Origin of the sequence: Lysobacter sp. Hz25, from assembly GCF_046097045.1 — a bacterium.
Lineage (GTDB): Bacteria > Pseudomonadota > Gammaproteobacteria > Xanthomonadales > Xanthomonadaceae > Lysobacter > Lysobacter antibioticus_B.
Window position 1 is genome coordinate 2,401,435 of sequence record NZ_CP175666.1, and the last position, 57,671, is coordinate 2,459,105.

At 68.6% G+C, this 57,671-nt stretch carries 14 protein-coding genes and 1 pseudogene (2 of these 15 only partly in view); 13 read left to right on the forward strand and 2 right to left on the reverse strand.

Annotation, left to right across the window (positions count from 1 at the left end):
* The 11 genes and pseudogenes from ACKN61_RS10195 to ACKN61_RS10245 all read left to right on the forward strand — a co-directional run.
* Positions 1 to 4,384: the 3' portion of an amino acid adenylation domain-containing protein gene (locus ACKN61_RS10195; RefSeq protein ID WP_408953362.1), read on the forward strand. 2,027 nt of this gene lie to the left of the window's left edge; only the last 4,384 of its 6,411 coding nucleotides appear in the window; the start codon falls outside the window, past its left edge; its stop codon occupies positions 4,382 to 4,384.
* 68 nt (positions 4,385 to 4,452) lie between these two features.
* Positions 4,453 to 6,045, forward strand: coding sequence for an MBL fold metallo-hydrolase (locus ACKN61_RS10200; protein WP_408953363.1), 1,593 nt, complete (start codon positions 4,453 to 4,455; stop codon positions 6,043 to 6,045).
* A gap of 97 nt (positions 6,046 to 6,142) precedes the next feature.
* Entirely contained in the window at positions 6,143 to 18,379 is a 12,237-nt protein-coding gene (locus ACKN61_RS10205; protein ID WP_408953364.1) for an amino acid adenylation domain-containing protein, read from the forward strand.
* A 66-nt stretch (positions 18,380 to 18,445) separates the two neighbouring features.
* The gene (locus ACKN61_RS10210) at positions 18,446 to 25,105 is read left to right on the forward strand and encodes an amino acid adenylation domain-containing protein (protein ID WP_408953365.1); all 6,660 of its coding nucleotides are present in this window, start codon (positions 18,446 to 18,448) and stop codon (positions 25,103 to 25,105) included.
* Positions 25,095 to 28,481, forward strand: coding sequence for an amino acid adenylation domain-containing protein (locus ACKN61_RS10215; protein ID WP_408953366.1), 3,387 nt, complete (start codon positions 25,095 to 25,097; stop codon positions 28,479 to 28,481). Before ACKN61_RS10210 ends, ACKN61_RS10215 begins: the two co-directional genes overlap by 11 nt.
* 65 nt (positions 28,482 to 28,546) lie before the next feature.
* Positions 28,547 to 35,110: pseudogene (locus ACKN61_RS10220) on the forward strand (amino acid adenylation domain-containing protein); the annotation flags it as partial.
* A gap of 172 nt (positions 35,111 to 35,282) precedes the next feature.
* Positions 35,283 to 48,974, forward strand: coding sequence for an amino acid adenylation domain-containing protein (locus ACKN61_RS10225; RefSeq protein ID WP_408953367.1), 13,692 nt, complete (start codon positions 35,283 to 35,285; stop codon positions 48,972 to 48,974).
* Positions 48,971 to 49,738 (forward strand): thioesterase II family protein, encoded by a 768-nt coding sequence (locus ACKN61_RS10230; protein ID WP_408953368.1) that lies wholly within the window; start codon positions 48,971 to 48,973, stop codon positions 49,736 to 49,738. The genes ACKN61_RS10225 and ACKN61_RS10230 overlap by 4 nt, the downstream gene beginning before the upstream one ends.
* A gap of 85 nt (positions 49,739 to 49,823) precedes the next feature.
* Positions 49,824 to 50,780, forward strand: coding sequence for a TauD/TfdA family dioxygenase (locus tag ACKN61_RS10235; protein WP_031373173.1), 957 nt, complete (start codon positions 49,824 to 49,826; stop codon positions 50,778 to 50,780).
* Positions 50,781 to 50,830: 50 nt separating this feature from the next.
* Positions 50,831 to 53,083 (forward strand): DUF5916 domain-containing protein, encoded by a 2,253-nt coding sequence (locus ACKN61_RS10240; RefSeq protein WP_408953369.1) that lies wholly within the window; start codon positions 50,831 to 50,833, stop codon positions 53,081 to 53,083.
* Between the two features lie 66 nt (positions 53,084 to 53,149).
* Positions 53,150 to 54,151, forward strand: coding sequence for a TauD/TfdA family dioxygenase (locus ACKN61_RS10245; RefSeq protein ID WP_408953370.1), 1,002 nt, complete (start codon positions 53,150 to 53,152; stop codon positions 54,149 to 54,151).
* A 103-nt stretch (positions 54,152 to 54,254) separates the two neighbouring features.
* On the opposite strand, the gene ACKN61_RS10250 is transcribed toward ACKN61_RS10245, so the two are convergent.
* Positions 54,255 to 54,791, reverse strand: a complete 537-nt coding sequence (locus ACKN61_RS10250; protein ID WP_408953371.1) for a nuclear transport factor 2 family protein — start codon at positions 54,789 to 54,791, stop codon at positions 54,255 to 54,257.
* 158 nt (positions 54,792 to 54,949) lie between these two features.
* Between ACKN61_RS10250 and thpR the strand changes: the two genes are divergently transcribed.
* Positions 54,950 to 55,534, forward strand: a complete 585-nt coding sequence (thpR, locus tag ACKN61_RS10255) for an RNA 2',3'-cyclic phosphodiesterase (protein WP_408953372.1) — start codon at positions 54,950 to 54,952, stop codon at positions 55,532 to 55,534.
* Between the two features lie 45 nt (positions 55,535 to 55,579).
* Positions 55,580 to 56,194 (forward strand): YdeI/OmpD-associated family protein, encoded by a 615-nt coding sequence (locus ACKN61_RS10260; RefSeq protein ID WP_408953373.1) that lies wholly within the window; start codon positions 55,580 to 55,582, stop codon positions 56,192 to 56,194.
* 488 nt (positions 56,195 to 56,682) lie between these two features.
* On the opposite strand, the gene ACKN61_RS10265 is transcribed toward ACKN61_RS10260, so the two are convergent.
* On the reverse strand, positions 56,683 to 57,671 hold the 3' portion of the coding sequence (locus tag ACKN61_RS10265; protein WP_408953374.1) for an esterase-like activity of phytase family protein. Its footprint extends 391 nt past the window's final position; 989 of the gene's 1,380 nt are visible here — the last part of the coding sequence; its start codon lies off the right edge, out of view; the stop codon is at positions 56,683 to 56,685.

Sequence of the window (57,671 nt, forward strand, 5' to 3'; positions counted from 1 at the left end):
GCGCGACACGCTGTTCTCGACCTCGATCAACTTCGATCTGGCGGTATACGAGTTGTTCGCACCGCTGAGCATCGGTGCCACGATCACGGTCGTGCGCGACGTGCTCGCGACCGATCCGGCCAGCCCGCTGAGCCTCATCAACACCGTGCCCTCGGGCATCAACGCCTTGCTGCAGAGCGGCGGGGTGCCGGCGACCGTGCGCACGGTCAACCTGGCCGGCGAGCCGCTCAAGCGCGCCTTGGTCGAGCAGATCTTCGCCCGGACCGAGGTGGCGATGGTCGCCAACCTGTACGGCCCGACCGAGACCACGACGTACTCGACCTGGGTGGCGATGGACCGTGCCGACGGTTTCGCCTCGCACATCGGCAAGCCGGTGGCGAACACCCGCATCTATATCGTCGACGCGCACCTGGAGCCGGTACCGGTCGGGGTGGTCGGCGAGCTGTATATCGGCGGCGAAGGCGTGGCCCGCGGCTATCTGCACCGTCCCGAGCTGACCGCCGAGCGTTTCGTCAACGATCCTTTCGTCGCGGACAAAACCGCGCGGATGTACAAGACCGGCGACCTCGGTCGCTGGCGCGCCGACGGCACCATCGAATACCTGGGCCGCAACGATTTCCAGGTCAAGATTCGCGGCTTCCGCATCGAGCTCGGCGAGATCGAGACCAGGCTGGCCGCCTGCGACGGCGTGCGCGAAGCAGTGGTGGTGGCGCGCGAAGGCGAGGGCGGCGACAAGCGCTTGATCGCTTACGTGGTGCCGCAGGACGGAATCGAACTGTCGACAGCGCGCCTGCGTGAGCAGCTGTCGCGCAGCCTGGCCGAGTTCATGCTGCCGAGCGCCTTCGTGACCTTGGCGGCCTTGCCGCTGACCCCGAACGGCAAGCTCGACCGCAAGGCGCTGCCGGCGCCGGGCGAGGACGCGGTGATCCGCCGAGAGTTCGAAGCGCCGCAGGGCGAGACCGAGACCGCGCTCGCGGCGATCTGGTGCGAGCTGCTCGGCCTGGAACGGGTCGGCCGCCACGACCAGTTCTTCGAACTCGGCGGACATTCCTTGCTGGCCTTGCAGGCGGTGTCGCGGATCCGCCAGACCATCGGCGTCGATATCGCCCTGCGCGATCTGTTCGCGCGTCCGACCCTGTCGGCGTTGGCCGCGCATGCCGAGGCGCTGGAAGCGCCGCGCGTGGCCTCGTTCGAGCCGATCGCTTCGGTCGCGCGCGACGGCGTTCTGCCGCTGTCCTGGCCGCAGCAGCGTTTGTGGTTCCTCAATCAACTCGACGCCGCCGCCGGCGCCGCCTATCACATGTGCGCGGCCCTGCACGTGCGCGGCAAGCTCGACCGCGGCGCCTTGCAGGCGGCGCTGGATCGGGTCGTGGCCCGTCACGAAAGCCTGCGCACGGTATTCGTCGAAGAGCAGGGCGAGCCGCGCCAGTCGATCGGCCCAGCCGATACCGGTTTCCAACTGGCCGATCACGACCTGCGCCATCTCGACCCCGGTTCGCGCGCGCTGGCCGCGGCCGAACATGGCGCCGCCGAAGCGGTGGCGCCGTTCGACCTCGGCAGCGGGCCGCTGATCCGCGGCCGCTTGCTGCTGCTGTCCTCGGACGAGCACATTCTGCTGTTCACCCAGCACCACATCATTTCCGATGGTTGGTCGATCGGCCTGCTGGTCAAGGAAGTCAGCGCGCTGTACGCCGCGCTGCGCCAGGGCCAGGCCGATCCGTTGCCGCCCTTGTCGATCCAGTACGCCGACTACGCCGCCTGGCAGCGCGAGCAACTGCAGGGCGAGCGTCTGCGTGAGCTCGGCGAGTTCTGGCGCGCGCAATTGCGCGGCGCGCCGGTGTTGCTGGAACTGCCGACCGACCGGCCGCGCCCGCCGGTGCAGAGCTATGCCGGCGACAGCGTGCCGCTGGTACTGCCGGCCGCGCTCAGCGCCGCTGTGCGCACCTGGGCGCAGGGGCAGGGCGCGACGGTGTTCATGGCCTTGTTGGCCGCTTGGTCGACGTTGTTGTCGCGCCTGAGCGGACAGGACGAGGTGGTGGTCGGCACGCCGGTGGCGAACCGCCAGCATCCGCAGACCGAGCCGCTGATCGGCTTCTTCGTCAACGCACTGGCCCTGCGCGTGAGCCTGCGCGACGACCCGAGCGCGGCGCAGCTGCTGGCGCGGGTGCGTGCGGTCGCGCTCGACGCCTACGAGCATCAGGACCTGCCGTTCGAGCAGGTCGTCGATGCCTTGCAGCCGGCGCGTACGCTCAGCCACAGCCCGTTGTTCCAGGCCATGTTGTCGCTCGACAACACGCCCGGTGGCGCGACCCTGAACCTGCCGGGGCTGAGCCTGAGCCCGCTGGCGACGGCGCAGACCACCACCCGTTTCGATCTGTCGCTGGCCTTGAGCGAATCCGGCGCCGAGATCGTCGGCGAGCTGGAATACGCCACCGATCTGTTCGAGCGCGAGACCATCGAACGCTACGCCGGCTACTTCGTCCGTCTGCTCGAAGCCATGGTCGCCGACGCGCAGGCCCCGGTCGCTCGCCTGCCGTTGTTGTCGGCGGATGAGCGCGCGCACGTGCTCGAGACCTTCAACGACACCGGCTTCGACTATCCGCGCGAGCGCCTGCTGCATCAGCCGTTCGAAGCGCAGGTGCGGGCGACGCCGGACGCGACCGCGGTGGTCTGCGGCGACCAGCGCCTGAGCTACGCCGAACTGAATCGCCGTGCCAACCGCATCGCTCATCGTCTGCTCGCGCTCGGTGTGCGCGCCGACGACCGTGTCGCGATCTGTCTCGAACGTGGCCCGTCGCTCGTGGCCGGGGTGCTCGGCATCCTCAAGGCCGGTGCGGCCTACGTGCCGCTGGACCCGAATTACCCGCCCGATCGTCTGGCTTATATGCTCGCCGACAGCGCGCCGATGGCGCTGTTGAGTCAGACGTCGCTGAGCGGCTTGCTCGGCGAAGTCGAGGTGTCGGTGTTATCCGCCGACGATGCCGCCTTGGCCGATCAGCCCGAGCACGACCCGGTCGTCGACGGTCTGACTGCGCGTCATCTGGCCTACGTCATCTACACCTCCGGTTCGACCGGCCAGCCCAAGGGCGTGGCGATCGAGCATGCGAACGCGGCCAATTTCGTCGCCTGGGCCAACGCCAACTTCAGCGCCGAACAACTGCGCGACACGCTGTTCTCGACCTCGATCAACTTCGATCTGGCGGTATACGAGTTGTTCGCACCGCTGAGCATCGGTGCCACGATCACGGTCGTGCGCGACGTGCTCGCGACCGATCCGGCCAGCCCGCTGAGCCTCATCAACACCGTGCCCTCGGGCATCAACGCCTTGCTGCAGAGCGGCGGGGTGCCGGCGACCGTGCGCACGGTCAACCTGGCCGGCGAGCCGCTCAAGCGCGCCTTGGTCGAGCAGATCTTCGCCCGGACCGAGGTGGCGATGGTCGCCAACCTGTACGGCCCGACCGAGACCACGACGTACTCGACCTGGGTGGCGATGGACCGTGCCGACGGTTTCGCCTCGCACATCGGCAAGCCGGTGGCGAACACCCGCATCTATATCGTCGACGCGCACCTGGAGCCGGTACCGGTCGGGGTGGTCGGCGAGCTGTATATCGGCGGCGAAGGCGTGGCCCGCGGCTATCTGCACCGTCCCGAGCTGACCGCCGAGCGTTTCGTCAACGATCCTTTCGTCGCGGACAAAACCGCGCGGATGTACAAGACCGGCGACCTCGGTCGCTGGCGCGCCGACGGCACCATCGAATACCTGGGCCGCAACGATTTCCAGGTCAAGATTCGCGGCTTCCGCATCGAGCTCGGCGAGATCGAGACCAGGCTGGCCGCCTGCGACGGCGTGCGCGAAGCAGTGGTGGTGGCGCGCGAAGGCGAGGGCGGCGACAAGCGCTTGATCGCTTACGTGGTGCCGCAGGACGGAATCGAACTGTCGGCAGCGCGCCTGCGCGAGCAACTGTCGCGCAGCCTGGCCGAGTTCATGCTGCCGAGCGCCTTCGTGACTTTGGCGGCCTTGCCGCTGACCCCGAACGGCAAGCTCGACCGCAAGGCCTTGCCGGCGCCGGGCGACGACGCGGTCATCCGTCGCGATTACGAGGCGCCGCAGGGCGAGGTCGAGACCGCGCTTGCGCAGATCTGGTGCGAGCTATTGGGCCTGGAACGGGTCGGTCGCCATGACCAGTTCTTCGAGCTCGGCGGCAGCTCGCTGGTCATCACCCGGCTCGGCTTCGAGATCCGTCAGCGCTACGGCATCAACGCCAACGTCGGCGAACTGTACGGGCGCCAGGCCTTGAAGGACATGGCCGCGTTCGTCGAACAGCAGTCGCCGCGCCTGCGCCGCGAAGCCGACGACGCCACCGTCATCGAGTTCGACTTGTAGACGCAGACGCGAATACCGCAACACGCGAACGATCACCTTCTGGAATGGAAACGGCAAGGAACATGAGCATGCAGCAGCGCTACTACCTCAGGGAAAACGTCTATTTCGAGCCGCTGGTTCTGAAGTGGTACGCCTGGCCCTATCTGCTGCCGCCGGTCAGTGCGGCGATGAACATCACCGGCCGCAGCCTGCGCCTGATGAAGTCCTTCGTCGCCAATCACCAGTTGCATCTGGCCGCGAGCAAGAACCCGGAGTTGTCCGGCGGCGACTTCGTCAATTGCAGCGAAGACCAGCTCGACAACGTGCGCGGCCTGATCCACGACATCGAACACACCCACCAGGACTACCTGGACCTGCGCAAGGCGGTGGCGAAGCTCAACGAAATGCTGGAACAGGCCAAAGGCCTGTCGCTGGAGCCGCTGTACGCGCAAGTGCCGGAAGCGCTGCGCGGTTACGTCGAGCTGATCTACGACATGAACCACAACGCCTCGTTCCGCCTGATCGAAGGCTTGATCTACGAGAGCCCGCTGTACAAGCCGTTGGCGCAGAGCGTCTCGCTGGGGCTGCTCGGCAAGGTCAAAGAGCGTCCGTTCGTGCTCAGCTCGCCGCGCCTGCCCGACGAGAATCATCTGCACGTCGAGGTGCCGTTCGCCCACGACTTCATCGACGGCCTGTTCGCCGCGCGCGGCACCCCGATCGAGCGCGAGCAGATCGACCGTTTGTTCGAAGGCGTGGGCCTGCAGGGCGGGCTGACCGTGGACGAACTGTTCACCACCGAGCCGCCGCGGGTCACCCGCGCGCCGTTGGAAGGGCGCCTGCGGGTCAGCTACCTCGGCCATGCCGGCCTGCTGCTGGAAACGGACCGTACCAGCATCCTGGTCGACCCGATCATCGCCGTGCGCGACGAGGCCAACGGCGACCGCGTGCTGAGCTTCAGCGAGCTGCCCGAGACCATCGACTACGTCTGCCTGACCCATACCCACATGGACCATGTCTGTGTGGAGACCCTGCTGCAGCTGCGCCACAAGATCGGCGAGGTGCTGGTGCCGAAGAACGGCGGCGGCAGCATCGTCGACCCCTCGATCAAGCTGATGCTGCAGACCATCGGCTTCAAAGTGCGCGAGTTCGAGGACATGGAGACGCTGGACTGCGTCGACGGACGCATCCGCGCCATCCCCTTCCTCGGCGAGCATGCCGACCTGCACATCCGCTCCAAGACCGCGTGGTACTTCGAGTTCGCCGGGCAGAAGATCTTCTCCGGCGCCGACTCGTCGAGCCTGGACGAGCGCATGTACGAGCGCATCCAGAAGGTGATCGGCCACATCGACCTGCTGTTCATCGGCATGGAGTGCGTGGGCGCGCCGATGAGCTGGCTGTACGGCTCGCTGTTCACCAAACCGATTCCGCGCGAGATCAACGAGTCGCGCCGCTTTAACGGCTCCGACTGCGCCTCGGCGCAGAAGATGATCGAGATCTTCAAGCCCTCGCAGGTCTATGTCTACGCGCTCGGCATGGAGCCGTGGTTCAAGTACTTCATGGGCATGGACTACACCGAAGACGCGCGCCAGATCCAGGAGTCGAGCCAGTTGCTCGAGTTCTGCGCAGGCCGCCAGGTGCAGTCCGAGCGTTTGTTCGCCAAACACGTCTGGAACTTCAACTGATACGCACGCCGCGGCGGCTGAAGGCGCGGCGGCCAGGGATGCAACCTCGAGCGGTCGCCGGCTGCGGCGGCCCCACAGGATCACAGGGAATTAGCTAATGTTTCTTTTCGAGCTGGTGCAGTACGTCGAACAAAACGGCATCGACATCAAGGTCGTCGACGGCAAGTTGCGGATCACCGGCGACCAGGCCTTGCTGACCGACGAAGTCAAGGCGACGATGAAGCGCTACAAGGCCGAGCTGTCGGCCTATTACGCGCGCCTGTCGCAGGACGCGATCGCCGCGCGCGGCGGCGAGGGTTCGTATCCGCTGTCGTTCGCCCAGCAGCGCCTGTACTTCCTGTACCAGTACGACCCCGAGCTGACCAGTTTCATCCTGCCGATGGAGCTGGAGCTGCGCGGCGAACTCGACGTCGCCGCGTTCGGCGAGGCGGTCGCGGCGGTGGTCCAGCGCCATCCGATCTACCGCACTATCTATCGGGTCGAGGCCGGCGTGCCGCGCCAGCGTTTCGACGCCGGGCGCGGTTTCCAGATCGCCTTCAAGGATCTCACTCAGGCCTCCGAGGCCGAGCGCGAGGCCGGCCTGGCCGAATGCCGCCGCGACGTCTCCGAGCGCCCGTTCGACCTCGGCGAAGAACTGCCGCTGCGCGTGCACCTGCTCAAGCGCGGCGCCGGCGCCTACACCTTGCTGGTCGGTTTCCACCACATCGCCACCGACGAGTGGTCGATCCAGCAATTCGTCCACGAAGTCTCGCGGATCTATCGCGACCGCGGCCATGCGCGGGTCGCGGTGGAGCCGGTGTCCTACCTCGACTACGCCGCCTGGCAGGTCGAGCAGTACGAGGCCGGCGGCTACGAGGTGTCGCGTTCGTACTGGCAGCACCAGCTCGACGGCATCAAGGGCGTGTTGGAACTGCCGCTGGACTTCCCGCGTCCGGCGCTGCAGAGCTACAACGGCGCCCAGATCGCTCGCGAGGTGCCGGACGAACTCGGCCGCAAGGTCGCTGCCTTCGTGCGCGGCCGCGGCCTGCCTGAGTTCGGTTTTTACCTCGGCGTCTGCCATCTGCTGCTGAACAAACTCAGCGGCGAGAACGACATCGTGGTCGGCACCGACGTGTTCGGCCGCGATCATGCCGACCTGCGCGACATGGCCGGCTTCTTCGTCAACCAGCTCGCCCTGCGCAGTCAGATCCACCCGGAAACCCCGGTCGCCGAGTACCTGGGCGAGGCCGGCCTGGCGGCGATGGACGCGCTGCGCTATCAGGACATGCCTTTCGACAAGGTCGTCGACGCCCTCGGCATCGAGCGCGACGCCGCCTATTCGCCGGTGTTCCAGGTCAAGTTCCTGTACGAACGCGCGGCCCGCAAGCTGGAACTGTTCGACGACGTCGAAGCCAGCGAACGCGCCTCGTTCGGCACCCGCTCGCAGTACGACCTGACCCTGAAAGTGCAGGGCGAGCAGGTCATCGCCTACTACAACACCGACCTGTTCCGCGCCGGCACCGTCGAGGCCTGGCTGGATCTGTACCTGGGCTTGCTCGATGAGATCGTCGAGCAGCCGCAGCGCCCGGTCGCCGACCTGTTGCAGGGCGCCCTGGCACAGCGCTATGCCGCTTTCACCCAGGGCGAGCCGCGCCCGGTCGACCATGCCGACCTGTTCGCCCGCATCGACGCCGCGGTGGCGGCGGATCCGCAGGCGATCGCGGTGCGCTCGGTCGACGGCGAAGCCAGCTATGCTCAGTTCGACGCGCGCGTGCGCCAGATCGCCGCGCGCTTGTTGGCGATGGGCATCGCCAAGGGCGACAAGGTCGCCGTGCACCTGGACCGCTCGATCGACCTCGCCGCGGCCACGGTCGCGGTAATGCGCGCCGGCGCGGTGTTCGTGCCGCTGGACCCGAGCTATCCGCGCGAGCATATCGACTACACCCTCGGCGACAGCGGCGCCGGTGTGGTCGTGACCCAGTCGAGCCTGGCCGACCACCTGCCGGAGTTCTACGGCTTCGTCCTCGATCTCGACGGCTTGCCGACCCCGAGCGCCGACATCGCCGCGCCGGCCTATCCGGCGCTGGGCGCGGAAGACATCGCCTATCTGCTCTACACCTCCGGTTCGACAGGACGGCCGAAGGGCGCGCTGATCCCGCACGGCGCCTTCGCCAACCTGTGCGACTGGTACATCCGTTTCTGCGCGCTGGACGCGAGCAGCCGGGTGCTGCTGATGATTCCGATCGGCTTCGACGCTTCGATCAAGAACATCTTCGCTCCGCTCATGGCCGGCGGCACCCTGGTGCTGGCGCGCCCGGACCTGTTCGATCCCGAGTCGCAATTGCGCCAGATCGAACAGACCGGGGTGAGCCTGATCAATTGCGCGCCGAGCGCAATGTACGCGCTGGTCAAGCACGACGCCGGCAACCGCTACGAGTCGCTGCGCAGCCTGCGCCTGCTCGCGCTCGGCGGCGAAGCGCTCGACCTGAGCCTGCTGCGGCCGTGGCTGGGCAGCGAGGCCTGCAATGCCGCCCTCGCCAACATCTACGGCCCGACCGAGTGCACCGACATCTCGGTGGTGTACCAGGCCGGGCGCGAGCAGTGGCTGCAGCGCTCGCAGGTGGTGATCGGCCGGCCGATCCAGAACGCCCAGGCCTATATCGTCGACGCCGGCCTGCGCCTGTGCGCACCGGGCGTGCCGGGCGAGCTGGTAATCGCCGGCCGCGGCGTCGCCGCGGGCTATCACAACCTGGACGAAACCACCGCGCGCAGCTTCGTACGCACCGCGCTCGCCGATTCGCCGGTCTACCGCACCGGCGACGTCTGCCGTTACGACGAAGACGGTCAGATCGTTTACCTGGGCCGTCGCGACGGCCAGATCAAGATCCGCGGCAAGCGCGTGGAGACGGCCGAGATCGTCGCCCAGCTCGCCGCCTTGCTGCCTGCGCGCAAGATCAGCGTGCAGCTGTACTCGGCCAACGGCATGGAACTGCTGCTGGCCTTCGCCGACGGCGGCGCCGCCGCGGTCGGTGCCGACGAACTCAAGCAACGTCTCGCCCAGCGGCTGCCGCGGCACATGGTGCCGGCGCAGATCCTGTTCGTCGAACGCATGCCCCTGACCCCGAACGGCAAGATCTGCACCAAGTCGTTGACCGCGGTGTTCGAGGCGCAGCGCGCCAACGCCGAAGCGGTCGACGAAACCCTCGACGAGACCGAGCGCCTGATCGCCTCGGTCTGGGAGCAATTGCTCGGCGTGCAGGGCATCGAGCGCGGTTCGGACTTCTTCTCGCTCGGCGGCGATTCGATCTTCTCGATCCAGCTCGTCGCCGAACTGCAGGCGCACGGGATCAAGGTGTCGGTCGCCGACATCTTCAAGCATCCGACCCTGGGCCAGCTGGCCAGCCTGGCCGCGCGCAACGCCGCCGCCGAGTCGGCCGTCGAGGCCGGCGCCGAAGTGTCTGCGATCGCCGACGATGCGGTGCTGGCACCGTTCGCGCAGGTGGCCGCGGCCGACCGTGCGCTGCTGCCGGAAGGCCTGGAGGACGCCTATCCGGTGACTTCGCTGCAGCACGGCATGATCTTCCACGGCCTGCTCGACAGCGACCTGCTCGGCAGCAGTGCCTCGACTTATCACGACGTGTTCTCGTTCGAGCTGAGCTTCGACGCCTTCGACGCGCAGGCCTTCGTGCGCGCGATCGGCGACGTGGTCGCCCGCCATCCGGTGCTGCGCACCGGCTTCGACCTCGGCCGCTACTCGGTGCCGCTGCAGCTGGTGCACGCGCAGGTGGCGCCGAACATCGACCAGGCCGACCTGCGCGGGCTCGATGAGGCGGCGCAGGAGCGCGAGGTGGCGCGCGCCATCGCCGCGATCAAGGCCAAGGGCTTCGCCCTCGACGGGCCGAGCCTGATCCGCTTCACCGTGCTGCGCAAGGCCGAACACTGCATCCAACTGGTGATCGACGCGCATCACGCCATTCTCGACGGCTGGAGCATGGCGACCCTGCAGCGGCAAGTGTTCGAGTGCTATCGCGCTTACCAGACCGGCGCCGAGACCGCGCCGAGCTTCGACAGCGGCCGTTCGCGTTTCGCCGATTACGTCGCCCAGTTGGCGCGCGAAGAGGCCGACCCCGCCAACCGCGCGTTCTGGGACGAATGCGGCCGCCGCGCCGGCCAAGGCCGCCTGGCCGCGGTCGCGCCGAGCGCAGCCGCGCGCGAGCACCGCGAGATCCGTCTCGACGCGGCCCTGGCCACACGCCTGGACGAGCTGGCCGTGCGCGAAGGCGTCGCCGTGCGCACGCTGCTGTTCATGGCCCATGCCTGCACCCTGCGGGCGATGATCGGCGCCGACCGCGTCGTCACCGGCCAGACCGACAACGGCCGCCTGGAAACGCGCGGCACCGAGAACGTCCTCGGCCTGTTCCTTAATGTATTGCCGCAGACCGTCGACCTCGGCGGCAAGCGCTGGCGCGAGCTGGCCGCGGCCGTGCACGAGGCCGAAACCGCCAGCCGCGCCCACCGGCGTTATCCGCTGGCCTCGATCCTGCAGCGCCATCCCGCGCTCGCCGTCGATTCTCTGTTCACCTACACCAATTTCCGCGTCTCCAACCCGCTGACCCGCGAGGCCTCGCTGCGGGTGCGCGAAGGCGAGCTGTTCGAAGAGATCAATTTCGGCCTGTCGCTGCACGCCAACGGCAATCGCGAAGACGGCTACACCGTCATCCTCGATGCGCGCCTGAACCTGCAGCCGATCCACATCGAAGCCTTGCTGCGTACCTACGTCGACGCGCTGGAGGCAATGACCGCCGATTTCGACGCCGCCATCGCGCCGTTGCCGGCCCACCGTCTGCCGGTGTTCGCGCACGGCCAGGACGGCGCTGCGCATGCGCTGTTGCGTTTCGACACCGCGCTCGATGCCGCCGCGCTCGATGCGGCCGCGACCGAAGTCGTGCAGCGCGCCTTCGATGGCGCCGTCGCCGGACCGGCCCTGCATCTGCTGAGCCCGGCCTTCGCCGCCGGCCAGGACGAACAGGCCTGCATCGACATCGCCCTGAGCCAAGTCGGCGCTACCGATGCGCCGCTGACCGTCGCCGCCTATCGCCGCGACGGCCTGCAGATCCTGGTATTGCGCGTGTCGCCGGCTTTGGCAGCGGCCGATCCCGATGCGGCGAGCGCCTTGATCGCGCGTTACCGCATGTTGAGCGGCGAGCGCGCCGCATTGTCGGCGCGCGCCGGCAGCGCCGCGCCGTGGCGCGATGCCGGCGTGTTCGATCGCGACCGCACGTATTGGCAGGCTCAGCTCGACGGCGCGCCGGTCGCACTGGCGCTGCCGAGCGACCGCCCGCGCAGCGCGGCGCCGGATCAGGTCTCCGCTTCGGTCGAGGTCGCCGTGCTTGCATCGACCGCTTCGGCATTGCGCGCATTCGCTGTGCAACAGGCCGCGCCGCTGCCGGCCGTGCTGTTGGCGGCATGGACCGCCTTGCTGTCGCGTTGGAGCGGGCAGGGCGAGGTCGTCACCGGCCTGGCCTCGGCCGGCTTGACCAACGAAGTCGCCGCCCTGCGCCTGGACCTGCACGACGACCCGAGCGTTGCCGCCGCGATCGCTCGCGCCGCCGCCGTCCTGGCCGACGCCGCCGCACATGCCGAATTGCCGTTCGCCCAGATCGCCGAGGCCGTGCGCGGCCGCGGCGAGGCCTTGTTCGAGGTATTGCTGGCGCTCGACGGCGGTGCAGCGTCGCTGTCGTCGCAGCTCGGACTGGCCTTGTCGCTGGAACTCGCCGACACCGCCGAAGGCATCCGTGGCCGCCTGCATTACGCGCAGGCGCAGTTCGACCGCGCCAGCGCCGAACGCATGGCCGGCCATCTGGCCACCTTGCTCGCCGCATTCGCGCAGGACGGCGGACGCAAGCTCAGCGGCCTGCCGCTGCTGTCTGCGCCCGAGCGCGAGCAGGTGCTGTTCGGCTTCAACGACACCGCGACGGTGGCGGCACCGGAGCGGTTGATGCACCGCCGTTTCGAGCGCCACGCCGCCTCGCAGCCGGATGCGATCGCCCTGATCGACGGCGAGGCCTCGATCAGCTATGCCGAACTCAACCGCCGCGCCAACCGCATCGCCCATCGCCTGATCGCCCTGGGCGTGAAACCCGACGAGCGCGTGGCGATCTGCGTCGAACGCAGCGCGGCGATGGTCGCCGGCCTGCTCGGCGTGCTCAAGGCCGGCGGCGCCTACGTGCCGCTGGACCCGAACTATCCCTCCGAACGCCTGGCCTACATGCTGGACGACAGCCGCCCGGCGGCGCTGCTGACCCAGGCCGGGTTGCGCGAACGCCTGCCGCTCGGCGAGCCGGCGCGCCTGCCGGTGCTGGCGATCGACGAGCTGATCGCGGCGCCGGGCGAGGGCGAGTCGCACGACCCCGATCCGCAGTCGCTGGGGCTGACCCCGGCGCATCTGGCGCAGGTGATCTACACCTCGGGTTCGACCGGCCAGCCCAAGGGCGTGATGGTCGAGCACCGCAACGTCGCCGAACTGATCCGCACCCACATCGCCCACTGCGCGCTGCAGCCCGGCGACCGCATGCTGCAGTTCGCTTCTTACTCGTTCGACAGCTCGGTCGTGGAACTCTTCCCGACCCTGTCGGCCGGCGCGACGGTGGTGCTGCGTCCGGCGCACTTGGTCGCGCCCGACGCCGAGTTCGTCGACTTCCTGAGCGCGCAAGCGATCAACATCGCCGACCTGCCGACCGCGTTCTGGCACCAGTGGTCGCAGTCGGTCTCGGAAGGCCGGCTGTTGCCGGCGTCGAGCCTGCGCCTGGTGGTAGTGGGCGGCGAGAAGGTCGAGCGCCGTCATCTGGCGCATTGGTTGAATGCGCCTGGCCTGCGTTGCGGCTTGCTCAACACCTATGGCCCGACCGAGGCCACGGTCTACGCCACCGCGGCGCTGTTCGCCGATGCTTCGCAGTTGCCCGAACACGAGGTCTCGATCGGCCGCCCGGTAGCCAACACTCGTGTCTATATCCTCGACGCACACGGCCAGCCGGCGCCGATCGGTGTCGCCGGCGAGCTGTGCATCGCTGGCGCCCAGGTCGCACGCGGCTATCTCGGACGCGAAGCGCTCAGTGCCGAGCGTTTCCTCCGTGACCCCTTCGTCAGCGCCGATTCTGATCCGGTCCAGGCGCGTTTATACAAGACCGGCGATCTCGCCCGCTGGCGCGACGACGGCGGCATCGAATATCTCGGCCGCAACGACTTCCAGGTCAAGATCCGCGGCTTCCGCATCGAGTTGGGCGAAATCGAAGCGGCGCTGTCGGCCTGCGCCGGCGTGCGCGAAGCGGTGGTGATCGCCCGCGAGGACGTGCCCGGAGACAAGCGCCTGGTGGCGTATGTCGTCGCCGCCGCGGAGGCCGCGACGACCGCGGCGCAGTGGCGCGAGCAACTGGCGCGCTCGCTGGCCGATTACCTGTTGCCCTCGGCGATCGTGCGCCTGGACGCGCTGCCGCTGACCGCCAACGGCAAGCTCGACCGCAAGGCGCTGCCGGCGCCGGACGACGCGGCGATGGCTGCGCGTGCGTATGCCGAACCGCAGGGCGAGGCCGAGGCCGCGCTGGCCCAGGTCTGGCAGGACTTGCTCGGCCGCGAGCGGGTCGGCCGCAACGATCATTTCTTCGAGCTCGGCGGCCATTCGCTGATCGCGGTGCAGTTGGTGACGCGTCTGCGCGAGAGCCGCGGCGTCGAGCTGTCGCTGCGCGACGTGTTCGCCAGGCCGGTGCTCGCCGACATGGCCCAGAGCCTGCGCGGCGCCCGTGCCGCGGCGTTGCCGCCGATCCTGGCGGCCGACCGCGACGCGCCGTTGCCGCTGTCGTGGGCGCAGCAGCGCCTGTGGTTCCTCGACCAGCTCGACTCCGCCGCCGGCGCCGCCTATCACATGCCGGCGGCGCTGCGCCTCAGCGGCCGTCTCGACCGCGCCGTGTTGCAGGCGACCCTGGACCGGGTCGTTGCGCGGCACGAGATCCTGCGCACCTGCTTCGTCGCCGGCGACGGCGAGCCGGTGCAGGCGATCGCGCCGGCCGACTGCGGTTTCGTCCTCGACGATCTCGACCTCAGCGGCCTCGATGCGCCGGCGCGCGAGCGCGAAGTGCAGCGCCTGTCGGCGGCGGAAGTACGCAAACCCTTCGACCTGTCGACGGGGCCGCTGATCCGCGGCCGCCTGCTGCGCCTGGCCGCGGACGAACACGTGCTGCTGCTGACCCAGCACCACATCATTTCCGACGGCTGGTCGCTCGGCGTGTTGGTCGACGAAGTGTCGGCGCTGTACGCCGCCTTCGCCGAAGGCCGCGCCGATCCGCTGCCGCCGTTGCCGGTGCAGTACGCCGACTACGCGGTGTGGCAGCGCCAGTGGCTGCGTGGCGATGCGCTGGAGGCGCAGATGGGCTATTGGCGCGAGCACCTGAGCGGCGCGCCGGCCCTGCTGGAACTGCCGACCGACCGGCCGCGTCCGCCGGTGCAGCGCTACATCGGCAGCACCCGGCGTTTCCGTATCGACGAACAGACCGCCGACGGCCTGCGCGCCTTGTCGCAGCGCCACGGCAACACCTTGTTCATGACCTTGCTGGCCGCTTGGTCGCTGCTGCTGTCGCGCTTGAGCGGCAGCGACGACGTGGTGGTCGGCACCGCGGTCGCCAACCGCCGTCGCGGCGAGGTCGAGCCCTTGCTCGGCTTCTTCGTCAACACCCTGGCGCTGCGCGTCGACGTCGGCGACGACCCGACCGTCGGCGAACTGCTGGCGCGTACCCGCGCGGTCATGCTCGGCGCCTACGAACACCAGGACGTGCCGTTCGAGCAGGTCGTCGACATGCTGCAGCCGGCGCGCAGCCTGGGCCACAACCCGGTGGTGCAGAACATGCTGGTGCTGCAGAACACCCCGACCGGCACCCTGCAGCTGCCCGAGCTGAGCCTGAGCCTGATCGACCAGCCGCGCGACGAGACCTTGTTCGACCTGTCGCTGGAATTGATCGAAAACGAGGGCGGGCTGGACGGCAGCCTCGAATACGCCAACGATCTGTTCGACGCGGCCACCATCGAACGTTGGTCGCAGCATCTGCAGACCCTGCTGCGGGCAATGGCCGAGGGCGAACAGCGCCGCATCGGCAGCCTGTCCTTGCTCAGCGCCGACGATCGCCGTCTGGTGCTGGAACGCTTCAACGACATCGGCGGCGATGCGCCGATGCCGATGCATGAAGGGCAGACCGTGCACGGCCTGTTCGAGGCCCAGGCCGCCCGCGATCCGCAGGCGACCGCGGTCGAGTACGAGGGCCGTGCGTTGAGCTACGGCGAACTCAACCGCCGCGCCAACCGCGTTGCGCATCGCCTGATCGCGCTCGGCGTGGCGCCCGACGACCGCGTCGCGATCTGCGTCGAACGCAGCCTGGACGCGGTGGTCGCGGTGTTCGGCGTGCTCAAGGCCGGCGCGGCCTATGTGCCGCTGGATCCGGCCTATCCGCCGGAACGCCTGGCCTATCTGGTCGGCGACAGCGCGCCCAGGGCCTTGCTGACCCAGAACGCGCTGCGCGAGGCGGCCTGGTCGCTCGACGAGCACGCCCCCGACATCGCCGTGCTGATGCTCGACGACGACGAGACCTGGGCCGCCCAGCCCGAGCACGACCCGGTGGTGAGCGCGCTGACGCCGTCGCACCTGGCCTACGTGATCTACACCTCCGGTTCGACCGGCGAGCCCAAGGGCGTGATGGTCGAGCACCGCAACGTGCTCAACCTGTGGTCGGCGTTCGAACGCGAGGTGTTCGCCGAATGCGCGCCGGGCGCCCGCCTGGGCCTGGACGCGGCGCTGTCCTTCGACGCCTCGGTGCAGTCGCTGGTGCAGTTGCTGTCGGGCCGTTGCATGGTGATCGTGCCGGCGGCGATCCGCGCCGACGGCGCGGCGCTGATCGAGTTCCTGGCGCGCGAACGCATCGACATCTTCGATTGCACGCCGGCCCAGTTCGAGGCCTTGCTCGCCGCCGGTCTGCTCGACGATACGGTTTCGGGCGGCAAGCGCCCGGGCACGATGTTGGTCGGCGGCGAAGCGCTGCCCGCCCGTGCCTGGGACGCCGCAGCGGCTTCGTCGATGCGCTGCTACAACGTCTACGGCCCGACCGAATGCACGGTCGACGCCAGCTATGCGCGGATCGAAGCCGGGGTCGCGCCGCACATCGGCCGGCCGCTCGCCAACACCCGCATCTACGTGCTCGGCGGCGACGGCGAGCCCTTGCCGGTCGGCGTGGTTGGCGAGATCCACGTCGGCGGTGCAGGCGTCGCCCGCGGTTACCTCAACCGTGCCGAACTGAGCGGCGAACGCTTCGTCCGCGACCCGTTCGCGCCCACCGCGGGTGCGCGCATGTACCGCACCGGGGACCTGGGCCGCTGGCGCAGCGACGGCACCCTGGAGTACGTCGGCCGTAACGACTTCCAGGTCAAGCTGCGCGGCTATCGCATCGAGCTCGGCGAAATCGAGGCGCGTCTGTCGGCCTGCGCCGACGTGCGCGAGGCGGTGGTGGTCGCACGCGAAGACCAGCCCGGCGAGAAGCGCCTGGTGGCCTACGTGGCGCCGCGCGCCGCGGCCAAGGACGAGGCGCTCGAAGAACTACTCGACGGCCAGGTCGCGCAGTGGTCGGACATCTTCGACGACCAGGGCGAGGAGGAGACCGTCGAGCAGGCCGACTTCGGTTTCGACCTGACCGGCTGGAACAGCACCTACACCCGCGAGGCGATCGCCAGCGAAGGCATGCGCGAATGGCTCGACGGCACCCTGGTGCGGATCGAGGCGCTGCAGCCGCGACGGGTGCTCGAGATCGGCGTCGGCACCGGCATGATCCTGTGCAACATCGCGCCGCGCTGCGAGCGCTATGTCGGCACCGACCTGTCGGTCAAGACCGTCGCCAAGGTCAACCACCTGGTCGGGATCACCCCGGAGCTGAGCGGCAAGGCCGACGTGTTCCAGGGCGAGGCCACCGATTTCTCTGCGATCCACGGCGAGTTCGACACGGTGGTGATCAACTCGGTGGTGCAGTACTTCCCGAACCTGGCCTACCTGGAACAGGTCATCGCCTCGTCGATCGGCGTCACCGCCGCCGGCGGCAAGCTGATGATCGGCGATGTGCGCCATCACGGCCTCATGCCGTCGTTCCATCTGTCGGTGCAAGCGTTCCAGTCGCCCGACAGCCTGTCGGCGACGCAACTGGGCGACCGCGCCGCGCAGAAGATGCGCGGCGACATCGAGCTGCTGATCGACCCGGTCTGGTTCCACGCCCTGCGCGAGCGTTACCCGCGCATCAGCGCGGTGCGCGTGCTGCCCAAGTTGGCCCGCCACGAAAACGAAATGTCGGCGTATCGCTACGACGTGGTGCTGACTATCGACGGCGAGCGCGACGAGGTGTTCGCGGTCGACTGGCAGGAATGGGGCGACGAGGGCTTCGACGCGCAGCGCCTGCAGCAACGTATCGATGCCAGCGGCGAGGCGGTGCTCGGTTTGCGTGCGATCGCGCATCCCTGGGCCACTCCGTATCAGCGCGCCTGGCAGCGTCTCGGCGCGGGCGAGGGCGGCGCCTCGGTCGCTGCGATCAAGGCCCAGGCCGCGATCGACGCCGGCCATGGCGCGCTGTGCGCCGACCTTGAGGACTTCTGCCGCGAGCGTGGCTACAGCCTCGACCTGAGCTGGGCGCCGAACGCGCAGGGCGGCGAGTACCACGCCCTGATCGGCCGCAACGGCCAGGCGCTGCATTTCGATTGGCGTAGCCAGATCGCACCCGAGCAGTTGCGCAAGGACGAAGCCGGTTTCGCCCACGACCCGCTCGAAGCCAAGTGGCGCAGCACCTTGCCGGGCCGCCTGCGCGAAGTGCTGGCGGCGCAGGTGCCCGAGTACATGGTGCCGAGCGCGTTCATGCTGATCGACCGTTGGCCGCTGACCGCCAACGGCAAGCTCGACCGCCAGGCCCTGCCGGCGCCGGACCGCATCGCGGTGACCGCGCGCAACTACGAGCCGCCGCAGGGCGAGGTCGAGGAGACCATCGCCACGATCTGGCAGGAACTGCTCGGCCTGGAGCAGGTCGGCCGCCACGACCATTTCTTCGAGGTCGGCGGGCATTCGCTGTTGGCGGTGCAGGTGATGGCCCGCGTGCGCGAAGCCTTCGCCGTCGACGTGCCGGTGGCCGAGTTGTTCAAGTCGCCCGAGGTCGCACTGCTGGCACGGGTGGTGCTGGTCGCCAGCGTCGGCCGCTACGCCGACGAGGACGTCGAACGCATGGCCGCCGACATCGACCAGCTTTCGGAAGAAGAACTGCGCGCCCTGCTCGAAGAGGAAAACCCGTGAGCCGCCGCGACCGCGCGGCGGCAAGGGGACGACACACCATGGAACAACTAGCGATGGAGATGCGGGATGTCTAAGGAATCGTCGGCGGACATCGAGCTGCTGAAACTGGAACTGCTGCGGCGTCGGCTCAACAAGTCGGCGACCCCGGCCGCGCAGCCCGACGGCGCGCGGCCGATCGCGCGCGCCGATCGCGACGGCGAACTGCCGTTGTCGTGGGCGCAGCAGCGCATGTGGTTCCTCGACCGGCTCGACCAGGCGGCCGGCGAGGCCTATCACGTGCCGGCGGCGTTGCGCCTGAAGGGCCGGCTCGATCGCCTGGCCTTGCAGTCGGCGCTCGACCGCATCGTCGCCCGCCACGAAAACCTGCGCACCCGCTTCGTCGGCGTCGACGGTTCGGCGCGGCAGGAGATCGCGCCGGAACAGATCGGTTTCGTCCTGGTCGATCACGACCTGCGCGCATTGGCGCCGGCCGAGCGCGAAGCCGAGGCCACCCGGATCGGCCGCGACGAGGCCTTGGCCGCGTTCGATCTCGCCGCCGGCCCGCTGATCCGCGGCCGCCTGCTGCGCGTCGGCGACGACGAGCACGTGCTGCTGGTGACCCAGCACCACATCATTTCCGACGGCTGGTCGATGGGCGTGCTGGTGCGCGAAGTCAGCGCGCTCTACACCGCTTTCACTCAGGGCCGCGCCGACCCCTTGCCGGCGCTGCCGGTGCAGTACGCCGACTACGCGGTGTGGCAGCGCCAGTGGCTGCAGGGCGAGGCCTTGCAGAAGCACATCGACTTCTGGCGGGCGCATCTCGGCGGCGCACCGATCCTGCTGGAACTGCCCGGCGACCGTCCGCGCCCGCCGCTGCAGAGCTATGCCGGCGACCGCATCCCGGTCGCCTTGCCGGCGGCGCTGACCGCGGCACTGCGCGCGTTGTCGCAGCGTCACGGCACCACCGTGTTCATGACCCTGCTGGCCGGTTGGTCGGCGCTGATGTCGCGCTTGAGCGGTCAGGACGAGGTGGTGATCGGCACGCCGGTGGCCAATCGCGCCCGCACCGAACTCGAACCCTTGATCGGTCTGTTCATCAACACCCTGGCACTGCGCGTCGACCTGCGCGACGACCCGACCGTCAGCCAACTATTGGCGCAGGTCAAGACCACCACGCTCGGCGCCTATGCCCATCAGGAACTGCCGTTCGAGCAAGTGGTCGAGGCGCTGGCGCCGGAGCGCAGCCTCGGCCACAGCCCCTTGTTCCAGGTGATGCTGACCCTCGACAACACCCCCGACAGCGGCAGCCTGGCGTTGCCCGGTCTGGAACTGAGCGCGGTGCCGGCGACCAACGCCAAGGCGCATTTCGACCTGCGCCTGCTGCTTGGCGATGCCGGCGACGACCTCAGCGGCGAGCTGGAATATTCCAGCGACCTGTTCGATCGCGCCACCGCCGAGCGCATGGTGCGGCAATGGATCGCGCTGTTGCAGGGCATGGTCGGCGGCGATGCGCGCAAGGTCGGCGAGCTGAGCTTGTTGAGCGCGACCGAGCGCGAGCAGGTGCTGCGCGGGTTCAACGATCTGCGCGCCGATGCGCTGCACGACCGCACGATTCATGCGCAGTTCGAGGCGCAGGCGGCTTCCACGCCGGATGCCGAGGCGCTGTTGGTCGAAGACGAGGTGCTGAGCTACGCCGAACTGAACCGCCGCGCCAACCGGGTTGCGCACCGCTTGATCGCGCTCGGCGTCAAGCCCGACGATCGGGTGGCGATCTGCACCGAGCGCAGCGTGGCGATGATCGTGGGCTTGCTGGGTGTGCTCAAGGCTGGGGCGGCGTACGTGCCGTTGGACCCGAGCTATCCGAGCGAGCGCCTGGCCTACATGCTGGAGGACAGCCGCCCGATCGCTTTGCTGACCCAGTCGGCGCTGCGCGCAGCGATGCCGATGCTGGAATCGTCGCCGCTGCCGCTGGTGGTGCTCGACGACGAGTCGCTGGCGAGCTATAGCGAAAGCAATCCTAGCGTCGAAGGCCTGACACCGCGCAACCTGGCCTATGTGATCTACACCTCCGGTTCGACCGGCCAGCCCAAGGGCGTGATGGTCGAGCACCGCTCGGCGGTGAACTTCTGGCGGGTCATGGGCGAGACCACTCATCGCGAACTGACCAAGCCGTCGCGTGTCGCGCTCAATGCCGCGTTCTCGTTCGACATGTCCTTGAAGGGCATCCTGCAACTGTTGTCGGGCCATGCGCTGGTGCTGATCCCGCAGTCGATCCGCGCCAACGGCCCGGCGATGCTGGACTTCATCGACCGCTACCGCATCGATGCCTTCGACAGCACGCCCTCGCAGTTGGAGGTGTTGCTGGCGGCCGGCCTGATCGGCAAGCCGGGCCATCAGCCGACCAGCGTGTTGCTCGGCGGCGAGCCGATCGGTAAGGCGATGTGGGACAAGCTCAAAGCGTCGCCGAGCATCCACTTCCACAATATGTACGGCCCGACCGAGTGCACGGTCGACGCCACCATCGGCAGCATCCGAGACTCGGTCGGCGGCCCGAACATCGGTCGACCGATTGCGAATACACCGGTGTATTTGCTCGATGCGCGCGGCGAGCCGGTGCCGGTCGGCGTGCCGGGCGAATTGTTCCTGGGCGGCGTGCAGGTCGCGCGCGGTTACCTGGACCGCCCGGAGCTGACTGCCGAGCGTTTCCTGCGCGATCCGTTCTCGACCGAAGCCGATGCGCGCATGTACAAGACCGGCGACCTCGGCCGCTGGCGCGCCGACGGCAGCATCGAGTATCTGGGCCGCAACGATTTCCAGGTCAAGATTCGCGGTTTCCGCATCGAGCTGGGCGAAATCGAAGCGCGCCTGACCGCCTGCGACGGCGTGCGCGAAGCGGTGGTGATCGCGCGTGAGGAAGACAGCGGCGACAAGCGCTTGGTTGCGTACGTGGTGGCGGAGCAGGGCGCCGAGATCTCGGTGACGAACCTGCGTGAAGCGCTGGCCCGCGACTTGGCCGAGTACATGATCCCGAGTGCATTCGTCGCCTTGGAGTCGTTGCCGTTGACCCCGAACGGCAAGCTGGATCGCAAGGCTTTGCCGTCTCCGGATCAGTCCGCGCTGGCGAGCCGCGAATACGAAGCGCCGCAAGGCGAGACCGAACAGGCCATCGCCGGGGTCTGGCAGGACCTGCTCGGGATCGAGCGGGTCGGCCGCCACGACCATTTCTTCGAACTGGGCGGGCATTCGCTGCTGGTCATCAGCCTGATCGAACGCCTGCGCCAGTGCGGCCTCAACGTCGACGTGCGCACCGTGTTCACCACTCCGGTGCTGAGCGTGCTGGCCGGCAAGATCGCCGGCGAAGCCGAAGCGCCGGCAGCGGAGGTCGCGCCGAACCTGATCGTCGCCGGCACCACCGCGATCACTCCCGAGCTGCTGCCGCTGGTGACGCTGAGCCAGGCCGAGATCGACGCCATCGTCGCCACCGTGCCCGGCGGCGCCGGCAACGTCCAGGACATCTACCCGCTGGCGCCGTTGCAGGAAGGCATCCTGTTCCACCACATGCTCGAGAACGACAGCGGCGGCGATACCTATCTGCTGCGCACCGTGCTCGGTTTCGACGGCCGCGAGCGCATGGAAGCTTTCCTGGCGGCCTTGCAGCAAGTCATCGACCGCCACGACATCCTGCGCAGCGCGGTGATCTGGCAGGGCCTGCCGCAGCCGGTGCAGGTGGTGTACCGGCAGGCGCCGTTGCCTCTGCACGAGGCCGCGCTGTCGGCCGATTCGCCGGCCTTGCCGCAGTTGCTTGCCCACACCGACCCGCGCCGCATGCGCCTGGACCTGCAGCGCGCACCGATCCTGGCCGCCTTTCGCGCCCAGGACCCGGACAGCGGCGAATGGCTGCTGGCGCTGCTGCGCCACCACGTCAGCGGCGACCACGTCGCCATGGCGCTGATCCTGTCGGAGATCCTGGCGTTGCTGCAGGGGCGCGGCGACGCGCTGCCGGCGAGCCTGCCGTACCGCAATTTCATCGCCGCCACCCGCGCCGTGCCCGAAGCCGAGCACGAGGCCTGGTTCCGCGAGCAGCTCGGCCATGTCGACGAACCGACCGCGCCGTTCGGCGTGCTCGACGTGCAGAGCAGCGGCGAGCAGGCGCGCGAAGCCCGGATCGTGTTCGACGATGCGTTGGCGCGGCGCATCCGCGAGCTCGCGCGCGAGCGCGGGGTGACCCCGGCGGTGCTGTTCCACGTCGCCTGGGCGCAAGTGCTGGCGCGCTGCAGCGGCCGCGACGAAGTGGTGTTCGGCACGGTGCTGTCGGGCCGCTTGCAAGGTTCGGAAGGCGCCGACCAGGTGGTCGGCATGTTCCTCAACACCTTGCCGATCCGCATCCCGGTCGGCGGCGAAGCCGTGGCCGAGGCGGTGCGCGACACCCACCGCCGGCTCAGCGAACTGCTGGCCCACGAGCAGGCCTCGCTGGCCCTGGCCCAGCGGTGCAGCGCGATCGCGCCGCCGTTGCCGCTGTTCACCGCCTTGCTCAACTATCGCCACAGCCACGAGCCCGGCAACGCCGCCGAGGAACAGGCCATGGCCGAGGCCTGGGACGGCGTGTACGTGCTCAAGGACGACACCCGCAACAACTATCCGCTGACCATGTCGGTCGAGGACCTCGGCCAGGGCTTCGGCCTGACCGCGCTGTCGGTGCCGGGCATCGACGGCCCGCGCGTGGTCCGCTACATGCAGACCGCGATGGAGTCCTTGATCGCCGCGCTCGAAACCGGCGGCGACACGCCGTTGCAGGCGTTGCCGATCCTGCCGGTGTCGGAACGCGAGCAGGTGCTGGGCGAGTTCAATGATCTGCGCGCGGATGCGATGCACGACCGCACGATTCATGCGCAGTTCGAGGCGCAGGCGGCTTCCACTCCGGATGCCGAAGCGCTGTTGGTCGAAGACGAAGTCCTGAGCTACGCCGAACTGAACCGCCGCGCCAACCGGGTCGCGCACCGCTTGATCGCGCTCGGCGTCAAACCCGACGACCGGGTGGCGATCTGCACCGAGCGCAGCGTGGCGATGATCGTCGGCGTGTTAGGCGTGCTCAAGGCCGGCGCCGCTTACGTGCCGCTGGACCCGAGCTATCCGATCGAGCGCCTGGCCTACATGCTGGACGACAGCCGTCCGATCGCTTTGCTGACCCAGTCGGCCTTGCGTGCGGCAATGCCGATGCTGGAAACGTCGCCACTGCCGCTGGTGGTGCTCGACGACGAATCCCTGGCGAGCTTTAGCGAAAGCAATTCGAGTGTCGAAGGCCTGACCCCGCGCAATCTGGCCTACGTGATCTACACCTCCGGTTCGACCGGCCAGCCCAAGGGGGTGATGGTCGAACATCGTTCGGCGGTGAACTTCTGGCGGGTGATGGGCGAGACCACCCATCGCGAGCTGACGAAGCCGTCGCGTGCCGCGCTCAATGCGGCGTTCTCGTTCGACATGTCCTTGAAGGGCATCCTGCAACTGCTGTCGGGCCACGCCCTGGTGCTGATCCCGCAGTCGATCCGCGCCAACGGCCCGGCGATGCTGGAGTTCATCGACCGCTACCGCATCGATGCCTTCGACAGCACGCCTTCGCAGTTGGAGGTATTGCTGGCGGCTGGCCTGATCGGCAAGCCGGGCCATCAGCCGACCAGCGTGCTGCTCGGCGGTGAGCCGATCGGCCGGGCGATGTGGGACAAGCTCAAAGCGTCGCCGAGCATCCACTTCCACAATATGTACGGCCCGACCGAGTGCACGGTCGACGCCACCATCGGCAGCATCCGCGACGCGGTCGGTGGGCCGAATATCGGCCGTCCGATTGCGAATACGCCGGTGTATTTGCTCGACGCGCGCGGCGAACCGGTGCCGGTCGGCGTGCCCGGCGAATTGTTCCTGGGCGGCGTGCAGGTCGCACGCGGCTATCTGGATCGCCCGGAGCTGACCGCCGAACGTTTCCTGCGCGACCCGTTCTCGACCGAAGCCGATGCGCGCATGTACAAGACCGGCGACCTCGGCCGCTGGCGCGCCGACGGCAGCATCGAGTATCTGGGCCGCAACGATTTCCAGGTCAAGATTCGCGGTTTCCGCATCGAGCTGGGCGAAATCGAAGCGCGCCTGACCGCCTGCGACGGCGTGCGCGAAGCGGTGGTGATCGCACGTGAGGAAGACAGCGGCGACAAGCGCCTGGTCGCCTACGTGGTGGCGGAGCAGGGCACCGAGATCTCGGTGACGAACCTGCGCGAAGCGCTGGCGCGCGACCTGGCTGAGTACATGATTCCCGGCGCGTTCGTCGCCCTGGACGCCTTGCCCTTGAATCCGAACGGCAAGCTCGACCGCAAGGCCTTGCCGTCGCCGGACCAGTCCGCGCTCGCCAGCCGCGAGTACGAAGCGCCGCTCGGCGAAGTCGAGCAGACCCTGGCCGAGATCTGGCAGGACCTGCTCGGGATCGAGCGGGTGGGGCGTCACGACCACTTCTTCGAGCTCGGTGGCCATTCGCTACTGATCATGCAGCTGGCGATCCGGGTGCGTGAGCGCTTCGAAGTCGAGATCCCGCTGCGCACCCTGTTCGAGCAGCCGACCTTGTCCTTCCTCGCCGGGCTGGTGGTGTCGGCGCAGATCGAATCCTTCGCCGAGAGCGACGTCGCCGACATCGAGCAGTCGCTCGGCGAACTGAGCGAGAGCGAGTTGTTAGCCCTGTTGTCGGAGGACGCCGTCGATGAACGATGAGCAAAGCCTTAAGTTGGAGCAGCTGCGGCGCGCCGTGGCCCTGCAGCAGTTGCGCAAGCGCGAAGGCGCGCGCCGCGAGACGGTGGTCACGCCGCCGATGCAGCGGGCCGATCGCGCTGCGACCCTGCCGTTGTCGTGGGCGCAGCAGCGCATGTGGTTCCTCGACCGCCTCGACCACGCCGCCAGCGCCGCTTACCACATGCCGGTGGCGCTGCGTCTGCGCGGGCGCCTCGATCGCGATGCGCTCAAGGCCACGCTCGATCGCCTGGTCGTGCGCCATGAGAACCTGCGTACCCGGTTCGTCAGCGTCGACGGCACTCCGGTGCAGGCGATCGACCCGGCCGAGCGCGGTTTCGACCTGGTCGAAGAAGACCTGAGCGGCTTGTCCGCCGATGCGCGCGAAGCGGCGGTGGCCGAACGCGGTCTCGCCGAGGCGCATGCCTTGTTCGACCTCGCCGCCGGCCCGCTGGTGCGCGGGCGCCTGTTGCGCCTGGCCGACGACGAGCATGTGCTGCTGGTCACCCAGCACCACATCGTCTCCGACGGCTGGTCGCTTGGCGTGCTGGTCAAGGAAGTCACCGCGCTGTATACCGCTTTCAGCCAGGGCCAGGCCGATCCGCTGCCGCCGTTGGCGATCCAGTACGCCGATTACGCCGCATGGCAGCGGCAGTGGCTGCAGGGCGAGACTCTGCAGCAGGAAATCGAGTTCTGGCGCGAACGCCTGAGCGGCGCGCCGGCTCTGTTGGAACTGCCGACCGACCGGCCGCGCCCGGCGGCGCAGAGTTATGCCGGCGACCGCTTCGACCTGCAGATCCCGGCGGCGTTGACCGCGAGCCTGCGCGCACTGTCGCAACGCCACGGCACCACCTTGTTCATGACCTTGCTCGCGGCCTGGGCGACCCTGTTGTCGCGCCTCAGCGGCCAGGACGAAGTCGTCATCGGCACCTCGGTCGCGAACCGTCGCCGCAGCGAGCTGGAGCCGCTGATCGGCTTGTTCCTCAACACCCTGGCGTTGCGCGTCGACCTGCAGGGCGAGCCGAGCACGGCCGAGCTGCTGCAACGGATCAAGGCGACCACGCTCGACGCCTATGCCCACCAGGACCTGCCGTTCGAGCAGGTGGTCGAGGCGCTGCAGCCGCAGCGTTCGCTCAGCCACAGCCCGATCTTCCAGACCATGCTGGCGTTCAACAACACCGCCGCCGGCGGCGTGTTGAGCCTGCCGGAACTGGAACTGTCGGCGATCGACACGCCGCGCCAGACCGCGCATTTCGACCTGGAACTGGCGGTCAACGACACCGGCGACGGGCTCGAAGCCAGCTTCGCTTACGCCACCGATCTGTTCGATCGCGCCACCATGCAGCGCTACGCCGGGCATCTGCTGAGCCTGCTCGAAGCGATGACGGCGGACGACAGCGTCACCGTCGCGCGTCTGCCCTTGCTCGATGCGGCCGAACGCGAGCGTCTGCTGAAGACCTGCAACGACACCGTCGCGGCCTATTCGCAGGACCGCTGCGCGCACCAGCTGTTCGAAGCGCAGGCCGCGCGCACGCCCGAGGCGGTCGCGCTGATCTGCGGCGAGACCCGGCTCAGCTACGCCGAACTCGAGCGCCGCGCCAATCGACTGGCGCACCGCTTGATCGCGCTCGGCGTCAAACCCGACGACCGCGTGGCGATCTGCTCCGAACGCAGCGTGGCGATGGCGATCGGCTTGCTCGCCACGCTCAAGGCCGGCGCCGGCTACGTGCCGCTGGAACCGACTTATCCCGACGAGCGTCTGGCCTATATGCTCGGCGACAGCGCACCGGTCGCGGTGCTGGTGTCGCCGGCACTGCGTAGCCGTGTCGAGGCCTTGGCGCCCGCGGCGGGCCTGCTCGCCCTCGACGAAAGCCAGTGGTCGGACGGTGCCGAAGACGCGCCGCAAGTCGCCGCGTTGACGCCGGCGCATCTGGCCTACGTCATCTACACCTCGGGTTCGACCGGGCGCCCCAAGGGCGTGAAGGTGCATCACCAGGGTCTGGTGAATTATCTCGAACACGCCCGGCGCGAATACCTCGGCGAGGCGGTGCAGGGCGCGTTGGTGGCGACGCCGTTCGGCTTCGACGCCACCGTGACCAGCTTGTTGACGCCGTGGCTGGCCGGCAAGCCGGTGGTGCTGTTGGCCGAACAAGCGCAGGTCTGCCTGGCGCAGTTGTTCGACTACGCCGGCCACGCGCAGCCGTGGTTGTTCAAGCTGACACCGGCGCATCTGGACGCTCTGTCCAATCTTGCCGCCGCGCCGGCGTCCACGACCGCACATGTGCTGGTGGTCGGCGGTGAGCAGCTGACCCGTCGCGGCCTGCAGCGTTTCCGCGAACGCGTGCTGCCGGCCTCGGTGGTGATCAACGAATACGGCCCGACCGAAACCGTGGTCGGCTGCACGGTCTACGTCAGCGAGGCCGGCGAAGCGCCGTCCACCGCCGACGCGGTGCCGATCGGCCGGCCGATCGCCAATACCCGCATCTATCTGCTCGACCGCCTCGGCGCACCGGTGCCGGTCGGCGTGGCCGGCGAAGTGCATATCGGCGGCGTGCAGGTCGCGCGCGGCTATCTCGGCCGCCCCGAGCTGAGCGCCGAGCGTTTCCTCGACGACCCGTTCGCGGGTGTCGTCGGCGCACGCATGTACCGAACCGGCGACCTCGCGCGCTGGCGCCCCGACGGCGAACTCGAATACCTGGGCCGCAACGATTTCCAGGTCAAGATCCGCGGCTTCCGCATCGAACTCGGCGAGATCGAGACCCGGCTCGCCGCCTGCGCCGGCGTCGCCGAGGCGATCGTGATCGCCCGCGAAGACAGCCCCGGCGATCAACGCCTGGTCGCCTACGTCCTGGCCGAGAGCGGCGCCGTGCCACAGCCGGGTGAACTGCGCGAAGCGCTGGCGCGCGAGCTGGCCGAATACATGCTGCCGAGCGCCTTCGTGGTGGTCGAGGCTTGGCCGCTGACCGCGAACGGCAAGCTCGACCGCGCCGCGCTGCCGTCGCCGGACGCCTCGGCGGTGGCCGCGCGCGCCTTCGAAGCGCCGCAGGGAGAGGCCGAACTCGCGGTCGCCGAAGTCTGGCAAAGCCTGCTCGGGATCGAGCGGGTCGGCCGCCACGACCAGTTCTTCGCCCTCGGCGGCCACTCGCTGCTGGCGATGGTGCTGATCGAACGCCTGCGCCAGCGCGGCTACAACGCCGACATCGGCGCGGTGTTCACCGCGCCGAGTCTGAGCGAACTCGCGCAGCGCCTGGTGCCGGTCGCCGGCGCCGCTTCCGACGCCTACCAGGTGCCGGCCAATCTGATCCCCGACGCGTTCGCCGCCTCCGGCGCGGACGCGGACACCGAGGAATTCCAAGTATGAGTCTCGACGAACTGCTGGCCCGATTGCGCGATCTCGGCGTCGCCGTGCTGGTCAAGCAAGGCGAATTGTCGATCCGCGCGCCGCGCGGCGCGATGGGCCCGGAACTGCTGGAGCAGCTGAAACTGCACAAGCCGGCGCTGCTGGCGATGGCGGTCGAGGACGGCGTCGACCTGGTCGGCGGCGCCCGCGAGGCATCGGCGAAGATCACTCCGCAGATGTTGCCGCTGGTGAGCTTGAGCCAGGAGCAGATCGACGGCATCGTCGCCGCCGTGCCCGGCGGCGTGGCCAATATCCAGGACATCTATCCGCTGGCGCCGTTGCAGGAAGGCATCCTGTTCCATCATCTGCTCGAAGGCGAGGACGGCGGCGACACCTACCTGCTGCGTTCGATCGTGGCCTTCGCCGCGCGCGACCGCCTCGACGCCTTTCTCGGCGCGCTGCAGGCGGTGATCGATCGCCACGACATCCTGCGTAGCGCGGTGCGCTGGCAGGGCCTGACCGAGCCGGTGCAGGTGGTGCATCGCCGCGCGCCGTTGCCGCTGACAGAACTGACCCCGGACGCCGGTGAGACCGCGATGGACTGTCTGCTGCGGCGCACCGATCCGCGCCGCCATCGCATCGACCTGCAACGCGCGCCGAACCTGGCCGCGCAGATCGTGTTCGATGGCGACAGCGGCGAATGGCTGCTGGCCCTGCTCAACCACCACATGGTCTGCGACCACGTGACCATGGAGCTGATCCTCGGCGAGATCCATCTGCTGCTGCAGGGGCAGGGCGCCTTGTTGCCGGCGCCGTTGCCGTACCGCAATTTCATCGCCCGCACCCGCGCCGTCGGCGATGCCGAGCACGAGGCCTATTTCCGTGCGCAACTCGGCCACATCGACGAGGCCACCGCGCCGTTCGGTGTGCTCGACGTGCAGGGCGACGGCGCCGCCGTCGCCGAAGCGCGGGTCGAATTCGACGATGCGCTGGCCGCGGCGATCCGCGAAGCCGCGCGCAATCACGGCGTGACCCCGGCGGTGCTGTTCCACGTGGCCTGGGCGCAGGTCCTGGGCCAATGCTGCGGCCGCGACGAGGTCGTGTTCGGCACCGTGTTGTCCGGCCGCCTGCAGGGCGCCGACGTCGCCGAGAACGTGGTCGGCATGTTCATCAACACCTTGCCGATGCGGGTGGCGCTGGCCGGAGTCGAGGTCGGCGACGCGGTCCGCGAGGCCTACCGTGCGCTCGGCGAGCTGCTGGCCCACGAACAGGCGTCGCTGGCGCTGGCCCAGCGCTGCAGCGGCGTGCGCGCACCGACGCCGTTGTTCACCACCTTGCTCAACTACCGCCACAGCCACCAGGAAAGCGTCGCCGAGTCGGAAGACACCGCGCGGGTCTGGGCTGGTATGCGCCGGATCGGCGGCGAGGACCGCACCAATTATCCGCTGACGATGTCGGTCAACGACCGCGGCCAGGGCTTCGGTCTGTCGACCCTGGCGGTGCCGGGCATCGACGGCCCGCGCCTGATGGCCTACCTGGAAACCGCGGTGCGTGCGCTGGTCGATGCGCTCGCGCACGAGCCGCAGCGTGCATTGCGAGGCCTGCCGGTGTTGCCGGCGCCCGAGCGCGAGCAAGTGCTCGGCGGCTTCGGCGCCGCGCGTGGCGACTACCGCAGCGACGACAGCATCCACGGCCTGTTCGAGGCGCAGGCGGCGCGCGATCCGCAAGCCGTCGCGCTGAGCTTCGATGGTGCCAGCCTGAGCTATGGCGAACTCAACCGTCGCGCCAACCAGGTCGCGCATCGCCTGCTCGAACTCGGCGTGCGCGCCGACGATCGCGTCGCGATCTGTATCGGGCGCGGTTTCGACATGCTGGTCGGCGTGCTGGGCATCCTCAAGGCCGGCGCCGGCTACGTGCCGCTGGACCCGGTGTACCCGGCCGACCGCCTGAGCTACATGCTCGGCGACAGCGCGCCGGTGGCGGTGCTGACCTCGGCCGCCCTGCGCGATGAGTTGCCCTTGCTCGGCGAAACGAATGCGCCGTTGCTGGTGCTCGACGACGGCTCGCTTGCCGACCGACCCGTGCACGATCCGGCGTTGGCGGTCGATCCGGGTCATTTGGCCTATGTGATCTACACCTCCGGCTCGACCGGCCAACCCAAGGGCGTGATGGTCGAACACGGCCACGTCGTGCGCCTGTTCGCGGCGACCCGGCCGTGGTTCGAGTTCGGCCGCGACGACGTCTGGACCCTGTTCCACTCGTTCGCCTTCGACTTCTCGGTCTGGGAAATCTGGGGCGCGCTGTTCCACGGCGGCCGCCTGGTGGTGGTGCCGGAGCTGTGCGCGCGCACCCCGGCCGAGTTCTACGAACTGCTCGCCGAGCAAGGCGTGACCGTGCTCAACCAGACCCCGAGCGCGTTCCGTGCGCTGATCGCGGCGCAGGCGCGCAGCGATCGGTCGCATGCCTTGCGCGCGGTGATCTTCGGCGGCGAAGCGCTGGAGCTGCATACCCTGGCGCCGTGGATCGAACGCAACGACTGCGAACGCACGCAGTTGATCAACATGTACGGCATCACCGAGATCACCGTGCACGCGAGCTACCGGCGCATCCGCGCCGAGGACGTGCGCCAGGCCCGCGGCAGCGTGATCGGTTGCGCGATCCCGGACCTTCAGCTGTACGTACTCGACGGTCAGTTGCAGCCCGTGCCGGTCGGCGTGGCCGGCGAGTTGTACGTCGGCGGCGACGGCGTCGCCCGCGGTTATCTCAACCGCGCCGAACTCAGCGCCGAGCGCTTCCTGCGCGATCCGTTCTCGGCCTCGCCGCAGGCGCGGCTGTACAAGACCGGCGACCTTGGCCGCTGGCTGCCCGACGGCGATCTCGAATACCTCGGCCGCAACGACTTCCAGGTCAAGATCCGCGGGTTCCGCATCGAACTGGGCGAAATCGAAGCCAAGCTGGCCGCTTGCACCGGCATCGCCGAGGCGGTGGTGATCGCGCGCGAAGACCAGCCGGGCGACAAGCGCCTGGTGGCGTATTTCATCGCCGCCGACGGCGCCGAGCCGAGCGCGGCCGAACTGCGCGAGGCGCTGGCGCGCGAGCTGGCCGAGTACATGATCCCGAGCGCCTTCGTGCGCCTGCAGGCCCTGCCGCTGACCGCGAACGGCAAGCTCGACCGCAAGGCGCTGCCGGCGCCGGACCAGGCCTCGGTATCGAGCCGGAGCTTCGAGGCGCCGCAGGGCGAGACCGAGCGCGTCATCGCCCAGGCCTGGCAGGAACTGCTGGGCCTGGAACGGGTCGGCCGCCACGATCATTTCTTCGAACTCGGCGGCCACTCGCTGCTGTTGATCGGCCTGATCGAACGCTTGCGCCAGCACGGCCTGTCGGTCGACGTGCGCAGCGTGTTCGCCGCGCCGACCCTGAGCGTGCTCGCAGCGCGCGCGGACGCTGCCAACACGCCGGACGAGGCTACGGTGCCGGTCAACCGCATCGGCGCCGATACCGTCGCCATCACCCCGGAGCTGTTGCCGCTGGTGGCGCTGGAACAGGCGCAGATCGACGCCATCGTCGCCGCGGTCCCGGGCGGCGTAGGCAACGTTCAGGACATCTACCCGTTGGCGCCGCTGCAGAAGGGCATCCTGTTCCACCACCTGCTCGAGAACCAGAGCCAGGGCGACACCTATCTGCTGCGCTCGGTAGTGGCCTTCGACGGCCGCGAGCGTCTGGATCGTTTCCTCGGCGCCCTGCAGCAAGTGATCGACCGCCACGACATCCTGCGCAGCGCCGTGCACTGGGACGGCTTGCCGCAACCGGTGCAAGTGGTGCAGCGGCGCGCGCCGCTACCGGTCAGCGAAGTGGCGCTGGCCGCGGGCGAGGCGGCCTTGCCGCAGTTGTTGGCGCACAGCGACACCAACCGCATCCGTCTCGACCTGACCCGGGCGCCGGTGATGGCCGCGCAGATCGCTTTCGACGCCGAGTCGGGCGAATGGCTGCTGGCCCTGCTGACCCACCACATCGTCGAGGACAACTACTCCAAGCAGCTCATGCTCAAGGAAGCCGAGCTGTTGCTGCAGGGGCAGGGCGCGCTGTTGCCTGCGCCGATGCCGTACCGCAATTTCATCGCCCGCACCGTGGCCGCGCCGGAACAGCGCCATGAAGCCTGGTTCCGCGAGCAGTTCGGCGACGTCGACGAGCCGACCGCACCGTTCGGCGTGCTCGACGTGCAGGTCGACGGCGCCCGCGCCAACGAATCGCGAGTCGAGTTCGCCGATGCCTTCGCCGTGCGCGTGCGCGAAACCGCGCGCCACTGGGGGGTGACGCCGTCGGTGCTGTTCCATCTGGCCTGGGCGCGCGTGCTCGGCCAGTGCAGCGGCCGCGACGACGTCGTGTTCGGCACCGTGCTGTCGGGCCGCATGCAGGGCTCGGAAGGCGCCGACCAGGTGGTCGGGATGTTCCTCAATACCTTGCCGGTGCGGGTCGGCCTGGCCGGACGCAACGTCGGCCAAGCCGTGCGCGACACCTATGGCTTCCTCGGCGAGCTGCTGGAGCGCGAACAGGCTTCGCTGGCGTTGGCCCAGCAGTGCAGCGCGATCCTGCCGCCGTTGCCGCTGTTCACCGCCTTGTTGAACTATCGCAACCGCCGCGAAGTGCGCCAGGGCGACACTCGCGACGCCGATGCGGCCTGGGAAGGCATGCGTTTGATCGGCGGCGACGCCCGCAACAACTATCCGCTGACCCTGTCGGTGGAGGACCGCGGCGAAGGCTTCGGCCTGACCCTGTTGTCGGTGGCCGGCATCGACGGCCCGCGCGTGGTCCGCTACATGCAGACCGCGATGGAATCCTTGATCGCCGCGCTCGAAACCGGCGGCGAGACCTCGCTGCTGAGCCTGCCGATCCTGCCGGGCGCGGAGCGCGAGCAGGTGCTGCGCGAGTTCAACGATCTGCGCGCGGATGCGGTGCACGACCGCACGATTCATGTGCTGTTCGAGGCGCAGGCGGCTTCGGTGCCGGATTCGGACGCACTCTTGGTCGAAGACGAAGTCCTGAGCTACGCCGAACTCAATCGCCGCGCCAACCAAGTCGCGCATCGTTTGATCGCGCTCGGCGTCAAACCCGACGACCGGGTGGCGATCTGCACCGAGCGCAGCGTGGCGATGATCGTGGGCCTGCTCGGTGTGCTCAAGGCCGGCGCTGGCTACGTGCCGCTGGACCCGAGCTATCCGATCGAGCGCCTCGCCTACATGCTCGAAGACAGCCGGCCGATCGCTTTGCTGACCCAATCGGCCTTGCGTGCGGCAATGCCGATGCTGGAAACGTCGCCGCTGCCGGTGCTGGTGCTCGACGACGAGTCGTTGGCGACTTACAGCGAAAGCAACCCGAGCATCGAAGGGCTGACACCGCGTAGTTTGGCCTACGTGATCTACACCTCCGGTTCGACCGGCCAGCCCAAGGGGGTGATGGTCGAGCACCGCTCGGCGGTGAACTTCTGGCGGGTGATGGGCGAAACCACCCATCGCGAACTGACCAAGCCGTCGCGCGTCGCGCTCAACGCGGCGTTCTCGTTCGACATGTCCTTGAAGGGCATCCTGCAACTGTTGTCAGGCCACGCCCTGGTGCTCATCCCGCAGTCGATCCGCGCCAACGGCCCGGCGATGCTGGACTTCATCGACCGTTACCGCATCGATGCCTTCGACAGCACGCCCTCGCAGTTGGAGGTATTGCTGGCGGCCGGCCTGATCGGCAAGCCGGGCCATCAGCCGACCAGCGTGCTGCTCGGCGGCGAGCCGATCGGCAAGGCGATGTGGGACAAGCTCAAAGCGTCGCCGAGCATCCACTTCCACAATATGTACGGCCCGACCGAGTGCACGGTCGACGCCACCATCGGCAGCATCCGCGACGCGGTCGGTGGGCCGAATATCGGCCGTCCGATTGCGAATACGCCGGTGTATTTGCTCGACGCGCGCGGCGAACCGGTGCCGGTCGGCGTGCCCGGCGAATTGTTCCTGGGCGGCGTGCAGGTCGCACGCGGCTATCTGGATCGCCCGGAGCTGACCGCCGAACGTTTCCTGCGCGACCCGTTCTCGACCGAAGCCGATGCGCGCATGTACAAGACCGGCGACCTCGGCCGCTGGCGCGCCGACGGCAGCATCGAGTATCTGGGCCGCAACGATTTCCAGGTCAAGATTCGCGGTTTCCGCATCGAGCTGGGCGAGATCGAAGCGCGCCTGGCCGCCTGCGACGGGGTGCGCGAAGCGGTGGTGATCGCACGCGAAGACGACAGCGGCGACAAGCGCCTGGTCGCCTACGTGGTGGCGGAGCAGGGCGCCGAGATCTCGGCGACCAACCTGCGCGAAGCGCTGGCGCGCGATCTGGCCGAGTACATGATCCCCAGCGCCTTCGTCGTGCTCGACGCACTGCCCTTGAACCCGAACGGCAAGCTCGACCGCAAGGCGCTGCCGTCGCTGGACCAATCGGCATTGGCGAGCCGCGAGTACGAAGCGCCGGAAGGCGAGGTCGAACAGACCCTGGCTGCGATCTGGCAGGACTTGCTCGGGATTGAGCGGGTCGGCCGCCACGACCACTTCTTCGAGCTCGGCGGTCACTCGCTGCTGATCATGCAATTGGCGATCCGGGTGCGCGAGCAGTTCCATGTGGAAGTGCCGTTGCGGGATTTGTTCGAACGTCCGCTGCTGTCGGTGCTGGCCGATGCGATCAAGGCCTTGCAGGTCGAGGTCTTCCTCGGCGACGAGCTCGGCGACATGCAGGACGAGTTGGATTCGATGTCGGAAGACGAATTGCGCAAGCTGCTGGAAAGGGAATCCGTAGATGAATAAGCAGGACCAGGCTCTGGAAGAGCTGAAACAGGCGATTTTGCGCAACCGGCTCAAGAAACGCATCGAACAGCGCGGCGACGACCTCGCCGCGACGACGATCCCGCTCGCCGACCGCAGCGCGCCGCTGCCGCTGTCGTGGGCGCAGCAGCGCCTGTGGTTTCTCGATCGGCTCGACCCGGCCGCCAGCGCCGCCTACCACATGCCGGTCGCGCTGCGCCTGAGCGGGCGCCTGGATCGCGACGCGCTCAAGGCCACCCTCGACCGTCTGATCGCCCGCCACGAGAACCTGCGCACCTGCTTCGTCGAAGTCGACGGCGTGCCGACTCAGGTCATCGGCTCGGCCGAGCGCGGCTTCGCTCTCGACGAGCAAGACCTCGGCGCGCTGGCGCCGGACGCGCGCGAAACCGCCATCGCCGAACTCGGTGCGACCGAAGCGCGGGCGCCGTTCGACCTCGCCGCCGGCCCCTTGATCCGCGGCCGTCTGCTGCGTCTGGCCGACGACGAGCACGTGTTGCTGCTGACCCAGCACCACATCGTCTCCGACGGTTGGTCGATCGGCGTGCTGGTACGCGAAGTCACCGCGCTCTACAGCGCTTTCAGCCAGGGCCAGGCCGATCCGCTGCCGCCGCTGGCGATCCAGTACGCCGACTACGCGGTCTGGCAGCGCCAATGGCTGCAGGGCGATGCCCTGCAGGGGCAACTGGATTTCTGGCGCGGCCACCTCGGTGGCGCGCCGGCCTTGCTGGAACTGCCGAGCGACCGGCCGCGCCCGCCGGTGCAGCGCTATGCCGGCGGCCGCGTCGATCTGCGCCTGACCCCGCAGCTGACCGCGTCCCTGCATGCCTTGTCGCAGCGTCACGGCACGACCATGTTCATGGTCCTGCTGGCGGCGTGGGCGACCCTGTTGTCGCGTTTGAGCGGCCAGGACGAAGTGGTGATCGGCAGCCCGGTGGCCAACCGCCGCCGCAGCGAAGTCGAGCCGTTGATCGGCTTCTTCGTCAACACCATCGCCTTGCGCATCGATTTCAGCGGCAAGCCCGACGTCGCCGCCTTGCTGGCCCAGGTCAAGGCCGCCACGCTCGGCGCCTATGCCCACCAGGACGTGCCGTTCGAGCAGGTCGTGGAGGCCCTGCAGCCGGCGCGCAGCCTGAGCTACGGGCCGGTGTTCCAGACCATGCTGGCGTTCAACAACACGCCGGGCAACAGCGAATTGAGCCTGCCGGGCCTGAGCCTGGAAATGCTCGGCACCTCGCGCTACACCGCGCATTTCGATCTGGAACTGGGGCTGCGCGAGATCGACGGCGCGGTCGAGGGCAACATCGGTTACGCCAGCGATCTGTTCGATCACGCCACCATCGAGCGTTATGCCGATTACTTCGTCAGCGTGCTCGAAGGTTTGGCCGCCGAAGGCGCCGAGCCGATCGCGCGCCTGCCGCTGATGGCGGCGGCCGAGCGCCAGCGCGTGCTCGAAGGCTTCAACGACAGCGCGGTCGAGTTTCCGCCGCAGCGTGTGCTGCATCAGCTGTTCGAGCAACAGGTGCAACGCACGCCGGACGCCTCTGCGTTGGTGTTCGAGGAGAGCCGCCTCGGTTACGCCGAACTCAACCGCCGCGCCAACCGGGTCGCGCATCGCTTGATCGCGCTCGGGGTGAAACCCGACGACCGCGTCGCGATCTGCGCCGAGCGCGGGCCGGAGTTGGTGGTCGGCGTGCTCGGCATCCTCAAGGCCGGCGCCGGCTACGTGCCGCTCGATCCGGCCTATCCCGACGAACGCCTGGCCTACATGCTGGGCGACAGCGCACCGCTGGCGCTGCTGAGCCAACACAGTCTGCTCGCCGAGGTGCCAGCCCTGGCCGCTTCTCGCGTGCCGCTGATCGACCTCGACGATGCCGCACTCGCCGCCGAGCCCGAGCACGATCCGCTCGTGGCCGGGTTGACCCCGGACCATTTGGCCTACGTCATCTACACCTCGGGCTCGACCGGCCAGCCCAAGGGCGTGGCGATGCCGCAGGCGCCGCTGGTCAACCTGATCGATTGGCAGTGCCGCGACCAGGCCGGTCGCGCCGCCGGCGAGAAGGTGCTGCAGTTCTCCGCGCTCGGTTTCGACGTCGCCTTCCAGGAGCTGTTCTATACGCTGGCCTCCGGTGGCTGCCTGATGCTGTTGCGCGAAGCGACCCGCCAGGACCCGTTCGCGCTGGTCGAATTCATCAAGCGCCATGAGGTGCAGCGGATCTTCCTGCCGTTCGTGGCCTTCCAGGGCCTGGTCGCGGCGGCCGAGCGCAACGGCGAAACGCTGCCGTCGCTGACCCGTGTGGTCACCGCCGGCGAGCAGTTGTTCGTCAACCCGGCGATCCGCAGTTTCTTCGCCCGCGTCCCCGGACGCGAGCTGCACAATCATTACGGCCCGACCGAAAGCCACGTCTGCACCGCCCACACTTTGGCGGGCGACCCGATGACGTGGCCGGCGACCCCGCCGATCGGCGCGCCGATCGCCAATGCGCGCATCTACCTGCTCGACGGCGAGCGCCAGCCGGTGCCGCCCGGCGTCAACGGCGAGATTTATATCGGCGGCGCCTGCCTGGCGCGCGGTTATCTCGGCCGCCCCGAACTCAGCGCCGAGCGCTTCCTGGCCGACCCCTTCGTCGCCGACGCCGATGCGCGCATGTACAAGACCGGCGATCTCGGCCGCTGGTTGCCCGACGGCACCGTCGACTACCTCGGCCGCAACGATTTCCAGGTCAAGATCCGCGGCTTCCGGGTCGAGCTCGGCGAAATCGAGGCGCGTCTGTGCGCTTGCGCCGGCGTGCGCGAAGCGGTGGTGACCGCGCGCGACGACCAGGCCGGCGGCAAGCGTCTGGTCGCGTATCTGCTGGCGGAGCAGGGCGCCGACGTGTCCGCGGCGACCTTGCGTGCCGCGCTGGCGCGGGATCTGGCCGAATACATGCTGCCGTCGGCGTTCGTCAGCCTGGACGCCTGGCCGATGTCGCCCAACGGCAAGCTCGACCGCCGCGCGCTGCCGGCGCCGGACCAGTCCGCGCTCGCGCTGCGCGAGTACGAAGCGCCGCAGGGCGAACTGGAACAGACGGTGGCCCGGGTCTGGTGCGAACTGCTCGGCCTGGAGCGCGCCGGGCGCCAGGACCAGTTCTTCGAACTCGGCGGCCATTCCCTGCTCGCGGTGCAGTTGGTCACGCGCCTGCGCGAAGCGCTCGGCGTCGAACTCGCGCTGCGCGAGGTGTTCGCTCATCCGAGCCTCGCTGCGATGGCCGCGGCACTGGCCGGCGCCGGTCGCGCCGACGACAGCGCCATCGCCGTGGCCGACCGTAACGGCCCCTTGCCCTTGTCGTGGGCCCAGCAACGCTTGTGGTTCCTCGATCAGCTCGACCGCGCCGCCAGCGCCGCCTATCACATGCCGGCGGCGTTGCGCCTGAGCGGCACGCTCGACCGCGGCGCGCTCAAGCGCACCCTCGACGGCATCGTCGCCCGTCACGAAAACCTGCGCACGAGCTTCGTCGATGGCGGCGGTACGCCGGTGCAGGTGATCGCACCGGCCGAGGTCGGCTTCGCCCTGATCGAACACGACCTCAGCGGAGTCGCCGCGGATGCGCGCGACGCCGCGGTTGCCGCACTGGCCGCGCAGGAAGCGCAGGCGCCGTTCGATCTCGCCGTCGGCCCGCTGATCCGCGGCCGTCTGCTGCGGCTGGCCGAGGACGAGCACGTGCTGCTGGTCACCCAGCATCACATCGTCTCCGACGGCTGGTCGCTCGGCGTGCTGGTGCGCGAAGTGAGCGCGCTGTACGCCGCGTTCCATCAAGGCCGCTCGGATCCATTGCCGCCGCTGCCGATCCAGTACGTCGACTACGCCCTGTGGCAACGGCAGTGGCTGCAAGGCGAGACCCTGCAGGCGCAGTTGGATTTCTGGCGCGAGCATCTGCGCGGCGCACCGGCCTTGCTGGAACTGCCCGCCGACCGTCCGCGCCCGCCGTTGCAGAGCTATGCCGGCGACCGCGTCGCGCTGAGCCTGTCGCCGGCGCTGACCGCGTCGCTGCGCGCCTTGTCGCAGCGCCACGGCACCACCTTGTTCATGACCCTGCTGGCCGCGTGGTCGGTGCTGCTGTCGCGCCTGAGCGGGCAGGACCAGGTCGTCATCGGCAGCCCGGTCGCGAACCGCCAGCGCGCCGAAGTCGAGCCGCTGATCGGCTTCTTCGTCAACACCCTGGCCCTGCGCGTCGACCTGAGCGCGGCGCCGAGCGTGGCCGCGCTACTGGCGCAGATCAAGGCCACCACCCTGGATGCCTATGCGCACCAGGACGTGCCGTTCGAGCAGGTCGTCGAAGCGGTGCAGCCGGCGCGCACCTTGAGCTACAGCCCGCTGTTCCAGAGCATGCTGGCCTTCAACAACACCCCCGACGGCGGCGCCCTGGAACTGCCGGGGCTGAGCCTGGAAGCGGTCGGCGGCACCCGCCATACCGCGCACTTCGACATCGAGCTGGCGGTCACCGACGCCGGCGCCACCCTCGAAGGTAACCTGGCTTTCGCCACCGATCTGTTCGAGCGCGCCACCATCGAGCGCTATGCGGGGCATTTCGTCCGTTTGCTCGAAGGCATGGCCGGCGACGATGCGCGCAGCGTCGATGCTTTGCCGCTGCTCAGTGCCGCCGAGCGCGAGCAGGTGCTGCGCGGTTTCAATGCCACCGACGCCGAGTATCCGCACGACTGCTGCATCCACGGCGTGTTCGAGCAACGCGCGGCCGAGCGGCCGACCGCGATCGCCGCGCGTTTCCAGGGGCGCAGCCTGACCTATGCCGAGCTGGATCGTAGCGCCAACCGTCTCGCCCACCGCCTGATCGCGCTCGGCGTGCAACCCGACGACCGCGTCGCCATCTGCGCCGAACGCGGCCTGGAACTGGTGGTGGGCCTGCTCGCGATCCTCAAGGCCGGCGCCGGCTACGTGCCGCTGGACCCGCAGCATCCCGACGAACGCCTGGCCTTCATGCTCGCCGACAGCGCGCCGCGCGTGCTGCTCGCGCCGGCCGCCTTGCGCGAGTCGGTGGCCGCGCTGGCACAGGCCGAGGCCGCCTTCGTGGCCATGGACGGCATCGCCGATGTGCAATCGCCGTCGCCGCTCGACCTCGCGCCCGAAGTGGCTGGGCTCGGCCCGCGTCATCTGGCCTACGTGATCTACACCTCCGGTTCGACCGGCCTGCCCAAGGGGGTGATGGTCGAACACCGCAACGTGTTGCGCCTGGTCGTCAACAACGAATGCGCGCAGTTCGGCGTCGACGATGTCATCGGTCTGTGCGCGAACCCGGCCTTCGACGCCTCGACCTGGGAGCTGTGGGGCGCCTTGCTCAACGGTGCGCGCCTGGAAATCATCGCCGCCGCCGACGTGCTGGAACCGGCACGCTTCGCCGCGGCCCTGATCGACGGCGGCGTGACTGCGTTGTGGCTCACCGTCGGTCTGTTCAACGAATACGTCGATGCTTTGGCGCCGGCCTTCGCCGGCCTGAACCATCTGCTGATCGGCGGCGACGCGCTCGACCCGCGCAGCGTCGCGCGCGCGCTCGGCCGCGCCCAGCGGCCGCGGCGCCTGGTCAACGGCTACGGCCCGACCGAGACCACCACCTTCGCCACCAACTTCGAGATCGCCGCGGTCGCCGAGGGCGCGCGCAGCATCCCGATCGGCAAGCCGATCGCCAACACTCGCGTGTACTTGCTCGATGCGCGCGGCGAGCCGGTGCCGGTCGGCGTCGCCGGCGAGCTCTACATCGGCGGCCCCGGCGTGGCCCGCGGGTATCTCAATCGCGATGAGCTCAGCGCCGAACGTTTCGTCGCCGATCCCTTCGGCGATGAGCCGGGCGCACGCCTTTACCGCACCGGCGACCTCGGCCGCTGGCAGGCCGACGGCAGCATCGAGTTCCTCGGCCGCAACGATTTCCAGGTCAAGATCCGCGGTTTCCGCATCGAACTCGGCGAGATCGAAGCGCGCCTGACCGACTGCGCGGGCGTGCGCGAAGCGGTGGTGCTGGCGCGCGAAGACCAGCCCGGCGACAAGCGCCTGGTGGCCTATGTGATCGCCGACGACGGCGCCGAAGTGTCGGCGGCAGCGTTGCGCGAGGCCCTGGCCAAGCACCTGGCCGATTACATGCTGCCGTCGGCGTTCGTGAGCCTGGCGGCGTGGCCGCTGACCGCGAACGGCAAGCTCGACCGCAAGGCGCTGCCGGCGCCGGATGCGTCGGCGGTGGCGGCGCGCGAGTACGAAGCGCCGCAGGGCGAGGCGGAAACCGCGGTCGCAGCGATCTGGTGCGAACTGCTCGGCCTGGAGCGGGTCGGCCGTCACGATCATTTCTTCGAACTCGGCGGTCACTCGCTGCTGGCCGTGCAACTGACTACGCGCCTGCGCGAGAGCCTGGGCGCTGCGCTGGCGCTGCGCGAGGTGTTCGCGAGGCCGACCCTGGCGGCGATGGCGTCGGCCCTGTCCGGCGCCGAACGCACCGACGAAGCGGCGATCCCGCGCGCCGATCGCGCCGCGGCCTTGCCGCTGTCGTGGGCGCAGCAACGCCTGTGGTTCCTCGACCGGCTCGACCCGGCGGCGGGCGCGGCTTATCACATGCCGACCGCCTTGCGCCTCAGCGGCCGTCTCGACCGCGATGCGTTGAAGGCGACCCTCGACCGCATCGTCGCCCGCCACGAAAACCTGCGCACTTGTTTCGTCGAAATCGACGGCGCCGCATCGCAGTCGATCGCGCCGGCCGATCGGGGCTTCGACCTGGTCGAGATCGATCTGCGCGAGCTCGACGCCGATGCGCGCGAACGCGCGGTCGCCGAGCTCGGCGCCGAAGAAGCGCGCACGCCGTTCGACCTCGCTGCCGGTCCGCTGATCCGCGGGCGTTTGCTGCGCCTGGCCGCGGACGAACACGTGCTGCTGTTGACCCAGCACCACATCGTCTCCGACGGTTGGTCGCTCGGCGTGCTGGTCAAGGAAGTCACCGCGCTGTACACGGCCTTCAGCCAGGGCCAGGACGACCCGCTGCCGCCGTTGCCGATCCAGTACGCCGACTACGCGCAGTGGCAGCGGCAATGGCTGCAGGGCGAAACCCTGCGTCAACAACTCGGTTTCTGGCGCGAGCACCTGCACGGTGCGCCGGCGCTGCTGGAACTGCCGACCGACCGGCCGCGTCCGCCGTTGCAGAGCTATGCCGGCGACCGCGTCGGCCTGAGCCTGTCGCCGCGCCTGACCGCCGATCTGCGCGAGTTGTCGCAGCGCCACGGCGCGACCTTGTTCATGACCTTGCTGGCGGCGTGGTCGAGTCTGTTGTCGCGCTTGAGCGGGCAGGGCGAGATCGTCGTCGGCAGCCCGGTCGCCAACCGCCAGCGCGCCGAGATCGAACCGCTGATCGGTTTCTTCGTCAACACCCTGGCCTTGCGCATCGAGGTCGACGGGCAGGCCAGCGTCGCCGATCTGCTCGGCCGCGTGCGCAGCACCATGCTCGACGCCTACGCCCACCAGGACGTGCCGTTCGAGCAAGTCGTCGAAGCGGTGCAGCCGGCGCGCAGCCTGAGCTACAGCCCGCTGTTCCAGACCATGTTCGCGTTCAACAACACCCCGGGTGGCGGCGCGCTGCAGTTGCCGGGGCTGGAGCTGGAAAGCATCGGCCGTCCGCTGCATACCGCCCACTTCGATCTCGAACTGGCCCTGGCCGACAGCGGCGACAGCCTGCAGGGCAATCTGTCCTTCGCCAGCGACCTGTTCGAGCGCGAGACCATCGAACGCTATGCCGGCTATTTCGTCAGTCTGCTCGAAGCCATGGTGGCCGATGCGCAGTGCCCGGTCGCTCGCCTGCCGCTGCTGTCGGTCGCCGAACGCGAGCGTGTGCTGGAAGACTTCAACGACACCGGCTTCGACTATCCGCGCGAGCGCTTGTTGCATCAGCCGTTCGAAGCGCAGGTGCGGGCCACGCCGGACGCGACCGCGGTGGTCTGCGGCGACCAGCGCCTGAGCTACGCCGAACTGAATCGCCGTGCCAACCGCATCGCTCATCGTCTGCTCGCGCTCGGTGTGCGCGCCGACGACCGTGTCGCGATCTGTCTCGAACGTGGCCCGTCGCTCGTGGCCGGGGTGCTCGGCATCCTCAAGGCCGGTGCGGCCTACGTGCCGCTGGACCCGAATTACCCGCCCGATCGTCTGGCTTATATGCTCGCCGACAGCGCGCCGATGGCGCTGTTGAGTCAGACGTCGCTGAGCGGCTTGCTCGGCGAAGTCGAGGTGTCGGTGTTATCCGCCGACGATGCCGCCTTGGCCGATCAGCCCGAGCACGACCCGGTCGTCGACGGTCTGACTGCGCGTCATCTGGCCTACGTCATCTACACCTCCGGTTCGACCGGCCAGCCCAAGGGCGTGGCGATCGAGCATGCGAACGCGGCCAATTTCGTCGCCTGGGCCAACGCCAACTTCAGCGCCGAACAACTGCGCGACACGCTGTTCTCGACCTCGATCAACTTCGATCTGGCGGTATACGAGTTGTTCGCACCGCTGAGCATCGGTGCCACGATCACGGTCGTGCGCGACGTGCTCGCGACCGATCCGGCCAGCCCGCTGAGCCTCATCAACACCGTGCCCTCGGGCATCAACGCCTTGCTGCAGAGCGGCGGGGTGCCGGCGACCGTGCGCACGGTCAACCTGGCCGGCGAGCCGCTCAAGCGCGCCTTGGTCGAGCAGATCTTCGCCCGGACCGAGGTGGCGATGGTCGCCAACCTGTACGGCCCGACCGAGACCACGACGTACTCGACCTGGGTGGCGATGGACCGTGCCGACGGTTTCGCCTCGCACATCGGCAAGCCGGTGGCGAACACCCGCATCTATATCGTCGACGCGCACCTGGAGCCGGTACCGGTCGGGGTGGTCGGCGAGCTGTATATCGGCGGCGAAGGCGTGGCCCGCGGCTATCTGCACCGTCCCGAGCTGACCGCCGAGCGTTTCGTCAACGATCCTTTCGTCGCGGACAAAACCGCGCGGATGTACAAGACCGGCGACCTCGGTCGCTGGCGCGCCGACGGCACCATCGAATACCTGGGCCGCAACGATTTCCAGGTCAAGATCCGCGGCTTCCGCATCGAGCTCGGCGAGATCGAGACCAAGCTGGCCGCCTGCGACGGCGTGCGCGAAGCAGTGGTGGTGGCGCGCGAAGGCGAGGGCGGCGACAAGCGCTTGATCGCTTACGTGGTGCCGCAGGACGGAATCGAACTGTCGACAGCGCGCCTGCGTGAGCAGCTGTCGCGCAGCCTGGCCGAGTTCATGCTGCCGAGCGCCTTCGTGACCTTGGCGGCCTTGCCGCTGACCCCGAACGGCAAGCTCGACCGCAAGGCGCTGCCGGCGCCGGGCGACGACGCGGTGATCCGGCGCGAGTTCGAAGCGCCGCAGGGCGAGGTCGAGACCGCGCTCGCGCAGATCTGGTGCGAACTGCTGGGCCTGGAACGCGTCGGCCGCCACGACCAGTTCTTCGAGCTCGGCGGGCATTCGCTGTTGGCCTTGCAACTGGTCACCCGACTGCGTTCGACCCTCGGCCTCGAGTTCGCCCTGCGCGAAGTGTTCGCGCAGCCGAGTCTCGAAGGCATGGCGCGTGCCCTGGATCGCATCGACCGCGCCGCCGAATCGTTGGCGCCGATCGCAGTGGCCGACCGCAACGGGCCGTTGCCGCTGTCGTGGGCGCAGCAACGCCTGTGGTTCCTGGATCAGCTCGATCCGGCCGCCGGCGCGGCCTATCACATGCCGGCGGCGCTGCGTTTGAGCGGCAGCTTGGACCGCGACGCGCTCAAGGCCGCGCTCGACCGGGTCGTCGCCCGTCACGAAAACCTGCGCACTTGTTTCGCCGAGGTCGATGGCGAGCCGGTGCAGCTGATCGCCGCGGCCGATGCCGGCTTCGCCCTGATCGAACACGACCTGCGCGAACTCGACGAGACAGCGTGCGAACACGCGCTGGCCGGCTTGAGCTTGCAAGAGGCCCGTGCGCCGTTCGATCTCGCTCGCGGCCCGTTGATCCGCGGCCGCCTGCTGCGTCTGCGCGAAGACGAGCACGTGTTGCTGGTCACCCAGCACCACATCGTCTCCGACGGTTGGTCGATTGGCGTGTTGGTGCGCGAAGTGGCGGCGCTGTATGCGGCCTGCCACGAGGGCCGCACCGATCCGCTGCCGCCGCTGCCGATCCAGTACGCCGACTATGCCCTCTGGCAACGCCAGTGGCTGCAGGGCGAGACTTTGCGCGAGCAAGTCGAGTTCTGGCGCGGGCACTTGCAAGGCGCACCGGCGTTGTTGGAACTGCCGAGCGACCGTCCGCGCCCGCCGGTGCAGAGCTATGCCGGCGATCGGGTCGAGCTGCGTCTATCGTCGCAGGCTTCGGCGGCCTTGCGCGCCTTGTCGCAGCGTCACGGCACGACCGTGTTCATGACCTTGCTCGCGGGTTGGGCGAGCCTGTTGTCGCGCTTGAGCGGGCAGGACGAGGTGGTGATCGGCAGTCCGGTCGCCAATCGCCAGCGCACCGAGATCGAGCCGCTGATCGGCTTCTTCGTCAACACCCTGGCGCTGCGCATCGGCGTCGACGGCCGGGCCAGCGTCGCCGAACTGTTGGCGCAGGTGAAGGCGACCATGCTCGATGTCTACGCCCACCAGGAGCTGCCGTTCGAGCAGGTGGTCGAGGCGGTGCAGCCAGCGCGCAGCTTGAGCTACGGGCCGTTGTTCCAGACCATGTTCGCCTTCAACAACACCCCGGGCGGCGGCGCGCTGAGCCTGCCGGGGTTGGCGCTGGAATCGATCGACAGCCCGCTGACGACGACCCAGTTCGACCTGTCGCTGGCCTTGGCCGACGGCGCCGACGGCATCGCCGGCAGCCTGGCGTATGCGACCGCGCTGTTCGACCGCGCCACCGCCGAACGCTACGCCGCCTGCCTGGTGTCGCTGCTCGAAGCGATGGCCGCCGACGAGCGCTGCGCCATCGCCGCGTTGCCGCTGCTGGGCGCGCCGCAGCGCGAGCAGGTGCTGCGTAGCTTCAACGACACCGAGGCAAGCTTCGATCTGCCGGCCTCGATCCATCGTGGCTTCGAGTTGCAGACACAACGCACGCCCGAAGCCGAGGCCCTGGTCTGCGGCGAACGCAGCCTGAGCTACGCCGAACTCAACCGCCGCGCCAACCGCATCGCCCATCGCCTGATCGCGCTGGGCGTGCGTGCCGACGACCGCGTCGCGATCCGGGTCGAACGCGAGCTCGAGACCATCGTCGGCGTGCTCGGCATCCTCAAGGCCGGCGCCGGCTACGTGCCGCTGGACCCGGCCTATCCGAGCGAGCGCCTGGACTACATGCTCGCCGACAGCGCGCCGGTGGCCTTGTTGACGACGTCCACGGCATCGCCGCTCACGACCACGCTGCCGGTGATCGCGCTCGACGACGCGGCGCTGACCGAACAACCCGAACACGATCCGGAGCTGACCGCAATCGGCCCGCAGCAGTTGGCCTATGCGATCTACACCTCCGGTTCGACCGGACGGCCCAAGGGGGTGATGGTCGAGCACCGCAACGTGCTCAATCTGTGGGCCGCGCTGGAACGCGAGGCCTTTGTCCATTGCGCGCCCGGTGCCCGGGTTGCGCTCAACGCCGGCCTGTCCTTCGATGCCTCGCTGCAGGCGCTGACCCAGTTGCTGTCCGGCCGCAGCGTGGTGCTGGTGCCGGCCGAGGTTCGCGCCGATGCCGAAGCGATGTTGGATTTCCTGGTGCGCGAGCGCATCCAGGCCTTCGACTGCACGCCGGCCCAGTTCGAGTTGTTGATCGAACGCGGCCTGCTGCGGCGCGACGGCACCGATCTGCGCATGGTGTTGATCGGCGGCGAAGCGCTGTCGGCGCGCGCCTGGGATGCGGCCGCGGCCTCGTCGCTGCGCTGCTTCAACGTCTACGGCCCGACCGAGTGCACGGTCGACGCCACCCTGGCGCCGATCCGCGCCGGCGTTGGCCCGCATATCGGCACGCCGATCGCCAACACCCAGCTCTACATCCTCGACGGCGAACGCCAGCCGGTGCCGGTCGGGGTGACCGGCGAGATCCACATCGGCGGCGCCGGCGTGGCCCGCGGCTACCTGCATCGGGCCGAGCTCACCGACGAGCGTTTCCTCACCGACCCGTTCGCGGACGCGGAGGGTGCGCGCATGTACCGCACCGGCGACCTCGGACGCTGGCTCGAGGACGGCCGCATCGAATACCTGGGTCGCAACGATTTCCAGGTCAAGATCCGCGGCCACCGCATCGAACTCGGCGAGATCGAGGCCCGTCTGGGCGAATGCGACGGTGTGCGCGAGGCGGTGGTGGTCGCACGCGAAGACCAGGCCGGCGACCAGCGTCTGGTGGCTTATCTGCTGGCGCGCGGCGATGCCGCACCGAGTGCGGCGGCGTTGCGCGAGCGGCTGGCGCGTTCGCTCGCCGAACACATGCTGCCGACGGCGTTCGTGGTGCTGCCGCGCTGGCCGCTGACCGCCAACGGTAAACTCGACCGCGCCGCCTTGCCGGCGCCGGATGGCGCGGCGCGGGTCCAGCACGCCTACGTTGAGCCGCAGGGTGCGACCGAAGCGGTCATCGCCGAAGTCTGGTCGCAATTGCTCGGCGTCGAGCGGGTGGGGCGGCACGACCGCTTCTTCGAACTCGGCGGCCATTCGCTGCTGGCGATCCGGGTGGTGCACGAACTGCGTGCGCGCCTCGGCGTGGCCGTGCCGCTGTCGGCGACCTTCTCGGCGCCGACCTTGGCGGCCTTGGCGGCGGCGATCGACGAGCAAGACGTGCGCCCGGCCTCGCTGTGCGTGCCGCTGCAAGCGGCGGCGACGGGCCGGCCGATGTTCTGCGTGCATCCGGTCGGAGGCCAGGTTTCGTTCTATGCCGCCCTGGCCGCGCGCTTGGCGGTACTCGGGCCGGTCTACGGACTGCAATCGCCGGAAGCCGCGGGCCTGCCGCAGCGCCCGGCTTCATTGCAGGCGATGGCCCAGGCCCAGGTCGAGGCCATCCGCACTGTGCAGCCGCAGGGTCCGTATCGCCTGCTCGGTTGGTCGAGCGGCGGCATTCTCGCGGCGACGATCGCCCAGCAGTTGCTCGCCGCCGGCGAGCGGGTCGAATATCTCGGCCTGCTCGATACCCATCTGCCCATCGCCGGTCTCGACAAGGACCCGATGCGTGCGGCCGAGGTCGCCCTGCGCGCCGAGTTGCAAGGGCGCGGTCTGGCCTGGCCGAGGTCGGTCGAGTTCGACGGGCTGGCCATCGAGGTGCTGTCGGCGCAGCGCTTCGAACAAGTCGAGTCGTTGTTGCAGCGCCTGGGCTGGCGCGATGCCGATGCCGCGGCCTTCGCCCATCTGCAGGCGCAGTGGCCGGTGACCCGTGCGCATCTGCAACTGTTGTCGGGCTATAAAGCCGGCCGCATCGACGCGCCGGTGCAGGCCTTCCGCGCCGATTCGTCGGACCGCGTCGCCGAAGGCATCGAAGCGATCAGCGGCGGCTTCGAGGCGACCGCGGTCGATGCCGGCCACTACGCCATGCTCGCCGAGCCGCACGCGCAGCGCATCGCCGCGGCCATCGCCGAGTTCCTCGCCCATCCCTCGTCCACGCGCACTTCCCGCATCGGCGCCGATGCCGAGCGCGCCCTCGCCGAGACCCTGACATGAGTTCGTCGCTTTCCTTGCAGACCACGCCGTGGTTGATCCGCACGCCGTCTTCGACCCGGCGCATGCGCCTGTTCTGCTTTTCCTACGCCGGCGGCAACGCCTTCAACTTCTTCCGCTGGCAGGAGGCGCTCGACCCGGCCGTCGAAGTCTGCGCGGTGCAGTTGCCGGGGCGCAGCGCGCGCATCGCCGAGGAGCCGATCGGTTCATTGCCGGGGTTGTTGCAGGCGGTGGCGCCGGTGATCTCGCGCATGGACGACCTGCCGTGCGCGTTCTTCGGCCACAGCGTCGGCGCCCTGGTCGCGTTCGAGTTGAGCCGTTACCTGCGCCTGCACGGCTTAAGCACGCCGAGCCATTTGTTCATGTCCGGCTGCCATGCGCCGCAGTTCCGCAGCCCGACCCGGCAACTGCACACCTTGTCGGATGCGCAGTTCACCGAGGTGCTGCGCGAGTACGAGGGCACGCCGCCGGAAGTGCTGGAAAGCCGAGAGCTGATGGAACTGCTGCTGCCGGCGATCCGCGCCGATTTTGCCATCGCCGAGAACTATCGCTATCGCCACGGCCCGCTGTTGCCGATGCCGATCAGCGTGTTCGCCGGGCGCGAGGATCTGAACAAGGAGCCCGGCCAGGTCGACGGCTGGCACAAAGAAACCTCGGGCGCCTGCCAGGTGACCTGGTTCGACGGCGGCCACTTTTTCGTCAACAGCCAGCGCGCCGCGGTGCTGGAGCAACTCAACGCGGAACTGACCGCAAGTTTGTGCGTATAGCCGCCGCGCCCGCATCGCGCCGGGCGAGACCGCAACCGCACAGTATTTCGAACGCTACGGATTTCAAGAACGACAGGGACCTGCCATGAACGTCAACGCGCTGTTCAACTCCGACCACCATCCGATCGTGATCACCCCCGCCGGCGATGCCAGCCAGGCGGCGCTGCACGATTACCTCGTCCAGAACCGCGAGCAGGTCCAGGCCTGGTTGCTCAAGCACGGCGGCATCCTGCTGCGCGGCTTCCAACTCGCCGGCGCCGAGGATTTCCGCGCCTGCTCCGAGCGCCTCGGCGCGCAGGCCTTCGACTACATCGGCGGCAATTCGCCGCGCAGCCGGGTCGCCGCCGACGTCTACACCTCGACCGAATACCCGGCCAGCGAAGTGATCAGCCTGCACAACGAGATGTCCTATCTGCCGCGCTGGCCGCGACGCCTGTTCTTCCACAGCGTGATCCCGGCCGCCTCGGGCGGACAGACCTCGCTGGCCAACAGCAGCGATGTGCTGCGCGCGGTGCCCGACGAGATCGTGCGCAAGCTGCGCGAGCGCGGCATCAACTACGTGCGCAATTTCCAGTCGAGCATCCCGCTCGGCAAGAACTGGCAGACCACCTACCAGACCCAGGACCGGGCCGAGGTCGAGAGCATCGCCGCCGAGCAGGGCTCGACCTGCCGCTGGCAGGCCGACGGCGTGCTGCGGGTGACCACGCGTTGCGACGCCTTCGTCACCCACCCGCAGACCGGCCAGGAGGTGTGGTTCAACCAGGCCGAGCAGTGGCACCCCTCGGCGCTCAACCCGCAACTGCGCAGCATGTACGAGCAGATGGTCGGCAAGGGCAATCTGCCGCACGAGTGCGAGTACGGCGATGGCGAGCCGATGGAAGAGGAAGCCCTGGCCGAGGTGCGCCGCGCGCTCGACGCCAGCAAGCTGCTGTTCGACTGGCAGCGCGGCGACCTGCTGATGATCGACAACATCCTGATGATGCACGGCCGCGAATCGTTCAAGGGAGAACGCAAGACGCTCGCCTACCTGTCCGAGACCTGATCCGGACCCGACGCGCCACGCCTTCTTCCAGCCCCACCTTTGGACACCACATGACTGCAGATTTTCCCACCTCGCGGCTGCGCGCCGGTTCGGTGCTGATGCTGACCCTGTTGGTCAGCTCACCGGCCTACGCCTCGATCGTGATCGACGGCAAGCTCGATGAAACCGAATGGGAACAGGCCAAGCGCTACGACGACTTCAAGGTCACCGAGCCGTATCGCCTGACCGCGCCCGACAGCGGCAGCGGCACCCAGGCGCGCCTGTTGTCGACGCCGGACGGCATCGTCGTCGCCTTCGTGCTCGAACAGGCGCCGGCGTTCGCGCGGGTCAAGCCGCGTCTGGAGCGCGACCAGGAGGACGTCATCGACGGCGTCAACTTCATGGTCGACTTCGACGGCGACGGCCGCACCGCTTACACCTTCAGCGTCGGCCTGTCGGGTTCGATCATGGACGGCGTGGTGACCAACGAGAACGTGCCCAACTACGACTGGGATACCGACTGGAGCTGGGCGGTCGAGGAGACCGAGAACGGCTGGCAGGTCGAGATGCTGATCCCGTGGACGGTGGCGCCGATGCGCGGCACCGACTCGGCCAGTCGCAACATCGCGGTGTATTTCAGCCGCGTGCTCGGCGGCAACGGCGAGCGCCAGTCCTACCCGGCGGTGTCGATCGAACGCGGCCGCTTCGTCTCCGGCTTCGAGCGCCTGGAGATTCCGCAATACCGCAAGGCCTTGCTGCACTTCTGGCCCTATGTCACCGCCAACCACGACATGATCACCGGCCGCACCAAGTACAACGGCGGCGTCGATCTGTTCTGGAAGCCGTCGCCGCGCTTCCAGCTCAGCGCGACGGTGAACCCGGACTTCGGCCAGGTCGAGTCCGACGACCTGGTGATCAACTTCGACGCCATCGAGACCTTCTTCAGCGACCGGCGCCCGTTCTTTACCGAGAACCAGGGCATCTTCGACCTCAGCACGCCCGACCAGGGGCGGTTGATCCACACCCGCCGCATCGGCGGCGATGCCGACGACGGCAGCGGCGCCAGCGACATCGACGCTGCGATCAAGCTCAACGGCTCGTTGGGCCGGCTCAGCTACGGCGTGCTCGCCGCCACCGAGGACGGCGAGGCCGGCCGCGATTTCTACGCCGCGCGTTTGCTGTTCCCGGTGCACGACAAGCTCAGCATCGGCTGGCTCGGCACCGACACCGAGCGCCCGTTCCGCGACCGCAGCGCGCAGGTGCAGGCGGTCGACATGAGCTGGCGGCCGAGCGATGCGCTGGTGATCAACGGCCAGGTGCTCGGCAGCTTCATCGACCAACGCGGGCGCAGCGTCAACGACAGCGGCGCCTGGATGCGCGTCAACTGGACGCCGTCGGAAAGCTGGCGCTATCGCTTCGAGGCCAATCACGTCGGCAACCACCTGGACTTCAACGACCTGGGTTACCAGCGCCGCGCCAGCCTCAACGAGGTCAAGCTCGCCGCCGACTACGTCCACCGCGTCAAAGACGAGGACGCGAACCTGCGCAGCGTGCGCTGGTTCGCCGATTTGCAGGCGCGCAGCAACGACCGCGGCGACCGTCTGCCGACCACCCTGGCGATCGTCAACAACTACAACTACCGCAGCGGCAACCGCTTGAATTTCAACGTCAGCCTGATCACTTCCGGTTGGGACGACCTGATCTCGCGCGGCAACGGGCTGTGGAAGCGTTCGCAGCGTTATCGCTCCGAGGCCGAATTCGTCAGCCGCCGCTACGGCGACTGGACCTACGGGGCGGCGCTGTCGATGCTGCCGCAGGGCCTGTCGGGCAAGGCCACGCCGGAGCTGGAGCTGAGTGCGGTCTGGTATCCCAACGACGATTTCAATGCCCAACTGATCTTCAGCCCGGACCGCGGCAGCGACTGGCTGATCTGGGAGGACGGCCGCAACTTCGGCCGTTACTCGCGGCGCGGCGACTACGCCAGCCTCAATCTGAGTTGGTTCCCGGGCCTGCATCACGAGGTGCGCCTGAAGACCGAATGGGCTTCGGTGCGGGCCGACGGCGGTCAGGGCTACATCCTGCAGCCGAACGGGCAGATGCTGGCGAGCGGGCAGGCGAGGGCGGACTTCGACGTCAACAACTTCGGCCTGCAGTTGCGCTATCGCTACCTGCTCGGCCCGCAGTCGGACATCTTCGTGGCCTATTCGCGCGGCGGCTCGACCTTCCTCGAACGCGATCCGCTCGGCACCTACGATCAGTTCACCGACGCGCTGGAACTGCGCGATTCCGACCAACTGCTGGCCAAGATCCGCTACCGGTTCTGAGCCGCGCCAACATCGTCATGCGCCGCGGCGGCTGCCGCGGCGCCGCGTTTCACAGGAGTACTGGACATGAATGCTTTCAAGGAAACCACGTTGTTCGCCGACGGCCGCGCACCGCGCGTATTCGAACCCGGCGCCGGCGAGCGCGATCTGGCCGCCTTCGTCTCGGCACGCCGCGAACTGATCGAAGAGCGTCTGCTCGAACACGGCGCCTTGCTGTTCCGCGGCTTCGACGTCGCTTCGGTCGCCGACTTCGAGGGTTTCGGCGAAGCGGTGTCGCCGCGCGCGCTCGACTATACCTATCGCTCGACCCCGCGCAGTTCGGTCGGCAAGGGCGTGTTCACCGCCACCGAGTACCCGCCCGACCAGGAGATCGCCCTGCATTGCGAGAACGCCTATCAGCGCGACTGGCCGCTGAAGATTGCGTTCTGCTGCCTGGTGGCGCCGCAGAGCGGCGGCGAGACCCCGATCGCCGACATGCGCCGGGTCGCCGCCGCCATCGGCGAGGAGCGTATGGACCGCTTCGAGGCGCGTGGCGTGCGTTATGTGCGCCACTATCGGCCCTACGTCGACATTCCCTGGGAGACGGTGTTCCAGACCTCCGACCGCGGCGAAGTCGCGCGCTTCTGCGAGGCCAACGGCATCGTCCACGAGTGGCTGGACGCGCAAACCCTGCGCACCGCCCAGACCAACCACGGCACGGCGCGGCACCCGCTGACCGGCGAACGCGTGTTCTTCAACCAGGCGCACCTGTTCCACGTCAGCAACCTCGGCGCCGAAGTCGCGACTTCCTTGCTCAACATGTTCGGTGCCGACCGGCTGCCGCGCCATGCCTATTACGGCGACGGCGGCGAGATCGCCGCCGAGGACCTGCAGGCGGTGCGCGAGGCCTTTGCCGGTGCCTCGATCCGGTTCCCCTGGCAGGTCGGCGACGTGATGCTGCTCGACAACATGCAGATGGCGCACGGGCGCAAGCCGTTCAGTGGTGCCCGCAAGATCGTCGCGAGCCTGTTGGATGCGTACTCCGAGCGTGCCTCGAACGAACCGGCGCCGCTTGCGGCGACGGCCTGAGCCGCGCCCGCTGGGCGCGGCGACGGCTTGAGCGAATACGTGCGGCAGCGCTCGTCTGCATGCCGCCCGGCGATGCTCCCGGCGCGGGCCGGGAGCATCGGGCTTACTTGAGCGGGTAGGAGGAGTAGACCACCGCGTTGATCTTCCAGCCCTGTTCGGTCTTGACCAACTGCCAGGCTTCCTGGCCCTTGCCGGTCATGCGCTCGTCTTCGAGGAAGACGAAGTCGAAATGCACGCTGGCGATGGCGCCGTCGGTTTCGATTTTCACGTTCGAGAACTTCTCTTCGAAGCGTTCCTTGCCCTGACTCATCTGCTCGGCGAACTCGACGTAGGTGCCGGGTTCGAGCTTCTTGAGCTTAGGGTTCTTGGCCTTGCGCTGGCGGAACTCTTCGTCGGAAGACACCAGGATCCAGGAATTGTGCTCGGGCAGGAACAGGCCCTTCAGGGTGGCCGAGTCCTTGGCGATGATCGCGGCCTTGAAGGTCTCGACGATGCTCTCGATTTCGCGTCTGGCTTGCGCGCGTCGGTCTTGCTCATGCTTGTCGGAGCCCTGTGGGGCCGCGGCCGGCGCCGTCTGCGCATGGGCGTGCAGGGACAGCGCCAGCAAGGCGAGGGCGCACAGATTCGGGATCGACTTCATGAGGGACTCCATTCGCTGGGGGGCGCCGCCGCGATCGGGCGCGCGAGGCTATCGAACCGCCGGCCGGCGGCCCGCTCATCATGCCCCAGGGCCTGTGCGGCGGAGTCGACCCAGTTCGCGTAATGGGCAGGCCGCGGCGCGGGCTTTACACTGCGGCCATGCATCAAGACTCGTTGTTCGCGGCGCCGGCCGCTTCGCCCGATGTTCATCGATTGTTCTTCGCCCTGTTGCCCGATGCGGCGACCCAGGCGCGCATCGCCGCGGTCGCGGCGGCCCTGCACCGCGAACACGACGCCGGCGGACGCCTGATCGGCGCTCACCGTTACCACCTGACCCTGCAATTCCTCGGCGACGCTTCCGAGTTCCAGCCCGAACGCGCGGCGCGGGCGCAGGCCGCGGCGGCGAGCTTGGTCCTGCCGGCGTTCGACCTGCGGCTCGACCGCGCCGGCAGCTTCCGCAACAAGTCGGTGCCCTGGTGGCTCGGCAGCGAGCACACGCCGGAGGCCCTAGAGGGCCTGTACCAGCGGCTCGGCGTGGCCCTGGCCAAGGAAGGCGTGCGGGCCGAGTCCGGGCGCGCCCTGGTGCCGCACGTGACCATCGTCCGCGATGCCGCGCGTCCGTTGCATCCTCCGCTCGCCATCGAGGCCATCGACTGGCGCGTCGATGCCTTCGTCCTGATCCACAGCCAGCTCGGCTCGCGCAACGTTTACGACGTGCTGGGGCAGTGGCCGCTGAGCGCGTAAGCGGCGCAGAATAAGGCCTCATCGCCAGACCGACGGTCGACCGCCATGAGCCAGCCCGATCCGCGCATCGATGCCTATATCGCCAAGGCGGCGCCGTTCGCGCAGCCGATCCTCGAACACCTGCGCGCGCTCGTACACGCGGCCTGCCCGCAGGTCGAGGAAGCGATCAAGTGGGGCATACCGAGTTTCGTTTACCGCGGCAAGCTGATGTGCAGCATGGCGGCGTTCAAGCAACACGCCACCTTCGGCTTCTGGCAGGGCGCGAACATCGGCGGTGCGCAGCGGTCCGCCGACAGCGATGCGATGGGCCAGTTCGGCCGCCTGAGCAAGATCGGCGACCTGCCCGGCAAGCGCGAGCTTACTCGGCTGGTGAAGCAGGCGATGGCCTTGATCGAAGCCGGGGTGACCCGTCCTGCGAGCAAGCGCGCGCAACCCAAGCCGCCGGTCGAACTGCCCGCGGATCTGGCCGCCGCGCTGGCGCTGAAGAAGAACGCGAAGGCCAAGGCGACCTACGAGGCGTTTCCGCCGAGCCAGCGGCGCGACTACGTCGAATGGATCGAGAGCGCGAAGCGCGAGGACACCCGCAAGGCGCGGGTCGCCCAGGCCGTGGAGTGGATGGCCGAGGGCAAGGGGCGCAATTGGAAGTACATGGCGAAGTGAGGCGCGGGGTTCGCGGCATATGCCGATTCTTGCGATTTGGGCGAAAGGCAAATCCTCCCAACCCCCCTTTGCAAAGGGGGGAACAGCACGGTGGAGCTGGCAAGCTTCGCTAATCGCTAATCGCTAATCGCTAACCGTTAACCGTTAACCGTTAACCGTTAACCGTTAACCGTTAATCGTTAATCGTTAATCGTTAATCGTTAATCGTTAATCGGTAGTCGGTAGTCGGTAGTCGGTAGTCGGTAGTCGCCACTCGCCGCGTCGCCGCGACAATTTGCCCCCTTTGAAAAAGGGGCAAGCGCCCGGCGTTGCGCTCATCGAGTAACGGTTCATGCAGCGCGGGGGATTTGCTTTCGCTTGGCTGCATCGGTCGACGCTACTGAGCGAAAAGCAAATCCCCCCAGCCCCCTTTTTCAAAGGGGGGAACAGCAAAGGTGCTCGACGGCTGAACGCCGGCCAAGTCTGATGGAGGCGACTGTCCGTCCGCCTCAGCGGCGGAAATCGACCGCGAAGGCGACCAGGGTGCCGGGGATGCGCGCCTTGCCGGCCGGGCAATCGGCATCCAGCGGAACCTGTGCGCGTTCGCCGCTGCGGCGGTCGACGCAAACTTCGAACTGCTCGCCGGCGCCGCTCTGGGTGACGCTGTAGTCGTTGTCGCTGCCGATCAGCACCAGGTGCTTGCCGTTGCGCAGGCGCGGGCCGATCGCGAGGCCTTCGAGTTTCTCGGGGATATCGTGGGCGCCAGCGCTGCGCAGGGCGGCCAGGATGTCGAGTTCGGGCGCCTTGTCGACCGGACGCACGCCGGCGGGCAGGTCGTTGCTGCCGGCCAGCGAGCGCGTGGCGACGTTAGTCGCGCCGCGCAACGAAATCCGGTACACGCGCTTGTGCAACGGCGCGGCGGTGACTTCGACGCCGAGGCCGCGGTTGTCGCGCTCGAGCACCAGGAAGTCGCGGTCGCTCAAGGCATGGATTGCGCTGAGGCCGATGCTGCGGCCCTGGTGGGTCGCCGAGAAATCGTCGTCGCTGGACGGATCGAGCGCGTTCAAGGTCGCGATCGGTTCGAGTTGGTAGACGTACTGGGCGTTGGAACGGCCGCTGCGCAGGTCGAACTCGACGATGCGGACGTTGCGGCTGCGGCGGCCGTCGTTGTTGGCGCCTTCCTGCACCAGCGGGTCCTGCATCACCGCGTACAGCTTGTCGCCGGACGGGGTGAGGGTGAGGCCTTCGAAGCCGCGGTTGTCCTGGCGCCCGCTGACCACGAGCTTGCGGTCGCCGACGTAGTCGAGCTGGCCCTGGGCGTTGCGCGGCTGCAGATTGGCGGGCGTGGCGAAGGCGCGCAGGAAGCGGCCGTTCGGGGCGAATTCGTACAGGCTCGGGCCGTATTCGTCGGCGACGTAGAAGTGGCCGTTGCGGCCCACGGCGAAGCCTTCCGGGTCGAAACTCAGGCCGAGCTTGGCGGCATCGCCGTTGAGCAGCT

What these genes read in the sequence shown, in the direction of transcription:
- ACKN61_RS10200 (WP_408953363.1), top strand. Translation starts at nt 4,453, where the DNA reads ATGCAGCAGCGCTACTACCTCAGGGAAAACGTCTATTTCGAGCCGCTG.
- ACKN61_RS10205 (WP_408953364.1), top strand. Translation starts at nt 6,143, where the DNA reads ATGTTTCTTTTCGAGCTGGTGCAGTACGTCGAACAAAACGGCATCGAC.
- ACKN61_RS10210 (WP_408953365.1), top strand. Translation starts at nt 18,446, where the DNA reads ATGTCTAAGGAATCGTCGGCGGACATCGAGCTGCTGAAACTGGAACTG.
- ACKN61_RS10215 (WP_408953366.1), top strand. Translation starts at nt 25,095, where the DNA reads ATGAACGATGAGCAAAGCCTTAAGTTGGAGCAGCTGCGGCGCGCCGTG.
- ACKN61_RS10225 (WP_408953367.1), top strand. Translation starts at nt 35,283, where the DNA reads ATGAATAAGCAGGACCAGGCTCTGGAAGAGCTGAAACAGGCGATTTTG.
- ACKN61_RS10230 (WP_408953368.1), top strand. Translation starts at nt 48,971, where the DNA reads ATGAGTTCGTCGCTTTCCTTGCAGACCACGCCGTGGTTGATCCGCACG.
- ACKN61_RS10235 (WP_031373173.1), top strand. Translation starts at nt 49,824, where the DNA reads ATGAACGTCAACGCGCTGTTCAACTCCGACCACCATCCGATCGTGATC.
- ACKN61_RS10240 (WP_408953369.1), top strand. Translation starts at nt 50,831, where the DNA reads ATGACTGCAGATTTTCCCACCTCGCGGCTGCGCGCCGGTTCGGTGCTG.
- ACKN61_RS10245 (WP_408953370.1), top strand. Translation starts at nt 53,150, where the DNA reads ATGAATGCTTTCAAGGAAACCACGTTGTTCGCCGACGGCCGCGCACCG.
- ACKN61_RS10250 (WP_408953371.1), bottom strand. Translation starts at nt 54,791, where the DNA reads ATGAAGTCGATCCCGAATCTGTGCGCCCTCGCCTTGCTGGCGCTGTCC.
- thpR (WP_408953372.1), top strand. Translation starts at nt 54,950, where the DNA reads ATGCATCAAGACTCGTTGTTCGCGGCGCCGGCCGCTTCGCCCGATGTT.
- ACKN61_RS10260 (WP_408953373.1), top strand. Translation starts at nt 55,580, where the DNA reads ATGAGCCAGCCCGATCCGCGCATCGATGCCTATATCGCCAAGGCGGCG.